General features: G+C 39.9%; 32 protein-coding genes and 10 tRNA genes. 31 read left to right on the top strand and 11 right to left on the bottom strand.

Features of this window, described 5'->3' with window-relative positions; all coding sequences use genetic code 11:
• From L1267_RS17355 to L1267_RS17380, 6 genes are all read left to right on the top strand, one after another.
• On the top strand, nucleotides 1-2,239 hold a 2,239-nt coding region (locus tag L1267_RS17355), incomplete at its 5' end, for a TonB-dependent receptor domain-containing protein (protein ID WP_235383601.1).
• Between the two features lie 58 nt (nucleotides 2,240-2,297).
• Complete coding sequence (locus L1267_RS17360) at nucleotides 2,298-3,179, top strand: class I SAM-dependent methyltransferase (RefSeq protein ID WP_235383602.1); 882 nt, start codon at nucleotides 2,298-2,300, stop codon at nucleotides 3,177-3,179.
• Nucleotides 3,180-3,575: 396 nt separating this feature from the next.
• The gene (locus L1267_RS17365) at nucleotides 3,576-6,218 is read left to right on the top strand and encodes a TonB-dependent receptor domain-containing protein (RefSeq protein ID WP_235383603.1); all 2,643 of its coding nucleotides are present in this window, start codon (nucleotides 3,576-3,578) and stop codon (nucleotides 6,216-6,218) included.
• A 424-nt stretch (nucleotides 6,219-6,642) separates the two neighbouring features.
• Nucleotides 6,643-10,839, top strand: coding sequence for an ATP-binding protein (locus L1267_RS17370; protein ID WP_235383604.1), 4,197 nt, complete (start codon nucleotides 6,643-6,645; stop codon nucleotides 10,837-10,839).
• Between the two features lie 113 nt (nucleotides 10,840-10,952).
• On the top strand, nucleotides 10,953-11,258 hold the full coding sequence (locus tag L1267_RS17375; protein WP_135925343.1) for an H-NS histone family protein: 306 nt from the start codon (nucleotides 10,953-10,955) through the stop codon (nucleotides 11,256-11,258).
• 67 nt (nucleotides 11,259-11,325) lie between these two features.
• Nucleotides 11,326-13,071 (top strand): DEAD/DEAH box helicase, encoded by a 1,746-nt coding sequence (locus tag L1267_RS17380; protein WP_235383605.1) that lies wholly within the window; start codon nucleotides 11,326-11,328, stop codon nucleotides 13,069-13,071.
• 26 nt (nucleotides 13,072-13,097) lie between these two features.
• Here L1267_RS17380 and L1267_RS17385 read toward each other — a convergent pair whose 3' ends face one another.
• On the bottom strand, nucleotides 13,098-13,430 hold the full coding sequence (locus L1267_RS17385; RefSeq protein WP_135925338.1) for a ribonuclease E inhibitor RraB: 333 nt from the start codon (nucleotides 13,428-13,430) through the stop codon (nucleotides 13,098-13,100).
• Between the two features lie 171 nt (nucleotides 13,431-13,601).
• On the opposite strand from L1267_RS17385, the gene L1267_RS17390 reads away from it, so the two are divergent.
• The 6 genes from L1267_RS17390 to L1267_RS17415 all read left to right on the top strand — a co-directional run bounded on the left by L1267_RS17390 (nucleotide 13,602) and on the right by L1267_RS17415 (nucleotide 24,734).
• Entirely contained in the window at nucleotides 13,602-15,329 is a 1,728-nt protein-coding gene (locus L1267_RS17390) for an autotransporter assembly complex protein TamA (protein WP_442960568.1), read from the top strand.
• Nucleotides 15,329-19,015 (top strand): autotransporter assembly complex protein TamB, encoded by a 3,687-nt coding sequence (tamB, locus tag L1267_RS17395; RefSeq protein ID WP_235383606.1) that lies wholly within the window; start codon nucleotides 15,329-15,331, stop codon nucleotides 19,013-19,015. The genes L1267_RS17390 and tamB overlap by 1 nt, the downstream gene beginning before the upstream one ends.
• 91 nt (nucleotides 19,016-19,106) lie before the next feature.
• Nucleotides 19,107-19,979, top strand: coding sequence for a peptidylprolyl isomerase (locus L1267_RS17400; protein WP_235383607.1), 873 nt, complete (start codon nucleotides 19,107-19,109; stop codon nucleotides 19,977-19,979).
• A gap of 69 nt (nucleotides 19,980-20,048) precedes the next feature.
• Nucleotides 20,049-23,939 carry an ATP-dependent RNA helicase HrpA gene (gene hrpA / locus L1267_RS17405; protein WP_235383608.1) on the top strand — a complete coding sequence of 1,297 codons (3,891 nt, stop codon included), beginning with the start codon at nucleotides 20,049-20,051 and terminating at the stop codon, nucleotides 23,937-23,939.
• A 121-nt stretch (nucleotides 23,940-24,060) separates the two neighbouring features.
• Entirely contained in the window at nucleotides 24,061-24,429 is a 369-nt protein-coding gene (locus L1267_RS17410; RefSeq protein WP_421967025.1) for a response regulator, read from the top strand.
• A gap of 8 nt (nucleotides 24,430-24,437) precedes the next feature.
• The gene (locus tag L1267_RS17415; protein WP_235383609.1) at nucleotides 24,438-24,734 is read left to right on the top strand and encodes a PilZ domain-containing protein; all 297 of its coding nucleotides are present in this window, start codon (nucleotides 24,438-24,440) and stop codon (nucleotides 24,732-24,734) included.
• Here L1267_RS17415 and L1267_RS17420 read toward each other — a convergent pair.
• Nucleotides 24,731-25,921 (bottom strand): class I SAM-dependent methyltransferase, encoded by a 1,191-nt coding sequence (locus tag L1267_RS17420; RefSeq protein WP_235383610.1) that lies wholly within the window; start codon nucleotides 25,919-25,921, stop codon nucleotides 24,731-24,733. The genes L1267_RS17415 and L1267_RS17420 overlap by 4 nt on opposite strands.
• A gap of 135 nt (nucleotides 25,922-26,056) precedes the next feature.
• On the opposite strand from L1267_RS17420, the gene L1267_RS17425 reads away from it, so the two are divergent.
• Both L1267_RS17425 and L1267_RS17430 read left to right on the top strand, forming a co-directional pair.
• On the top strand, nucleotides 26,057-26,704 hold the full coding sequence (locus tag L1267_RS17425; protein ID WP_235383611.1) for an HD domain-containing protein: 648 nt from the start codon (nucleotides 26,057-26,059) through the stop codon (nucleotides 26,702-26,704).
• 1 nt (nucleotide 26,705) lies between these two features.
• The gene (locus L1267_RS17430; RefSeq protein ID WP_135925323.1) at nucleotides 26,706-27,098 is read left to right on the top strand and encodes a VOC family protein; all 393 of its coding nucleotides are present in this window, start codon (nucleotides 26,706-26,708) and stop codon (nucleotides 27,096-27,098) included.
• A 16-nt stretch (nucleotides 27,099-27,114) separates the two neighbouring features.
• On the opposite strand, the gene L1267_RS17435 is transcribed toward L1267_RS17430, so the two are convergent.
• On the bottom strand, nucleotides 27,115-28,104 hold the full coding sequence (locus L1267_RS17435; protein WP_138558592.1) for a response regulator: 990 nt from the start codon (nucleotides 28,102-28,104) through the stop codon (nucleotides 27,115-27,117).
• On the bottom strand, nucleotides 28,101-31,430 hold the full coding sequence (locus tag L1267_RS17440) for a PAS domain S-box protein (protein WP_235383618.1): 3,330 nt from the start codon (nucleotides 31,428-31,430) through the stop codon (nucleotides 28,101-28,103). Before L1267_RS17440 ends, L1267_RS17435 begins: the two co-directional genes overlap by 4 nt.
• Before the next feature lie 136 nt (nucleotides 31,431-31,566).
• Here L1267_RS17440 and L1267_RS17445 point away from each other — a divergent pair, with 136 nt between their 5' ends.
• A complete protein-coding gene (locus tag L1267_RS17445) occupies nucleotides 31,567-32,637 on the top strand; it encodes a GGDEF domain-containing protein (protein ID WP_135925317.1) in 1,071 nt (356 codons plus the stop codon).
• On the opposite strand, the gene L1267_RS17450 is transcribed toward L1267_RS17445, so the two are convergent.
• Nucleotides 32,634-33,614, bottom strand: a complete 981-nt coding sequence (locus L1267_RS17450; RefSeq protein WP_235383612.1) for an ion channel — start codon at nucleotides 33,612-33,614, stop codon at nucleotides 32,634-32,636. The genes L1267_RS17445 and L1267_RS17450 overlap by 4 nt on opposite strands.
• A gap of 101 nt (nucleotides 33,615-33,715) precedes the next feature.
• Here L1267_RS17450 and L1267_RS17455 point away from each other — a divergent pair, with 101 nt between their 5' ends.
• Entirely contained in the window at nucleotides 33,716-34,396 is a 681-nt protein-coding gene (locus tag L1267_RS17455; RefSeq protein WP_138558589.1) for a M48 family metallopeptidase, read from the top strand.
• A 24-nt stretch (nucleotides 34,397-34,420) separates the two neighbouring features.
• Here L1267_RS17455 and L1267_RS17460 read toward each other — a convergent pair.
• Both L1267_RS17460 and L1267_RS17465 read right to left on the bottom strand, forming a co-directional pair.
• Nucleotides 34,421-34,505, bottom strand: a tRNA-Tyr gene (locus tag L1267_RS17460).
• 44 nt (nucleotides 34,506-34,549) lie between these two features.
• A tRNA-Tyr gene (locus L1267_RS17465) sits at nucleotides 34,550-34,634 on the bottom strand.
• 112 nt (nucleotides 34,635-34,746) lie between these two features.
• Here L1267_RS17465 and L1267_RS17470 point away from each other — a divergent pair.
• Nucleotides 34,747-35,262: a VC2046/SO_2500 family protein gene (locus L1267_RS17470; RefSeq protein ID WP_138557482.1), complete on the top strand. Its 516-nt coding sequence runs from the start codon at nucleotides 34,747-34,749 to the stop codon at nucleotides 35,260-35,262.
• A gap of 157 nt (nucleotides 35,263-35,419) precedes the next feature.
• Entirely contained in the window at nucleotides 35,420-35,719 is a 300-nt protein-coding gene (locus L1267_RS17475; protein ID WP_235383613.1) for a DUF6172 family protein, read from the top strand.
• Nucleotides 35,720-35,779: 60 nt separating this feature from the next.
• On the opposite strand, the gene L1267_RS17480 is transcribed toward L1267_RS17475, so the two are convergent.
• From L1267_RS17480 to L1267_RS17490, 3 genes are all read right to left on the bottom strand, one after another.
• Nucleotides 35,780-36,175 carry a hypothetical protein gene (locus L1267_RS17480; RefSeq protein WP_235383619.1) on the bottom strand — a complete coding sequence of 132 codons (396 nt, stop codon included), beginning with the start codon at nucleotides 36,173-36,175 and terminating at the stop codon, nucleotides 35,780-35,782.
• Between the two features lie 192 nt (nucleotides 36,176-36,367).
• Complete coding sequence (gene cysK / locus L1267_RS17485; RefSeq protein WP_135925303.1) at nucleotides 36,368-37,336, bottom strand: cysteine synthase A; 969 nt, start codon at nucleotides 37,334-37,336, stop codon at nucleotides 36,368-36,370.
• Between the two features lie 194 nt (nucleotides 37,337-37,530).
• Nucleotides 37,531-39,885 (bottom strand): carbohydrate binding family 9 domain-containing protein, encoded by a 2,355-nt coding sequence (locus tag L1267_RS17490; protein ID WP_235383614.1) that lies wholly within the window; start codon nucleotides 39,883-39,885, stop codon nucleotides 37,531-37,533.
• Between the two features lie 194 nt (nucleotides 39,886-40,079).
• On the opposite strand from L1267_RS17490, the gene L1267_RS17495 reads away from it, so the two are divergent.
• From L1267_RS17495 to L1267_RS17555, 13 genes are all read left to right on the top strand, one after another.
• Nucleotides 40,080-41,231: a dicarboxylate/amino acid:cation symporter gene (locus tag L1267_RS17495; RefSeq protein WP_135925298.1), complete on the top strand. Its 1,152-nt coding sequence runs from the start codon at nucleotides 40,080-40,082 to the stop codon at nucleotides 41,229-41,231.
• 106 nt (nucleotides 41,232-41,337) lie between these two features.
• On the top strand, nucleotides 41,338-41,988 hold the full coding sequence (uvrY, locus tag L1267_RS17500) for a UvrY/SirA/GacA family response regulator transcription factor (RefSeq protein ID WP_054553647.1): 651 nt from the start codon (nucleotides 41,338-41,340) through the stop codon (nucleotides 41,986-41,988).
• A gap of 8 nt (nucleotides 41,989-41,996) precedes the next feature.
• The gene (gene uvrC, locus L1267_RS17505; protein WP_235383615.1) at nucleotides 41,997-43,820 is read left to right on the top strand and encodes an excinuclease ABC subunit UvrC; all 1,824 of its coding nucleotides are present in this window, start codon (nucleotides 41,997-41,999) and stop codon (nucleotides 43,818-43,820) included.
• A 42-nt stretch (nucleotides 43,821-43,862) separates the two neighbouring features.
• A complete protein-coding gene (pgsA, locus tag L1267_RS17510) occupies nucleotides 43,863-44,408 on the top strand; it encodes a CDP-diacylglycerol--glycerol-3-phosphate 3-phosphatidyltransferase (protein ID WP_062566986.1) in 546 nt (181 codons plus the stop codon).
• Between the two features lie 139 nt (nucleotides 44,409-44,547).
• A tRNA-Gly gene (locus L1267_RS17515) sits at nucleotides 44,548-44,623 on the top strand.
• A 12-nt stretch (nucleotides 44,624-44,635) separates the two neighbouring features.
• A tRNA-Cys gene (locus L1267_RS17520) sits at nucleotides 44,636-44,709 on the top strand.
• A gap of 34 nt (nucleotides 44,710-44,743) precedes the next feature.
• Nucleotides 44,744-44,830, top strand: a tRNA-Leu gene (locus tag L1267_RS17525).
• Nucleotides 44,831-44,897: 67 nt separating this feature from the next.
• A tRNA-Gly gene (locus tag L1267_RS17530) sits at nucleotides 44,898-44,973 on the top strand.
• Between the two features lie 39 nt (nucleotides 44,974-45,012).
• Nucleotides 45,013-45,099, top strand: a tRNA-Leu gene (locus L1267_RS17535).
• A gap of 124 nt (nucleotides 45,100-45,223) precedes the next feature.
• Nucleotides 45,224-45,299 (top strand) — tRNA-Gly (locus L1267_RS17540).
• Nucleotides 45,300-45,317: 18 nt separating this feature from the next.
• Nucleotides 45,318-45,391: transfer RNA gene (locus tag L1267_RS17545), tRNA-Cys, on the top strand.
• Between the two features lie 35 nt (nucleotides 45,392-45,426).
• Nucleotides 45,427-45,513 (top strand) — tRNA-Leu (locus L1267_RS17550).
• Nucleotides 45,514-45,684: 171 nt separating this feature from the next.
• Nucleotides 45,685-46,131, top strand: a complete 447-nt coding sequence (locus tag L1267_RS17555) for a hypothetical protein (RefSeq protein WP_138558982.1) — start codon at nucleotides 45,685-45,687, stop codon at nucleotides 46,129-46,131.
• Between the two features lie 17 nt (nucleotides 46,132-46,148).
• Here the strand turns inward: L1267_RS17555 and L1267_RS17560 are convergent, their stop codons facing one another.
• The gene (locus L1267_RS17560) at nucleotides 46,149-47,567 is read right to left on the bottom strand and encodes an alanine/glycine:cation symporter family protein (RefSeq protein ID WP_235383616.1); all 1,419 of its coding nucleotides are present in this window, start codon (nucleotides 47,565-47,567) and stop codon (nucleotides 46,149-46,151) included.
• Between the last annotated feature and the right edge of the window lie 576 nt (nucleotides 47,568-48,143).

The raw sequence follows: 48,143 nt of genomic DNA on the forward strand, positions 1-48,143 counted from the left end.
AACATTAGGTGGTGCGTCAGCTAACTTAAATGCTATTCCTATGGCGGCAGTTGAGCGTATCGATATCATGACTGAAGGTGCATCATCTATTTATGGTTCTGATGCAATGGCTGGTGTTGTTAACGTTATCCTAAAAGACAACTATGAAGGCTTAAGCTTCAACGTTGGTGCTGGTCATCGTGATCAAGACGAAGGAACAACGTCTTCAGAGTTCTCAGTAGTAGGTGGTATCTCAAACGATAAAGGTAACATCACGTTTGCATACGATTACCAAAAACGTGAAGGTATCAGTGATGGTGCACGTGATTACACTAAAGCTAAAATCGGTGATTTAGATGGCGATGGTGATATCGAAGCGTACACTGCAGATACTGTTGGTTGGTCTTACTACGGTGCAACAGTTCTTTCTCCTGACTTCTCACAAGCAAAAGCATCACTATTATGTGATGACTTAATTGCAGAGTACGGTGAAAATACGTTCCGTCGTGTAGATGCAAATGAAGACTGGGGTCCAGGCTCTGAGTATTGTATGTATGCGTTTGCAAACGTATCTTACAACACAGCATCAATCGACCGTAACACATTATACATCAGCTCTAACTATGAAATCGCTGAAAATGTAGAGTGGTTTGGTCAAACAATGTTTGTTCAAAACTCATCATTTGGTCGTTATGCTCCTCCAGCTGCTCCTTGGACTGGTATGTCTGCAGACAATGAGCACAACCCATACGGTGAAGATGGTGCATACGGTTTATTCCGTTGGGTTGGTATCGGTACTCGTGACGGTAACGTAGACGACTACAACATCGATTTAACAACTGGTTTACGTGGTTTCCTTGATTGGAACAATGCTTCATGGGAAGTTTACTACCACCGTAACAAAGCAGATAACAAATCTGTTGGTCAATACTACCTTTCTTATTCTGGTTTAGCTTATAACCAAGCTAATGATATTGATTTAGGTTCAGATGAAGGTGTTGCAAACATGAAAGCAACAACACTTCAAGAATCTTCATCGACTTTTGACCAATACTTTGCTGGTATCGGCTTCGATTTATTCGAATTACCTGGTGGTCAAGTATCACACTACGTAGGTATGGAATATTTTGAGCAAACTTATGCAGATATCTACGATGGTCAATCAGCTGCTGGTTTAATCGGTGGTTCAGCAGGTAACTCATCACAGGGTAAACGTGATGTAACAGCATTCTTCTTCGAGTCAGTACTTCCAATTACTGAAACTGTAGAAGTTAACTTAAAAGCTCGTTACGATGACTACTCTGACTTCGGTGACAATATTGCTCCTGCGGTATCTGCTCGTTGGCAAGTAGCTGATAACATCGTTATCCGTGGTTCATATTCTGAGTCTTTCCGTGCACCAGGTCTTGACCTTCTAAATGCTGCACGTACATTCTCTGCTGAATCAGCTATCGACTATGCAAATGGTTCAACTACATCGCGTCAATATGACACTTATTACACGCAAAACTCAGAGTTAGATGCTGAAACTTCAGATTACACTAACCTTGGTATCGCGTGGGATGTAAACGAAAACCTTACTTTCAAAGTTGATTACTTCCAGTTAGCGATTGATAATGTAATTCAATCTAAGTCTCTTCAGTCTTTACTATCTGACGAAGCTGCAGGCCTAATCTCTGCTGTATCAGTAGATACAGATACTTCAAATGAGACTTTCTATCTGAAGCGTGCTGCATCAGGTACTCTAGTTGAAGCAGGTACATCTTACTTCAATGGTGCTGGTTTCGAAATTGAAGGTATCGACTTTACAATTGCTGCAAATCTTGAAACTGGTTTTGGTGATTTCCGTTTCCAAAACGTGAATAGCTTTGTGCTTTCGTATGACCAAGAAGTAGGTGGTGTTGTACAAGATACATCTGGTTGGTCAGGTCAACCTGAGCTTAAGTCTGTTGCAACGGTTGCATGGTCTTATGAAGATCACTCTTTAGCGTGGAATGCAACATACACAGACAGCACTACTGAAACTGAAAAAGATGAAGATGGTGATGGCTACTATGAGCAAACAGGTAAGCTTGATAGCTGGTTAATTCACAACTTAACTTACACTTATAATGCAGGTGCATACGGTGCACTTACTTTCACTGTTAATAACTTAACAGATGAAGATCCAGTGTTATCATCAAACGGTACTTGGGATAACCAAGACCTTTATAATAACTTTGGTCGTGATTATCGTGTAAGCTACTCAATCAGCTTCTAATAAAGTTTTTTGAAAGTAAAAAGGCTGAATTTATTCAGCCTTTTTTTATGGAGTATACATGAGCGACCATTGGACAAATTATTGGCAACAAGGACACCTAACCTCATTTGGAAACGGGTTTAAAAAAAATTACCAAGGATCATTACAAGAGTTCTGGTGTAGTTTCGCGACTAAGCTAGATCCAGACTCATTGGTTCTGGATGTTGGCACGGGCAATGGTGCCTTAATTCAGCTGATACAAAGAGACAAAAAGTTAAATTGTGTTGGAATCGATCAGGCAAAAATTCATCCCGAGGTTTCAAAGAGTGTAGGCGGAACCTTTCTTTCAAATACAGCCGTTGAGAATTTACCATTTAAAGATGATGAGTTTTCGTCTGTTATTGCACAGTTTTCTCTAGAGTACAGTCAACTAGATAAAAGTATCTCTGAGGTTTTTCGTGTATTAAGTGCTAAGGGAGTATTTGCATTTGTCTGTCATCACCCTGAATCAATAATTGTAAAGCCAAATGCAAAGATTTTAGCGGCAGCAAACTTTGTTAGACAAGAGTTAACATCATCTCTAGTGGCTTTGATTAACGATCTTGATAGAAAGCAGCTGGAAAGTGCAAAGCATTATTTCAATGAAATTGAAATAAAAATGAAACGTGAATTTATAAATAATTTTGATGCTTTAGTGGGGACTAATTTACCTGCGTTCATAAACTTCTTGCGTCAAAATCAGAATAACAAAATAGACTTCAAAAAAGCGTTGTCTCTTTTTATGAATGAATTAGAGCTTCTAATTCTTAGGTTAACTGAGTTAGTAAATGCTGCTAACCAGTCAGCACTTTTGATCGAACAAGTAGAAACAATGAAAGTCAATTGTGAAGTTGGGAAAATCTTTGATAACAATCAAGATGAATTACTAGCAATTTACATTATGGGTGAATCGATTCTTTAAAACCCTTATTTAGATTTAGAAAAAGAAGTAGCATTTAATAAATAGATGTTACTTTTTTGAAATCCTCCACCTTTTTCGCCTGCCATAGATAATTTATTTTATTTCAATTGTTAATTTTGATTGTTGCATTTATTAACTATCAAAAAGCTGTTGGTGTGAGTTTTCCACGCTTTTTCTGTACCTTTAAGCAATTATCTTGTACCTAATATTAACGTATTTGGTTTATTGTTGATTATTTGTTTATTGTTTAAATTTCCTTATAAAACAAAGGTTAAAAAAAAGTTGACCAAAAGTTGTACCTGATATTAGTATTTGATAGCTCTAAGGGGGGCTTTGACCCTTTAGTGTTAAATAAATTAATAAAGTCATAACATGGATATGACCAGGGAGAATCAAATGTTAAATAATCAAGTTTCAAAAGCAGTTCGCTTAGCGATTGCTTTTGGTGCAGTGTCAACTGCTGCATTTTCTGCATCGACTGTTGCAGCTGAAGACAACAGTGTAGAAAAAGTTGAACGCATTCAAGTAACAGGTTCACGCATCAAGCGTACTGACCTTGAAGGTGCATCACCTGTAATCAGCATTACATCTGCTGATATCAAAATGGAAGGTGATTTCACTGTAGCTGACGCTCTTCGTTCAAGTTCATTGAACTCATTCGGCTCATTCTCAGAGCGTTCAGGTAGCTCTGCTCAGTCTCAAGCAACTATTAACTTACGTGGTGCGGGTTCACGCCGTACACTTGTGCTATTAAACGGTCGTCGTTTCCCAGGCTCACCAACATTAGGTGGTGCGTCAGCTAACTTAAATGCTATTCCTATGGCGGCAGTTGAGCGTATCGATATCATGACTGAAGGTGCATCATCTATTTATGGTTCTGATGCAATGGCTGGTGTTGTTAACGTTGTATTAAAAGACAATTATGAAGGCCTAAGCTTTAACGTTGGTGCTGGTCATCGTGATCAGGACGAAGGGACAACGTCTTCAGAGTTCTCAGTAGTAGGTGGTATCTCAAACGATAAAGGTAACATCACGTTTGCATACGATTACCAAAAACGTGAAGGTATCAGTGATGGTGCACGTGATTACACTAAAGCTAAAATCGGTGATTTAGATGGTGATGGTGATATCGAAGCATACACTGCAGATACTGTTGGTTGGTCGTACTTCGGTGCAACTGTTTTATCTCCAGACTTCTCAGAAGCAAAAGCGTCTCTACTATGTGATGATTTAATTTCTCAGTATGGCGAAGATACATTTCGTCGTGTAGATGCAAATGAAGACTGGGGCCCAGGCTCTGAGTATTGTATGTATGCGTTTGGTAACGTATCTTACAACACAGCATCAATCGACCGTAACACATTATACATCAGCTCTAACTATGAAATTTCCGATAACGTAGAGTGGTTTGGTCAAACAATGTTTGTTCAAAACTCATCATTTGGTCGTTATGCTCCTCCTGCTGCAGAGTGGGAAAATATGTCTGCTGATAACCCACACAACCCTTATGGTGTAGACGGTGCGTATGGTTTATTCCGTTGGGTTGGTATCGGTACTCGTGACGGTAACGTAGACGACTACAATATCGACTTAACTACTGGTCTTCGCGGTGACTTCGACTGGAACAATGCTTCATGGGAAGTTTACTACCACCGTAACAAAGCAGATAACAAATCTGTTGGTCAATACTACCTTTCTTATTCTGGTTTAGCTTACAACCAAGCTAATGATATTGATTTAGGTTCAGATGAAGGTGTTGCAAACATGAAAGCAACAACACTTCAAGAATCTTCATCGACTTTTGACCAATACTTTGCTGGTATCGGCTTCGATTTATTCGAATTACCTGGTGGTCAAGTATCACACTACGTAGGTATGGAATATTTTGAGCAAACTTATGCAGATATCTACGATGGTCAATCAGCTGCTGGTTTAATCGGTGGTTCAGCAGGTAACTCATCACAGGGTAAACGTGATGTAACAGCACTCTTCTTCGAGTCAGTTCTTCCAATTACTGAAACTGTAGAAGTTAACTTAAAAGCTCGTTACGATGACTACTCTGACTTCGGTGACAATATTGCTCCTGCGGTATCTGCTCGTTGGCAAGTAGCTGATAACATCGTTATCCGTGGTTCATATTCTGAGTCTTTCCGTGCACCTGGTCTTGACCGTCTTAATGCTGCGCGTTCATTTTCAGCAGAAGACGCTATTGACTATAGAAATGGCTCTACAACAGAGCGTCAGTACAATACATACTATACACAAAACTCAGAGTTAGATGCTGAAGAATCAGATTACACTAACCTTGGTATCGCGTGGGACGTAAACGACAACCTTACTTTCAAACTTGATTACTTCCAGTTACAAATCGATAATGTAATCCAACAAAAGACATTACAAGCTCTTTTATCTGACGAAGCTGCAGGCCTAATCTCTGCTGTATCAGTAGATACAGATACTTCGAATGAGACTTTCTATCTGAAGCGTGCTGCATCTGGAACGCTTATTGAAGCAGGTACATCTTACTTTAATGGTGCTGGTTTCGAAATTGAAGGTATCGACTTTACAATTGCTGCAAATCTTGAAACTGGTTTTGGTGATTTCCGTTTCCAAAACGTGAATAGCTTTGTACTTTCATATGAAGAAGAAGTAGGTGGTCGAGTTCAAGATACATCTGGTTGGTCAGGTCAACCTGAGCTTAAGTCTGTTGCAACGGTTGCATGGTCTTATGAAGATCACTCTTTAGCATGGAACGCAACATTTACTGATAGCACAAGTGAGTTTGAAAAAGCTCCTTTAGATGCTGATGGTAATCCAATTGCTGGTGCTAAATATGATGTGTCTGGTCGACTTGATAGCTGGTTAGTACATAACTTAACTTATACTTATAATGCTGGTGCATATGGTGCTGTTACTTTCACTGTTAATAACTTAACAGATGAAGATCCAGTGCTATCATCAAATGGCACATGGGATGATCAAGACTTATATAACAACTTTGGTCGCGATTATCGAGTAAGCTACTCAATCAGCTTCTAATAAAGTTTTTTGAACGTAAAAAGGCTGAATTTTTTCAGCCTTTTTTTATGGAATATACATGGCGATCATTGGACAAAATATTGATACAAGGCTACCTGATGTCTTTAGCAATTATTTTAATAGTTTATTAAGAAGGAGAGTTAAACGATTCGTCAAAACCATGATAATGAGCATAAAGTTCTTAACCTTAATCAAAGGTTTGTTTGTCATCACTTTGAATCAATTATTATTCCGAACTAGAAAACTCTCAGTATTGTTAGTAAGTAAAATCAAAGAGTGGTTGATATTGAAATGGGTTTTATAAAATAAGAAAGCACAGATATTAATGAGTGCTAATTGCATTGAAACAAGTTAGTTATTTGTACCATTTGAAATAATCTCTTATACTGGAATTTCCTGATTAACAATTAGTTAAGGCTTTTGTTTGGGTAAGATAACTGTCTTTATCTATATATTACTTTCATTACTTGTATCATTTAGTGCGAATTCTGAACAGACTGGTGCAACTTTAAAAGCAGGTATCGTTAGCTATAACTTTTTCCCGTATCATACGCGTGATGCTGATGGTCAGTTTTCAGGCGTGATTGTTGGCTACAGTAATGAAATTGCCAGCTTGCTTGGGGCTGAATTAGATTATGAAGTATATGCAAGTTTAAATGAGCTTTTAGATGCTTTGGAGGCAGGAAAAGTCGACTTTGCTGTTGGCTTAAATGAGACAAAACAACGCAAGAAGCATTTCTTATTTTCTACTCCGTTTATGGAATCGCCGCGCGGAATAGTGACAAAGCAAAAGATAGCCAACGATGCTTTAAAAAATTTGGCTAGCCTGCGCTGGGTTTGTATAACTGGCAGCTCACATTGTGAATATTTAGCCGAAAATGGCGCTCTGTTTATTAATCGCTTTATTCAACCGGAAGATGCATATAAGAAAATTGCTGATGGCACATTTGATGCGTTTTTGGGAGATTATTCTGCTTTATCTCATCAATTTAAAAATCGTACTCATGATAACTTAAAAGTAGTTAGCCCTATTTGGTTATCAAGTGAGACTCTGCATGTAATGTTCAATAAAAACAATACATTGCTACGTAACCAAGTGAATTCTGTTTTGACCTCAATATCTCCAACAACTAAACAGTTGTGGGAAAGTGCTGCGAGCGAAGAGTACTTAGCTGCAAAGGCATATGGGCAGTTTAAGCGCGATTTTAACCGTATTAATGCCGAAGATATTAATAATTATTTACTGACATTTTCATTTATTGATGGCATTTATCCACTAAATTCAACAAACAAGAATGGTGAGGCCAGAGGGTATTTAAACGATACACTGCAACTTCTTTCACAGCGAAGTGACTTTCAATTTAAGTACATACCAGCCGCTAACTCTAGCGAGTTAGAAAAATTATTTTTAGCTAATAAAGTTGATATTATTCCTACACTTACACCATCTAAAATAGATGAAGGTGTACTAATTGCTTTACCTGCTCACTATAGTTTAGAAATGGTGTTAATTTCTAAGCGTTCAAGAGAAATTAAACGGATAGGGTATTTTGAAACGTTTGCAAATCCATTAGAGAGGCTTGTGGTTAGTGAACAGCTTGATACCGTCTCATTCGATTCAATTCAAACTCTTTTTTATGCGTTAAGAAATGATAACATCGACGGCGTAATCTTGCCTCAAAGCATTGCCGCTTATCAATTAAATCAGTTTTATATTGGTGAATTTTACATCAATCCAAAATATCGTTATTCGCAGCCTATTTACTTTTTAGTAAATAAACACTTTTCTGAATTTGCCACTTTACTCGATAGTTTATTTAAAACATTAACAAGTAATGATTTTACTCATGTAGTCAATCGCCATGGTATTTTTAATATTGAGCAAGGCTACGATAAAAAAACGGTAAACACGACAGCAATTCTTGTTTTAATTCTGTTGGCAGTATCTGTTATTTACTTTATTAGCTGGCGAATAACAATTAATAGAGAAATAGCAAAACGCGAACACGCTGAACAGGTTACACTTAGTAAACTTAACTTCACTCAAAAGCTGATAGATGACCTTCCTACTATGGTGGTGATACAGGATAAAGATCAACGTCGCATAATGTGGAATAAGGCTTATAAAGATAATTTTGCTCATTTATGGGATAAAGATAATCAATACCTACGTACTGATCTTGATGTGGTTAAGAAACTGCTTTCGCAAAACAGACAAAGTTTAAAGTCAGGAAAAGTGATAAATCAGCAAATAAACTACACCAATAATGAAGGACAAAACCTTGAACTTCTTTATACAAAAAAACCTTATTATGGTGTTGATGGTTTACTTGCAGGCATTATGACAGTAATTACGGATGTTACTGAGCATCACCAATTACAGCGTGAGAATAAATCAGTACAAAAACTACTACAAACAATTACCGATACTATCCCAGGCGGCGTTTTTCAGTACGAGTATTATGATAATGGTGAGGGTAGCTACACTTATATTAGCCGAGGCGCACAAGAGTTATTAGGTATTTCAAATACAACCGTTAATCGTCGGGGTATGACAGGTTGCATTTCGCCTCATATTGTTGATGAAGACAGGGTTAAAATTGCTAAAAGTTTTAAGCTTGCTAACAAACTTAATAGCATGATCGATATTGAGTTTAGAGTGAACCATTTAGGTCAGCAGATTTGGTGTCGATATATAGCAAATGCTGAGCCCAAAAAGCAGTCTTCGCAAGAGGGAGTTCGTTGGAATGGTATTTTATTTGACATTAATTTGCTAAAACGCCAGCAAGCAGACCTTACAAAGGCAAATCAATTAGCACAGCAAGCTGATTTAGCGAAAAGTCGTTTTATTGCAACCATGAGTCATGAACTGCGAACGCCTATTTCAGGCGTTAGTGGCTTTATTGAATTACTAAAAGCTTCAACGATGACTGATGAGCAATACCAATTGGTAGAGCACATTGATGGCTCTTTATTAAAGTTACGCACTTTAGTTGATGATATTCTTTATTTTGCAAATACTAATGCGGGTAATATCGATGTTGAAATACGAAATGTAGATTTAGAGTCGCATTTATGCCGAGTTATACGCGCTCATGAATATCTTGCTAAGCAAAAAGGCATAGAGTTTATTTTATCGTGGCGTACAGCGGCCTATAATTTAGCTTCTGTCGATATAAACCACGTGATGCAAGTTGTTTCTAACGTGCTAAATAATGCAGTTAAGTTTACCGAACAAGGCACGATTAGTTGTGATGTTTTGTTTGAAAAAAACACCCTTAAACTTGAAGTATCAGATACCGGCAAAGGTATGACTGCTCAGCAACTAAAGCAAACATTTACCCCTTTTGAGCAAGCAGATAATTCTATTCAACGTCGCTTTGGTGGTGCTGGTCTGGGTTTAAGTCTTGCCAAGCAATTACTAGATGCAATGGAAGGTGAGATTAATATTTCTAGTACTTATGGGAAAGGCACCAATGTTTATATCACTGTGCCATTAACCCAAGTTAGCAAATCTAAGCTAAGTCTATCTTCTGTTACTTGGTATGTCTGTAGTCAAAATCAGCCTCTGTTAAATTGTTTAGACAGCATTGGTGTTCAATATAAGCAGCTAGATTGGCCATTAGATAAACATGCTTTTGAGCAGGCAAAAAGTATATTTATTGATGAGTGCTATATGGTGGAACTTTGCGGTAACGACTGGCGAACAGAGATAAACCAAGCAAGCAACAAATACATTATTGTGTTAAGTCCGAATGGCACTCAAGCCCCGGCAAAATGTAGCTGTCACGTTTTAGCTGTAGACCCACTTTATCCAGATATACTAAGAGAGTTAATTGATAATATTCACACTAAAAGTAGTGAGCCAACCCGACTAGAAAATACTCCTGTTTATGGTCAAATACTGATAGCTGAGGATAATAAAACCAATCAACTATTACTTGAAAAGCAATGTCAAAAGCTTGGTATTAAGGCTGTAATAGTCGAGGATGGTTTCGCAGGGTTAAAAGCGCTTGAGAATAATCATTTTGACTTATTATTAACAGACTGCCACATGCCGGATTTAGATGGTTTTGGCTTAGCGAAAAGTATACGAGAAAAAGAGCAATTTAAGCATTTACCTATTATCGGTTTTACTGCTGACTCATCGAAAGAATGTCTAAAAAAAGCTTTAGATTCAGGTATGAATAGCGTTCTTTTTAAGCCGTACAAACTAAATGAATTATATAATAGATTGGCTGAGTTTATTGACCTCAACACGAGTGATGTTGAAACCATTGATAATACATTTATAAATATACAAGGTGTTAAAGATAAGCAGCATTGGTTAACTGTTTTTGGAAATGAAAATGATGCAAAAATGTTAGCTGAGGTGTTTATAAACAGCTTACAAGAAGATGTGGATAATTTATCTACGCACTTAAAAAATCATGATATTGAAAAGATTTCTCGTTCAATCCATAAGCTTAAAGGTGGGATTGTTATGCTTCAATACCCACCGTTGTCAGAACTTATCGTGCAGACAGAAAATAGATTTAATCAACAACATGACACTTTGGTTGTCGAAGGGTTGATTTCAGAGCTACTTGACGTAATAGATAAAGTTAAGTTATGGCTTTAATATAATGAAAAGTGCTATAAAAAATAAGCATGCCATAGATTAATTTATGATTTAATTATATACTCATGAACGTTTAACATCTAACTTAAATTTTATATCCAAGAGAGCTCTAAATGAAAGAAATCCGATCTTTTGTTAAATCTGCGTCGTTAACTGAGCTTGAAAAAGCCAAGCAGCTAATTGACACAGCAATCGAGAAATATACTCAACAGCAAGAAGCTAAAAAAGAAGTACTCGATTTGTTAAAAGAAAAAGGACTTACATTAGAAGATTTACAAGATGTAGCAAGTACAGATAAGCGTACTAAAGTTAAACCAAAATATCGCATCGAGTATAATGGTGAAATCGTTGAATGGACGGGTCGTGGTAAACGTCCTAAAGCGTTCCAAGGTGTCGATCTAACTAAGCACTTGGCTTAATTTTTTGCTTTAAAGAATATGAAGGGAAGCGTATGCTTCCCTTTTTTATGTCGAATATTCCGATAAAATGAAGTACGTACTCAGACCCTACCAACAAGAGGCCGTAGAACGCACGGTTGCTCACTTTCGACAAACAGATGATGCTGCACTGATCGTATTACCAACAGGGGCAGGAAAAAGCCTTGTTATTGCAGAGCTTGCGCGCATTGCCAAACAAAAAATTATGGTGCTTGCACATGTCAAAGAATTGGTGGAGCAAAACGCAGAGAAATATATGAGCTTTGGTTTTAAGGCGAGTATTTTTTCAGCAGGTTTAAAGCAAAAGTCTTTAACAGAGCAAGTCACCTTTGCAAGTGTGCAGTCCCTGGCGCGCAATACCGATAAGCTGAGTGATGCCTACTCTTTGTTGATCATTGATGAGTGTCACCGTGTCAGCGGTGATGAACAAAGCCAATACGGGCAGGTGATAGCGAGTCTAAAAAAGCAAAACCCAAATCTTAAAGTGCTAGGCTTAACTGCGACACCTTTTCGTATGGGGATGGGCTGGGTTTATCATCATCATTATCACGGTTTTGTTAGAGGTGATAAAGATGCGCCATTTAAAAAGTGTATTTTTGAGTTACCACTGCGCTATATGATTAAGAACGGCTATTTAACGCCGCCGCATGAAGTCGATGCTGCTATTAGTCATTATGACTTTTCATCACTACCGAGTGATTCATCTGGTCGATACAGTATCGAAAATATGAATGCATTATTGAAAGATAACACACGGGCAACAAAAGCTATTATCAAGCAAGTTATAGAATACAGTGAACAGCGTCATGGCGTGATGATCTTTGCCGCAACCGTGATGCATGCCAAAGAAATTACCGGTTACTTACCAGAGCAAAATACTGCACTTATAACCGGCGATACCGATAATAACGAACGTGACCGAATTATTAATCAATTTAAAGCAAAACAAATAAAGTATTTGGTTAATGTATCTGTGCTCACGACAGGCTTTGATGCTCCTCATGTTGATTTCATCGCAATTTTACGGCCAACCGAATCGGTCAGTTTATACCAGCAGATTGTAGGTCGGGGCCTGCGCTTAAGTGAAGGAAAAAAAGACTGCTTAGTGATTGATTATGCAGGTAATGGTTTTGATTTGTTTTATCCTGAAGTGGGCAGTAAAAAAGCGCAAAGTGATAATGAGCCTGTTCAAGTACTGTGTCCGGGTTGTGGATTTGCGAATATTTTTTGGGGTAAAACAGACAGCGAGGGCAAAGTGATTGAGCATTTTGGCAGACGTTGCCAAGGCTTGCTGGACGATGGTGAAGAACAAGTTCAGTGCGATTATCGTTTTCGGTTTAAAGAATGTGAGCAGTGTGGTGAACAAAATGACATTGCTGCAAGGCAGTGCCATTCTTGTGGTGCTATGATGGCAGACCCTGATGATAAACTACGAGAAGCACTAAATTTAAAAGATGCCTTGGTATTAAGGTGTAGTGGTTTGTCAGCTCAGGTGATCGCAAAAGGTTTACTTAAAATTAGTTATTATGATGAAGACGGTGCAAGTTGTGATGAGGTATTTAACTTAGCAAATGACACCGGACGATTTATTTTTAATAAGCAGTTTGGTAAGAGAGCAGCACCAGGTTTTACCCCAATTGAATGGCAAAGCGCTGAGCAGGTTGTCGATTTACAGCAGCAACTACTGGCCCCCGATTTTGTGATTGCGCGTAAAAATAAAAAATATGGTTGGAAAGTGGCAGAAAAGCTATTTGATTATCAGGGGAATTTTCGTAAAGCGAATCAACTAAATTGATTCGCTTACAAAATTGGCTGGCAGGCTTATTGTTCTTCAGCCATTAAACCCCAGCCATCACCATAACCATTATGGCCATTAGCGATGCTTTCTAAGTATTGCTCAGTTTGGCTAAGTAAAGTGTGATCTGGCACCATCTTCACGCGGGTAATTACTTCCCACACCCCTGTATCTGGGCATTTGGTTAACTCTGTTGAAGGAGCAAGCTCATCACTTGTAATCGCTTCAGCAAATTTTTCTGCTTCAGGTTTTTGTTCAAAAAGAATATAGAAATCGATGGTTTGCATACTGGTTAAATCGACACCAGCTTCAGCTATTTCAGCTAATAATTGACCGTTTTCGTCATCAGGGAAGTGCATTTAGTCGCTCATTCATTATAAATCTAGGTATTATCCGCTATTGTAGCGAAAATAATTGTTTAACGCGTACTAATTTTAGCATTTCAATTATGTCGGTGGCTATTGCACTGTGCTAGTATCTTTTTGTACTCATTTTAGATTATGACTCCTCCAAAAAAGTAAGGATATTTTTTGTATACTCGGCATTTCTTTTTTGTCTTTTTGTTTATCTGCTTTTCATACAGCCAGCATGCATCGAGTGCGGCTACGGTTATTAAAGATTATAAAATTCAGGGGATCAGTGATGAGCTCGAAAAGAACGTTGAGCTTTACATAAAACAACTTATCGATGAAAAAACTTCCAAGGCATTAAAGCGTCATGCTAAAAGCCAAGTAGAAATGAGTTTAAAAGCCCTTGGCTATTACAAACCGACCATCAAAATTAGTTTCGATAACGCGCAGCAGCTATTAATTGTCGATGTTGAACGAGGCCCTGTTACCCGAATTGCAGATATCAACGTAACTATCACTGGTGCCGGGAAAGATGACGCTGAATTTATGTCTGCTGTCAATAGTATCAAAATCAAGCAGGGTGACTTTTTAAATCACGGTAAATATGAGGCTGCTAGAAAAGGTCTTGAAAGCCAGCTATTAGAGTTAGGCTATTTTGATGCGAAGTGGCACGAGCATAAATTGGCCGTATCGCTAAAAAATAATAGCGCAAAAGTCATTTTTAATGTCGATACCGGTCCTCGCTATCAGTTTGGTGATATCACCATTGGGAGTGAGACTCCCGCTGAAAAATACATTCGTTCGCTGGCGGAGTTTAAACAAGGTCAGCCATATAAAGCGACCGAGGTTTCTGATTACAACTTAGCGCTATCGAGTACCCCTTATTTTGCGAGTGTCCGTGTGTATGCAGATATTGCAAAACGTAAAGATAATCAAGTGCCTGTTAATGTTGATGTATTACATAAGCCAGCCAATAGCTATGAAGTGGGTGGCGGTTATAGCACAGATCTTGGTCCGAAAGTTCGTTTTAAGTGGACCAAACCTTGGATCACCGAAGATGGCCACTACTTAGAAAGTAACCTAAATGTATCTGAGCGCCAGCAAGATATATCATTGGGCTATACGGTACCGGTCGACGATCCTAATGATGACCTTTGGCGCTTCTCTGTGGGTTACAAGCTCGAAGACGAATTAACTAATGATCTGTACAGCAAAATATTAACCGGACAGTTGCAAAGGCAATGGCTAACCGAAGACGACTGGGTGCGTACGGCCTTTTTAAGACGTGATTATGAAACTTATCGTATTGGCGATGAGGAGCAAAGTGCAAAAATGCTGATGCCCGGCATCAGTTATGCGAAAAAAGATACTGAAGGGGGTACAACACCTTATGAAGGTTACCAATGGATGGTTTCGGCCGAATTTGGTTTAAAAGATATGATGTCTTCAACCAACATTTTGCGCTTACAACTGCAAAATGCCTGGCTAACTACTTTTGCAGATCGCCATATGTTGTTTTTAAGAGCCAACCTAGGTGCCATGCTGGTCGATAATATAAATGATGTGCCGTTATCACTGCGTTTCTATGCCGGTGGTGATCAGAGTGTACGTGGTTTTGCTTATGAATCTATTTCCCCAGAAGATGAGGAAGGGCGCTTAATTGGTGGTAAATATTTGATGAGTGGCACTGTTGAATATAACTATCAATTTGCTGAGCATTGGCGCGCAGCCTTATTTGTCGATAGTGGTACTGCGACTAATGATTTTAGTGACCGCGTCGAAGTCGGTGCCGGTTTTGGTTTTCGGTATTTAACCCCTGTTGGCCCGGTGCGTATCGACCATGCTTGGGGTCTGACAAAAGAAAGCAAAAGTACCCGATTAAGTATTACCATAGGGCCTGAAATCTAATGAAGATGTTAAAAAAGATAACCAAGGTTCTATCAATCACGTTGGCAAGTCTGCTAGTTATTGTGTTTTGTTTGCTATTCACCGCGCCCGGTAATCACTTTATTGCATACACAGCTAATAAGTTAGTTGATGGCTTAACAATAAAGCTGCCATCTGGGCGTTTTTTATATAACGATGCGTTTGATGTTCATTTTGAAAATCAAGGCATCAAGCTTGATGCAAAGCAGCTAAAAATTGATTTGTTCTGGTGGCGTTGTGATGGCATTTGTCTTGATAATTTAAGCGCCCAGTCGATAGATTTAAATATTAAAAGCCAAGCTGCATCAACTGAGCAGGGCTCTGAAACAGAGCCTGAAGTTGCACAAGCCGCACAAATTAGCTTACCAATGAAAGTTGCTGTTAAGCGAGTTGCAATTAATCGCTTTAATCTTGCGCATCCGAGTGCCGATGTAACAGTCAACAAATTAAACTTAAGTGGTCGCGGTGAAGCATCGGATATTACAGTGGATACACTGACCATTGCTGATGTTGCTATGATGCTACACGAAGCAAAAAAGCAGCCTAAATCAACGCCATTAACAGAGCTGCCAGCATTACCATCCCTCGATATTACGCTACCGATTAATATTGAGTTAAAGCAATTTCAAATCAGTAAAGTTGCTGTTACCCCTTATGGCGCAGAAGAGGCTCAGCTTATTGAAAATATCGAGTTGATTGCGTCAGCCAAAGGAAGCGATATTAATCTTGAAAAGCTTGCTGCAGGTTATCAGCAATGGCAATTGCACTCTAACTTAGTGGCAGAGCTTTCGGGTGAAAATTCAATTGAGGGGGCTGTGTCTGTAAATAGCAATGAGCATCAAGCTAAGTTATTAGTTTCAGGGCCGCTTGAGGATTTAAAGTTAGACCTAGTTACACAGGGAGCATACCCAGCAGAGTTAAAAGGGGCTGTGAACCTAAAACAAACAAATTACCCATTTGATTTTACTGGTCAAATAGCAAAGTGGCAAATAGCAACAGATACACAACAGCTGCAATTATCGGACTTTGATTTAAAAGCGAAAGGCCATGCCGATGCTTATTCTGTTGATTTGAGCCTAGTAACGCAGTTAGATGCATTACCGGCAATGACTGTGAAATCGCAATTACAAGGTAGTTTAACAAACGCAAAACTTGAGCAGTTAAGCCTTAATACTAACGACAGTAAAGCAGAAATTACCGCATCAGTTGATTGGTCAAATGGCGTAAAAAGCCAATTTAAAGGGGGTTTAAGCCACTTAAAAGCCCAATATTTAACGGATGCACTAAGTAGTGATTTATCTGGTGAATTTAATGGTTCATTTAACTTACAAGCAAGTGAGTGGCAGCTTGCGCTGGATAACACACAATTAAATGGCTCTGTGAATGAAGTACCTGTGACCTTGCTGTCGGACTTTGAACTTGATAGCAGCTTGCATGCGAGTTTCAATAAACTAGAAGTGAAAAGCGGTAAAAATGAAATTGCTTTATCGGGTCAGGTAGATGATGTATGGCAAGTTGACGGCAAATTGCGTTTAGATGCAAGTGGTCAAGATATCTTGCCTATGCAAGGCAAGGGCTTTGCTGATTTGAGTTTGCGTGGTGAGCGTCTTGCGCCAACGGTTGATTTAAATTTAGTTCTTAATACATTGAGCTATCAAGATATTCAGGTTGATGGTTTAACATTAAAAGGGCAATTTGATTACGCTGCAGACTGGCAAACGGATGTGTCATTGGTGCTTGATTCTGCATCGATTAGCGAACACAAAATTAATCAAATTGAGTTAGACGCTAGCGGCGATAAAACAGATCACCATTTAACTTTTTTACTCGATGCAGACCAAGGCAAGGCGTCGTTTGATATTGACGGTAAATTTAATAAAGAAACCTGGCAAGGTGCGCTGAGCCAAATTCTTGTTACCGATAATCAGGTGCGCTTTGGCACTAATAAACCAATTAATATTCAAGTTAATACCAAGACATTTGACTTTAATGTCGCTGCACATTGCTGGCAAAGTGATAACTCAAAATTATGCTTTGAGACTTTGCAGCAAACTAAGCAGTTAGGCCAGTTAAATGCACAGCTTGCAGCGTTATCGATTGCTGAATTTAAACACTTCTTACCAGATAACTTGAAAGTAACAGGGGATGCAAGCGGGGAGTTTGTTGCCAACTGGAATAATGGCGCACTAAAAACTATTCGTGCCAATATCAAAACTCAGCAGCTTGAAGCATCCTTAATCGATGGTGCAAGTGTATATAAATTACCGGTTGAGGTTTTAGATATTTCGGCAATGAGCGACGCACAAGTTGGTAAACTTAATGCCACTATTGATTCATCCGTATTAGGTAAAGTAACGTCAGAGCTCAACATTGATGATATTCAAAATCAACAGACCTTAGCGGGCGACTTGGTTATTGAGAAAATTGAGTTAACAAACTTACGACCCTTTATTGCTTCACTTGAGCAATTAACAGGCGACATCAAAGGACGATTAGCAATCGCAGGTACTTTAAAAGAACCATTACTCAATGGTGATTTTGATGTCGAAAAAATCAACCTTGAAGGGGCAACCCTGCCTGTATCGCTGCAAAACTCTTATGTGAACATTGCCTTTAATAACCAAAGTGCGAAGCTCACGGGTGAGCTTAAAGATACTGAAGGGGGCGCGCTTAATTTATCTGGTGGTGTTGATTGGCAGCAAGATTTACCTGACGTTGACGTGAAATTAAACGGTAAAGAGTTTTTTGTGCGTGCCCAGCAAGATGTCACCTTTAAAGTATCGCCAGATTTAACAATGTCGTTGAAGAATAATGCGTTTAATCTTGATGGCCAAGTTGTGGTGCCATGGGGTCGTATTGCCATTGAAGAGCTACCAGAAGGCGCTGTACAAGTCAGCGATGATGAAGTCATTGTTGATATTGAGCAGCAACAGTCAGAAAAAGTGCCCTTTGATTATGCTATTAACTTAAAGGTGTTGGTTGAAAATGATGTGCGCGTTGACTCGTTTGGCTTACAGTCGAAAGTTGAAGGTGACATAAACATCAGCATGGACCAAGTTACGCCGATGATAGCAACGGGTGAGTTGAACCTAGTTCAAGGTACCTATCGTGCTTTTGGTCAAGACTTGCAAATTCGCACCGGTCAGGTGGGCTTTAGTGGCTCAATTGATAAACCGTACTTGAACATTAAGGCAATTCGTAATCCAGACAACACCTCGAATGGCGTGATTGCGGGTATTACCTTAACTGGTAATGTTGAACAGCCTTCATTAAAAGTATTCTCAGAGCCTGCGATGGACCAAGCCCAAGCATTGGCTTATTTATTAAATGGTCAACCTCTTGATGAAGGAGACAGTTCAACCGATGCGATGCTCACCCAATTACTGCTTGCCCAAGGTGTAAACCGTAGTGAAGGTGTGGTATCTAAAATTGGTGAAAGCTTTGGTTTGTCTGATGTAAGCTTAAGTTCAAGCGGTAGCGGGGATGACACCAAAGTTGAAATATCTGGCTATGTTACACCAGGTATTCAAGTGAAATACAGTGTCGGCATTTTTGATTCATTAAGTGAAGTGGCAGTTCGTTATCAATTGTTGTCGCAATTGTATATCGAGGTCACCAGCGGCCTTTATCAAAATGTTGATATTCTTTATAAATTTGATTGGGACTAATACATCTACTTGGCACCATAAATCGCTTTTATTTGCTTATTAAGGCATAAGTTAATAGGCTGAGTTGTCAATTACTTAAAAGATAATAACAATGAAATTAAGTCTATTAACTCTGTGCCTTGGCGTAGTATTAGCTGCACCAATTGCTGCAAAAGAAACAAGCCAAAAACGTTCTGCTGGCGAAATCATTAAAACCGCAAGTAGCAGTGAGTGGCGAAAAGTCAGTGCCGAAAACGTTATTAAATTAACCTTACCTACAGGCGCTGCTTATATCGAACTAAACGATAAACTAGCGCCTATTCACGCAAATAACATGCGACAGCTTGCCAAAGAAGGGTTTTATCAAGGCCTGAGTATGTATCGCTTTGTTGAAGGATTTGTTGCGCAGGGCGGAGATGCCAGCGAAAGTAAACCTGTTAAAAATGCAAAAAAAGGGTTACCTGCTGAGTTTTATCTACGCACCGAGGCTCCTTTAGCGATTACAGAGCTTAAAGGGCCTGATGGCTATGCCGCTAAAACGGGCTTTTTAAATGGCTTTGCTGTGGCACAAAACCAAAGCCAAACCGAAACATGGCAAGTACATTGCCCAGGAATTTTTGCTATGGCCCGCGGTAATGATATTAATTCCGGTGGTACCGAATTTTATGTCACCATCGGTAATAGCCAGCGCTATTTAGACCGTAATATCACCGTGTTTGGTCGTGTTTTAGAAGGCATGGAGCACTTTAATCTATTGCAGCGTAAAGCCACTGAAGGTCAGGCATTTAATCCCATTACAGATATGCAAGTATTAGCAGATATTAAAGACACAGATAAAAGTGAGTTTCGGGTGATGAAAACAGACTCAAATGCGTTTAAAGCCCTTATTGAAGCGCGTAAAAATCGCGTAGAAGCATGGTTTGTTGAAAGCCCTGATTACATCGACGTTTGTGCCATGCCAATTCCAACCGAACGGATTAAATAAAGCCATGACCACCTGATAGATTATTTGATACAATATCAGTCTATTGGTTAAGAAATATAAGGGTATCGGGTGGTTAACCTAGGTCCGCTGTTCGGCGAATTAAAAACGTGTTTACGCAAAGATCAATTCATCTTCAAAAAACGCCTACATGGCATCAAAAAAATCAACGATGAAACTAAGCAAGCGAGCATAGCGCAAAAAATAGCAGAAGATATTAGCCGTTCGCAGCAATTACGCGAGCATCGTTTGGCTGCCTTGCCTAAAGTGACCTACCCAGAGCAACTTCCTGTTAGTCAAAAGAAAGATGACATTAAACAGGCGATCGCCAATAACCAAGTGGTGATCATCGCCGGTGAAACAGGCTCAGGTAAAACGACGCAGATCCCAAAAATGTGTTTAGAGCTTGGCCGCGGTGTTGATGGATACATTGGCCACACTCAGCCTCGTCGACTCGCGGCTAGAAGTGTCGCAAATCGTATTGCAGAAGAAATGCAATGCGAGCTAGGTCAACAAGTGGGTTTTAAAATTCGTTTTAGTGACCAAGTCTCCGACAATAGCTACATTAAATTGATGACAGACGGTATCCTGCTGGCTGAAATTCAACAAGATAGGTACCTAAATCAGTACGATACCATCATCATCGATGAGGCCCACGAACGCAGCCTAAATATCGATTTCATCTTAGGCTATTTAAAAAATTTACTGCCAAAACGCCCTGACTTAAAAGTTATTATCACCTCAGCAACAATTGACCCTGAGCGTTTTTCTAAACATTTTGATAATGCGCCAATCATTGAAGTATCTGGTCGTACATTCCCCGTAGAGGTTCGGTACAGACCAACCACTGAAATCAATAAAGACGACATGGAAGCAGATGGTGACCAACTACAGGGAATTTTTGATGCAGTCGATGAGCTTTGCGATGAAGGCCCCGGCGATATTCTGATTTTCATGAATGGTGAACGAGAAATCCGTGATACCGCCGATGCGTTATCGAAGCGAAACCTAAAAGGCACGGATGTTTTACCGCTATATTCGCGTTTATCAAACGCTGAACAAAACCGAATTTTTGCGCCGCACAGTCGCCGTCATATTATTTTAGCCACCAACGTTGCTGAAACGTCATTAACGGTGCCGGGTATTCGCTATGTTATCGACCCAGGTACCGCGCGTATTAGCCGCTACAGCTATCGAACAAAGGTTCAACGATTACCGATTGAGCCAATTTCACAAGCCAGTGCCAATCAGCGTAAAGGTCGCTGTGGTCGTATTGAAGCGGGTATCTGTATTCGTTTATACAGTGAAGAAGACTTTAATTCGCGACCAGAGTTTACCGATCCTGAAATTTTACGCACCAACTTAGCTTCTGTTATTTTGCAAATGCTCGGCTTGGGACTTGGCGATATGCAGCAGTTCCCGTTTGTGCAAGCGCCAGATAGTCGCAATATCAACGATGGTTTAACGCTACTTGAAGAACTCGAAGCAATTAAGCCTGCTAAACGTCATAAAAAGACGGAACTCACTAAATCAGGCAGAAGTTTAAGTCGCTTACCTGTTGACCCGCGCCTAGCAAAAATGGTGCTCACGGCTGATGGCTTAGGCGCACTGCGTGAAGTGATTATTATTGTTGCAGCATTGTCGATTCAAGATCCAAGAGAGCGACCACAAGAAAAACGCGGCGCAGCGGATGAAAAGCATGGCCGCTTTGACGACCCTGATTCAGATTTTATCGCCTTTTTAAATCTCTGGAATTACCTTGAAGAGCAGCAATCTGAATTGAGCAATAGCCAGTTTAGAAAGTTATGCCAAAAGGACTTTTTAGCCTATATGCGTATCCGTGAATGGCAAGATATTGTTTATCAGCTATCAACGGTGTGCAATGAAATGGGCATGAAGGCCACCACCAATGTTGCTGATAGTGACCGAATCCATCAATCTTTATTAAGCGGTATGTTAAGCCATATTGGTTTTAAAGATGAAAAACAAATCTATAAAGGCGCCCGTAATAGCCAGTTTCATATTTTCCCAGGTTCTGGATTATTTAAAAAGAGCCCAAAATGGATTATGGCGGCGGAGCTTGTCGAAACCAGTAAGCTTTATGCTCGCATCAACGCGCGTATAGACTTGAAATGGGTGGAAGGCTTTGCACAGCATTTAGTGAAACGCAGCTACAGTGAACCGCACTGGGAGAAAAAGCCGGGTGCAGTTATCGCGTTTGAACAGCAAACCTTGTATGGCCTATTAATCGTTAATAAGCGCCGCTGTGTGTATAGCAATATTGATCCGAAAGTAAGTCGCGAGTTATTTATTCGCACCGCCTTGGTAGAGCAAGAACTGGGTCAAAATGAAGGTTTTTTACAATATAACCAAGAATTAATTGAAGATATTCAAGTTCTTGAAAATAAATCACGTCGCCGTGATATCTTGGTTGATGAACAAACCTTATTTGAATTTTACGACAAGAAAATTCCGCAAGATGTAAATAATCGTGCCGCGTTTAATAAGTGGTGGAAAGGGCAAAAGCAAAAAGATAAGCGCTTTTTGCATATGTCTCGAGAAGAGTTAATGCAGCATGGTGCCGATCATGTCACCGAGTTTGATTACCCTGATACTTGGCAGCAAGAAAACTTATTATTACCACTGGCTTATCATTTTGACCCGGGCCAAGCCGTTGATGGTGTGGCGGTACAAATTCCGGTGGCACTGTTAAACCAAGTACAAGAAACTGGCTTTGATTGGCATATTCCAGCATTTCGACATGAGTTAATTTGTGCGCTGATCAAATCACTACCAAAAACAATTCGTCGTAATTTCGTGCCTGCACCAAACTATGCCGATGCGGTACTCGCTGCAATCGAGCCAATGCAAGGTAACTTAATTGATGCAATTAGCACGCGTTTATTGCGTATGACTGGGGTGCGTGTTGAGCCTGATGCATGGGATTTATCAACCCTTGCTCCGCATTTACGGCTGCAGTTTGAAGTGCGCGATGAAAACGATAAGTTACTTGCTCGCGGTTTAAATCTGACTAAGCTTAAAGCTCAGTTGCAAGGTAAAGTGACGGATACTTTATCTAAAGTAGCTGACAAGGGTATAGAGAAAGCTGATTTGACCGAGTGGAGTTTTGGAGAGTTACCAAGCTCTTACGTGAAAAAGCAAGGTCAATACGAAATTAAAGCATTTCCGGCGCTGGTGGATAAAAAAGATTCAGCAGCAGTTGAGCTATTTGATAATGAACACAAAGCACAGCAGGCGCACCAACAAGGTTTACGCCGCTTGGTATTATTAAACGTGCCATCACCGATTAAATATTTACAGCAAAACTTACCGAACAAATCTAAATTAGGTTTGTACTTTAATCCGTTTGGTAAGGTGAATGACTTAATTGATGACTGTATCGCAGCAGCCGTCGATAGCCTATTAACTAAATATGGCAACATCCGCACTGCAGAGTCATTTGAAAAGGCCAAAGAGCAAATTCGCGGCGAGCTTGGTGACACAGTTGTTGAGATTGCCACCCAAGTAGAGCAAGTGCTGAGTATAGCTCATGGCTTAAATAAACGTATGAAAGGACGCGTTGATTTAACCATGATTACGGCGCACGGTGATATTAAATCACAGTTACAAAGCTTAGTGTTCAAAGGCTTTGTAAGCCAGCACGGCGCAGCAAAAATGACAGATTTAATTCGTTACTTAAAAGCTATTGAACGCCGCTTAGAAAAGTTACCGGTTGATCCTAATCGCGATCGTTTATGTGTATTAGAGCTTGAAAAAGTGGCCGAGCAATATCAAAAACTTACTAACAAAATTCCAAAGGGGATGCCTGTACCAGAAGAGATTTCAAATATCTTTTGGATGCAACAGGAGTTACGCGTTTCTTTATTTGCACAAACACTGGGGACACCCTATCCTGTATCTGCAAAGCGTGTACTAAACGCAATTAAAGAAAGTGAGTTATAATTAATGTAAAGGTATTATGGTGAGGGTGAATCCTCATCAAATTGAGTCAAATACGTGACTACTAAAAGGAGAGAGTGTGGGCATTGAAAAGGAAAGACCGATTTCTATTCCTGAGCGCAGCATAAATCGGCCTCAACAAACTATCTTAATTGTTGATGATGAATATTTTAATTATGAGATGCTCAAAGCAAGTTTAGGAAATGAGTTTTCGCTAAGTTACGCGAATTCAGGGGCCTCTTGTTTAACATCGGCTATTGCTGAGCCCCCTGATGCAATCCTTTTAGATGTATGTATGCCTGGCCTTGATGGTTATGACACGTGTCGATTATTAAAAAATACACCTGAAACAGCAAAAATTCCTGTGGTTATGGTGTCTGGACTTGAGACAGAGCTTGAGAAAAAAGCGGGTTTTGATGCCGGATGTGACGCCTATGTAGTGAAGCCATTTTCTGTTAAAACACTTATTGAGAAAATAAAAACACTGGTATAGGAGGCCATATGTTTCATGAGGAGAAACGTGACTTTCGCCGTATGCAAATTCACACCCCTGCAAAGTTAATTCCGCTAGAAGGCGGAGAGGGCAAAGAAGTTGCTGCAATTTGTACAGATTTAAGTGCCACAGGGTTAGCTGTGCAGCTTGATGATGTATTAGAAATAGGTAGCTTATATCGAGTGTTAATTGCTTCTACAAGTACAGCAATTACTTCGTTTGATGCCACAGCTAAAGTTGTGCGAGCAACCAAGGAGCAAGATGGCTCCTTGAGTGCCGGTTTAGAAATTGTAAATTTTAACTAGTAAACCTTACAGATCAGGCCTTTCAGATAAAAGCCTTCTGGGTAGCTGCCAGCAATTGGGTGGTCGGCAGCTTGGTTTAGTCGCTCCATGATCAATAAGTCTTTACCTGCATCAAGGGCAGCATCCGCAACCACTTTTTGAAATAAGTTTTGTTCCATTAATCCAGAGCACGAGAAGGTGAGTAAGGTTCCACCTGGTTTTAAGATTTGCATCGCAATCATATTGATATCTTTATAACCACGACACGCACCCGTTAATTGCGCTTTGTTGTCAGCAAATTTTGGTGGATCCATAACGATAGTATCAAATTGCACACCTTCATCACGGTATTGGCGTAATAACTTAAAGACATCTTGCTTCACAAAATCAACTTTAGATAAATCGAGGTTGTTGTGCTCAACGTTACGCTTAGCAGTATCAAGCGCTGGCTGTGACACATCCACGTTAGTAACGTGCTTACAGCCACCACGTAACGCATAAAGCGAGAAAGTACCTGTGTAGCTAAAGCAGTTTAATACTGTTTTGTCTTTAACAAAGCGCTCAAGAGCAGCACGACTATCACGTTGGTCTAAATAAAAGCCTGTTTTGTGGCCTTCAAGAATGTCTACTTCGAGTTTAAGGCCATTTTCTTCGATGATGACAGGTTCTGTTGGTTCCTTACCCCAAAGTAGGCCCTTGATTGGCTCAAGACCTTCTTTAGTGCGAACATCAACATCTGATCGTTCATAAATATCGCAACCTGGGAAAATAGCCATCAGTGCAGCAACAATTTCACCTTTATGGCGTTCTGCACCGGCACTTAGTAGTTGACAAACAAGTACATTATCAAATTTATCGATAGTAATACCGGGAAGGTAATCAGACTCAGCAGCACTTAAACGAAAACCGGTTAAACCGCCTTCGCTGATCACCTGCTCGCGGGCTGCATAGGCACGGCGCAAACGTTTTTCAAAGAATGCTTGGTCAATGATTTCGTTTTGATCAAAACTCCATACGCGAGCGCGAATTTGCGATTGCGGACTGTAAGCAGCAATGGCTAAAAACTTACCGCCATTGTCATAGATAGTGACAGTATCCCCTAGTCCTGGCTTACCTTTTACTTTCTTAATGGCTTTTGAGAACACCCATGGGTGTTTTCTTTTTAATGATTTTTCACGTCCAGCTTGCAGGTAAATAGCAGATGACATAGGGATTCTCGCGTCAAACAAAAGGGGGCATAGTTTAATGAAGCACTGGCAAACATACAATGAATGTTTTGAACAAATCCAGCAAGCACGCTAAAGTAAACATAATTTCAATTAGTTAATGGTAATAGCCTGTATATGCAGCCAGAAATAGACTTTGCAGCTTTAGAAACTCAGTGTCGAGATTTTATTATGTCTTTACTCCATGCCGATGTCGCACACGATATAAGTCATATCGAGCGTGTTGTGAGGGTTGCAAAACAGTTATGTATTGCCGAGCAGGCAGAAATAGCAGTAGTGTTACCAGCTGCTTGGTTACATGATTGTGTTGCGGTTGCAAAAAATCACCCAGACCGTGCAAAAGCATCGACTATGGCCGCAGACAAAGCGTTGAGTTTTTTAGCCTCAATTAATTATCCTGAGCAGTATTTTAGTGCTATTCATCATGCTATTGCGGCACATAGCTTTAGTGCCAATATCAAAGTCCAAAGTGTCGAAGCGCAAATTGTGCAAGACGCGGATCGAATGGATGCATTAGGTGCAATTGGTGTGAGTCGCTGCATGAAAGTAGGGGGCTCAATTGGTCGCTACCTGTATCATAAAGACGATCCATTTTGTTTAAACCGCGAACCAGACGATACAAAATATACCCTCGATCATTTTTTCATTAAGTTGTTACACATCAGCGAGAGTATGAACACGCCATCAGCAAAGGATGAGGCTAAACGACGTACAGAATACATGCTCGCATTTTTAGAACAGTTGAAAACTGAGATAGGGGAGTAACATGGCTATTCCGTCACTATCTGGAGTTGATCACTGCCACTTAAATGTTGATGATTTAGCGGCTGCAGTAAAGTGGTATCAACAAGTACTTGGTTTTAGTGTGGTACCTGAACTCGCTTTTTGGGATGAAGGAAAAGGCCCTTTAACTTTAGAAGATCAAGCAAAGACGATTCGTTTGGCGCTATTTGAAGCAGAAGGCACCAGTAAAGGAATTGCCTTTGGCGCAGATGCAGCACAGTTTTTAGCGTGGCTTGAGCATCTAGCTCAATTTGATATTAAAACCGTTGTTGCAGATCATGGTGTTACTTACTCAATGTATTTTAAAGACTGTGCCGGTAACAGCCATGAAATTACTTCTCACGATTATGAAGCAATTAAAAAAGGCCTCAAATGAGGCCTTAAATACACTATTAGTTGCTATAAGTGTTTTTGATTTCTATGATGCTGTCTATTTGACCGATAAATAAATCGATAAGTTGTGGGTCAAAATGCTTACCGGCTTCGTCTTTCAATAAGTCGATGGCTTCTTCAACTGACCAGGCTTTTTTGTAAGGGCGCTTCGACGTCAATGCATCAAATACATCTGCAATTGTGACAATACGTCCTTCAATACTGATCTCTTCGCCTTTAAGGCCATACGGGTAACCTGTACCATCCCATTTTTCATGGTGTTCAAGCGCAAGCTTATGAGCGAGCTGTAATAATGGCGAACTTGAGTTTTCTAGAATTTTAGCGCCAATGAGAGCATGTTGTTTCATATGCTCATACTCTTGCTCATTTAAACGTCCTGGTTTTAAAAGAACAGCATCAGGAATTCCTATCTTGCCGATATCATGCATAGGCGCTGCTTGCCTAAGCTGCTCTGCTTCATGCTCACTCATACCATAGGCAAGTGCTAATATTTTACTGTAACGGCTCATACGAGAAATGTGCTCGCCAGTGTCGGTGTCTTTGTATTCTGCGGCGCGGCCTAAGCGTTGGATCAAATCAATATGCGCCAGTTGTAACTGTTCAGCATGAACTAACGATAGATGGTTTTTTACACGAGCCTTTACGATCGCAGGGCTAATTGGTTTGGTAATATAATCGACTGCACCAAGGGCAAAGCCTTCAGATTCATCTTGCTCATGAGAGAGCGCGGTGACAAAAATGACAGGAATATGCGCTGTTTTTGGGTTTGCTTTTAATACTTTACAGACTTCAAAACCAGTCATATCTGGCATCATGATATCCAGTAAAATTAGCTTTGGTGGTTCATTTTCAACAAGCTGCAATGCAAGCTCGCCAGACTTAGCAAATGATAGCCGGTAATCTTTAGAGAGCACTTCTCTGAGGACTTTGAGGTTTGCAGGTTCGTCGTCGACTACAAGAATTCTTTCACGTTCTGAAACGGGAGTCATTTGTGTTCCTTAGCAGCTAAGAGGCATTGCTTTAACTCAGTTAAAGCCTGCATCGCTGCATCAAAATCAAAATTATCAAAATGCGCACAAATTTCAACAACCCTGTCTTTATACTCCGCTGGGGCCTCTGTTTGAACAAGGTTTAATAGTTCATCGTCTATTTCTGCGTGTTCAGCTTGCGTGAGCAGTTTATTAACTTTAGCTATTAATGCGCCTATGGGAATAGCGTGCTCCAGTGGTTGATCAACTTTTGACTGGTTAAGGTCCCCAAGCTGAGAGTAAAGAATACGCCATTCTTGTTCACACTCGTCAATCAGTGCAGCAAAGCTATCCTTTTCACGCTCTTTTTCAGCTAAAGTCAGTAGGTCTAATAACTTTGCAAGTGCTAAATTCCCTGCAACACCTTTTAAGGTATGTAAAATTGATTTTTGCTCTGCTTCGCTGAGTGTGGATCCCTTAAGTCGTAGAATACTATGTTGGTGGTTAGCTAGGAATAAGCCAATTTCAGTATTTAGCTTTTCTTTCGAACCCCACAATAACACCCCTTTATCGTAGTTTATGTGTTTTTTATCATTACTTTCGTAGTAATCATGGGTAGTACTAATGTCTAAACCAAGTACTTTGGCTATTTCATGATTTAGTTGACTAATGTCCACAGGTTTATTCGCAAAGCCATTCATGCCAGCTTGTTTAGTGGTCAACTTATCTTGTTGAAGAACGCTTGCGGTGAGGGCGATAATTGGCGTAACTTTTATTTGTTGTATTTGCTCTAATTCCCGTATCTTCTTACACGCGGTTAAACCATCACACTCAGGCATATGAATATCCATTAAAATGACATCGAAAGTTTGCTTTTCGAACGCTGCAATAGCCTCAAAACCATTGCTTGCGGTTGTGATAGTATGACCTGCCTGCGATAACAAGATTTTAAGTAGCTCGATATTTTGCTCAATATCGTCAACAACTAAAATTCGCAAAGGTGGTAAGGTGAGCTTACTGTGATTAAGAGTATCAACTTGTTTTGCATCTCCCTCTTGTAAGGGGAGCGTGAAATAAAAACAACTACCTTGTCCTTCATCGCTAATTACATTGATAGTCCCACCCATTAATTCAACTAATTGCTTGCTGATAGTCGTACCAAGACCTGTGCCTCCAAAACGTCGAGTCATTGTGCCATCTGCTTGCTCAAATGGTTGAAAAATAGCATTTAAACGGTGTTTAGCAATACCAATACCTGTGTCTTTAATTTCAAAGAAGAGTTGATTATTTTGCGTTTTACTGACGCTGACTGTCACAGAGCCTTGCTCTGTAAACTTGATAGCATTGCCTAGCAAGTTATTCATAACTTGGCGAATACGTATTTCATCACCGATATAAACAGGTGCAACATCGTCGTTGATCTTCAGATCAAGCAGTAAATTTTTTCGCTTTGCTTCAAGCCAAAAAGTAGAAACGATGTTATCGAGCAGTGTCTGTAAATTAAAATGCTCAAGTTGTATGTCGAGTTTGCCCTTTTCTAACTTAGCAGAATCTAATACTTCATTAAGCAAGTGCAGTAATGAGCGTGCTGACTTATTAACGGTAATAATATGCTTTTGCTGTTCTTTACTTAATGGGCTATCCATTAAAATATCACTAAAGCCAATAATAGCATTCATAGGTGTGCGAATTTCATGACTCATATTTGCCATAAATGATTGCTTCGCATGAGCCGCAGCCTCAGCTTCTTGCTTTGCTTGCTTTAGTGATTCTTCATATTCATGACGAGCCGTGATATCGATTAATACACCATCAATGCACTTTTTATCAGTATCGACAGTTTCGTTTACTAATCCTTGCTCTAGTAGCCAGATAATCTTACCGTTGCGATGGCGAATGCGATATTCAACGGCGTATTGAGTGTTGTTTACTGCAGCATTTGAGATAATTTCATTAATAGATTGTTTATCATCGCCATGAATGATTTGCTCAAAATTAATTCGACCTGAAACAAACTCATCAGGGCTGTATCCCGTTAAATCTAAAACGCTGGGGCTAATAAACAGCATACTCCAGTTTTCGTCTAATAGGCACCGAAATACAGCACCCGGCATATTATCCATCAAGGTGCGGTATTGTTTCTCTTTTTCTTCAAGACTTTGCTGCAAAGCACGCTGTTCTGTTAGGTCAGTAATAAAACCGACAAACAGTGGCTCTTTGTCTGGTTGTTTTACTTCGCCAAGCCCTAACCGGATAGGAAATAAGTGTCCATGCTTGTGTTTAGCATAAACATTTCGGTTTACCCCGATGATTTTTTTAACTTCATGATTACTGCTATTTGATAAGTAGTCATCATGTTGAGCTGCAATATCATCATTCATTAGTATTTTTACATTTTTGCCTAACACTTCGTGTTGCTGCCAGCCAAAAATGTTCTCTGCTGCTTTATTAAAGCTCAATATCACTCCTTTGATGTTGATAGTCACAATACCATCAACAGCAGTGCTTAAAATGGCTTCTAGACGAGATTCTTCTGCAGACTTTTCAGCGAGTAGCAAGCGAAAACGCACCATACCGTTAAATATTCCGACTAAAGTGGTAAGTAATACGGTGGCGAATGAGACGCTAATTGCAATAAAAACCAGCTGCGATGTTTGGACATTTTCAGATAGCAGAGGGGATGTGGCTACAAACCGAGTTGCAGCCATACCCATGTAATGCATTCCTGATACTGCAAAACCAAATATAATGGCGCAAATAAGGCGATTTTGGAGCGCTGATAGTGCCTTGAAGTGATCACTCAAATGAAAACGTGAATACAACCCGATAAAAGATAAAAGGACAGCAACAATTATGGAGGCTGAAAACCAGCTAGGATCATAGCGAAGCAGAGGGCTCATCTCCATCGCAGCCATGCCTGTATAATGCATTGTGCCAATACCTGCTCCAAGTAAAACTGATCCCAAGGCTAATTTAATTGCACGCGGGATACCCGACATATAATGGCGCCTGAAGATTGAAAAGCATATGTAACAAGCTAAAAATGCAGGTAGGAAGGATAAAAACGTGAGTGTGGGGTCGTAATTAACTGTCGTACACAGAGAAAAAGCGAGCATACCGATAAAATGCATACTCCATATCCCACCAGACATCACTAATGCGCCCGTTGCACTGCCTAACCTTTGGTACGAGATAAACTCAGTCTTGTTTGCTAAATCTATAATATAAAGTGAAAAATAGGCGGCAAAAATAGCTGTTGCGATTGAAAGCGTCACTAATGTGGGGTCGTAGATCCCATTAACAATTAAGCTGGGATTTTGATCGGTTATAAAAAACGTATTTATCATCATATTTATTCGTCACTGCCTTTATAACTAGTCTAATATAAATTGTTAGTTATTTTGAGAAAATACTCTAACTAAACTTCGTAGGTTTTAATTCCTTGGCTATATTTAGTTAAAAAGGAGTATTTTGAGGTGGTAAATGCGTAGAACTGAACAGACTTTAGTAGACCAAATGAAAATTAATGACGTTGAAATTCAGCACAGAATGAGTTTACTGGGGCTCACTTCGAAAAGTTTATCATCACTAATTAATTACAAACCAATTATTGAATCAGCGATTGAAGATGTGGTGAGTGATTTTTATAAAAAGCAAACAGAAGTCGATGAAATATCATTGTTAATTGGTGATGCCGATACATTAACCCGATTAAGAGATGCGCAGCGTCAATATATTATTGATTTATTTTGTGGTCGCTATGAGCATGAATATGTCAACAATAGACTAAGAATTGGTATGGTTCACAAACGTATTGGGGTAGAACCTAAACTCTATTTGTCGGCAGTTTGTACGCTTAAAGAACTGATCTTTGATGTGCTTAGAGATAAGATTAGTGACCACACTGAATTACAACAAACTCTAACGGTTATTGATAGATTAATTTATTTTGATACTACCTTAGTGTTTGATACTTACATAGACAGCTTAGTTGGAGAGATTGAGAACGCCAAACGTCGAACAGAAGTCTACGCAAAAGGACTTGAAGAAAAGGTCGCACAACGAACTCAAGAGCTTGAAAAGCTGGCTAAACTAGACCCTCTCACGAACCTTTATAATCGACGCGTAATGCAAGAGCTTTTACAGCGTGACTTAGCAAGAGCTCGGCGCCATAAATCACCGCTTACAATTGTCTATTTTGACTTAGATGACTTTAAATCAATCAACGATACGCAAGGCCATCAAAAAGGCGATGAAGTTCTTAAGTACATAGGCCAATATTTGTTGGAAAATATTCGTGAAATAGACGTTCCATGTCGTTACGGCGGTGATGAATTTTGCATCATTTTGCCAGATTGTGAAGTTGCTAGTGCAACCCATATCTGTGAAAAGCTAATAGGTATTTTTGAGGAGCAGTATCCGGAATTACATTTAAGTGTTGGCATAATCGCAGCCCCACTTGATAGCACTGTTGATGCAGAAGAACTAATTAACCGAGCAGATAAAAAAATGTATCAAGCTAAAAAGCACGTTGGTTCATACATTATGCTTTAGCGAGTCATACGTTTTACGAATACAACCACAAACAAAGCGAGAGAAAAACTACCACAAAATGCTTCTAATGCAGCAATAAATCGTGAAAAACCTATGGGAGTTATATCTCCGTATCCAAGCGTTGTGAATGTTACTACACTAAAGTAAAAACTATTCAATAAGGCAGATAAGTTGTCTTGCCAAGTGTTATCAAGGCTAAGTTGCAAAATTGTATCGCTATAGCTGACACCGAATAGAAAGTAACAAATTGCGCAGCAGATTATCAGCGAAAGGCTAAAGCGAATAACGTTTTCAGGCTTTTCACCATACCCACAAAGCATATCAATAAAACTCGACGTAATCTGTTTTGTTGATCCTTTTGGATATTGGGCATGGCGCATTCTAAGCTCTTTATAAGTAAAGTTGCCAGCCAGTTCAAAAAGTCCTTGGTTTTCAGATGCCTTCCTTAAGTTTCGATATATCTCTTCGGATTGTTCGAACAAGTCACGAGCTTCATCATACTGTCTATTTTTGCGAGCTTTAATGGCCTGTGCTTCTTGCAGTAAATGCTCGCCTAAATCGATATTGTCAATACGACTATCATTAAACTTAACCCCTAATAAGTTTGTATTCTTTAAATCGCAATAATGTAAGCTGGCATCGTGAAGATTTGCTTTCATTAATGATGCGTTAGCGATTTTGTTATTAAAAAGGTGTGCGCCTGATAGGTTTGCTCGATAAAAGTTACAGTAGGATAGGTCATATCCCTCCTCATCATCCTGCTTAATAAGATTAAGACCACTGAGGTTAGCGCGCTTTAGCTGTAACCCATGCAGTAAACCGCCTTTTTTCGCATAACGCTCTAATTTCTGGGTTAGATCTAGTCCTGACTTATCAAACTTACTATCGTGCCAAAAACAGAATCCAGACCCCATATCGGTTTCCAAGCATTTCTTTCCCGAAGGCGAGGTATAACTACAACAAGGTTTATCAGACATAAACATGAAAATTATTTGTTGGTCATCTTTATAGATTAGCAGTTATTTTACAGGGTAAAATGGAATCCATACTTTTTATTAATTGAATTGGCTTATATTTGTTGAACTACACCCTAAAGCGCAGTAAACGCAGAACCACAGTGGCAATTAAAGTTGCCCAGCAGAAACTCACTGTTTATGCGCCTTTTTATGTTCCACAAACTGAGATTGATGCCTGGTTAAAGACCAAGCAAGATTGGGTCGATGAACAAATTGCCAAACAATCCATTCATGCTGAACGCCGCCAACTTCCTCTTGTAAACGCGGCGATTAAGTTATTTGGACAAAATGTGCCGATAGTATTTGCTAAAGGCACTAAAAGCACTTGGCAACAAGATGCACAGTGTCGGCTTATTTTATCTATTTCATCACGGGTCAAACATCAAGAAGCAAACTATTTAGCACTGCTCGAGCAGTTTTTACACGAAAAGCTAGAGAGTTATATCGAAATGCGTGTTCATGATTATTGTTTGCAGATGTCTGAAGCTCTGCCCACAAAACTTAAAATTCAACATTATAAACGTCGTTGGGGAAGTTGTAATAAGCGTCGAGAGCTGACCTTTAATTTACATTTAGCGAGTGCACCGACATGGGTGATTGATTATGTGGTTGTACACGAACTTGCTCATCTTAAACATATGAATCACAGTGCTAAGTTTTGGCAACGTGTTAGACAGTTTTATCCAGACTATAAAAACGCTGAGCAATGGTTGAAACAAAATGGCAGTAGTTTGAGCTGGTAGCGATAAGCTAGAAAGAGTAAAGAGTGGTGGAGGGAGCTGGATTCGAACCAGCGAAGGCTGAGCCGTCAGATTTACAGTCTGATCCCTTTGGCCGCTCGGGAACCCCTCCACACAGATTTTACTATTGCATTTGGCCCCACTACCAGAAGGAAGTGGTGGAGGGAGCTGGATTCGAACCAGCGAAGGCTGAGCCGTCAGATTTACAGTCTGATCCCTTTGGCCGCTCGGGAACCCCTCCAATGCAACGGCGCTGATAATAGCAAACTGGTTATTTAAGTAAAGAAAAAAACTAAAGAAAATTGGATTAATGCCGATAACTGATTAATCTGGAATCTATTTGGCTAAAGTCTATGCAAGTTGATGGTTTGTTGCTCAATGAGAGTCAACTCGATAATCGTCTTAATAAAAGTGTTCATGAACATCGCTCTGGTGAGTTTGCATTATTATTAGCAATGCTCTCACATGACGCACTTGATTTTAGTCAATTTCATCTACCTAAAACAGAAATAAGTAATCCTCACGTTTCAGAAGAGGTGCTTAGAGCCCAGTTAGGGGCAGGTCCTAAGCAATCATTAGCACCAGAGCAATTTGATATGTTGATTGGTCAAGATAATGCTCTTCGATTACTTCAAGGTGGTCTTTCAGACATTCGCTTACGTCATTGTTTAGCACCTGAGCCATTGCATGTTCGAGATGATAAAAATCACATTCCACTAGAAGTGATAGACAATTGTGAGCCCGCAGTAAGAAAACGCTACCTTGATAAAAATCAACCAACTGAGCGTGCCCAAATTGACGCTGCAGCTTTTTACGATAGTTTAACAGAAGATGCTATTCATCAACCTTTGCATTTAATTTCAGCCTAATTGATTAACTACATTGTCACATAAATAAATTAATCTACACTTTAATAAGTAAATTCAAGCAACATAAGAAAAAATACAGCTAATTTTTTATGGCCTTGTTATACTGTGTGCCTATGGCTTAGCGCCATTGTCATTGAACCAAGCTATTAGGACTATAATGAAGAAGACATTCACGCTTAACCACGAGAAGATTAAGTACCCTCGCATGGTTGATGCAGCCAAACACGAAGTAAAAAAATATTTGAAACGTGAGCGTAATAAAACACTCCCAGCTGATGCTGATTATTGGGCATTTGACTGTAAGTTTGGTGAATCAGCGGATGAAGCCGAAGTTGTTCACGTAGCAGAGATTAATAAATGTATTAGTGATATTGAAGCCAAAGGCTTAACATCGTTTTATGTTGAGATCTTAGCGCGCCCTACACAGCGTCAACACCAAGAATTTGATGAAGAGTAATTTATACACGGAATCAAAAAATGGGCCTTTTTAGGCCCATTTTTACTTTAAGATAACTATCTATCGAGCAAATGGATCGGCGTTAATCTTTTCTATATACCAATTACCTTTTTTGCGGATCATTTTTACACTGCGCATATCATCCACTTTTTTACCGTTGAAGTAACCCGTAAAGATTAAATTAATATTAGCCTTATCACCGTACTGTTCACGTAAACTCATATTGGTCATATCAACTTCAATTACAACTTCGTCGTATTGCATGTTAATTAGGTTACGAGCGAATTGGTTTGCGGTGCCATAAGACTTCATAATGCGAGCCATTTTTGGAGTTGCGTATTCCATGGCTTGATTTAAATCGTTTTGGTTATACAGTGCATCAAAATAAAGCGTGGCTGTGTTGCCTGGGGTATTTTTTTCGCCCTGAGGTGACTCTTCAGAGCCACAACCCAACATTAAGCAACTACTCAATAGAGCAAAAATTAAGAGTACGTTTTTCATTATGCTTTGATTTGCTAGATTAAATAATTTTAAGTGTGTGACTAAATGACTGAGATGTAAAGTTAACTTAGTAAAATTGTGGGATTTATTTTTGCTTGGTAATAAAAAAGGATGCCTTGGCATCCTTTCTTAAATTAACTGCACTCGTTATTGAACTAACTCTTTTTCACTGAATTCTTCAGCAAATAATGGGCTAGATAAGTAACGCTCAGTAGCACTTGGTAAAATAACAACGATGTTTTTACCCGCATTTTCAGGTTTTTCAGCAAGGCGTTTTGCAGCAACCACTGCAGCACCAGACGAAATACCTACTAAAATACCTTCGTTTTTCATAAGCTCGTGAGCCATTGCAATTGCATCTTCATTTGATACTTGCTCAGCGGCATCAACAACTTCTAAATCAAGGTTGCCTGGGATGAAGCCAGCACCGATACCTTGGATTTTATGAGGACCCGGTTTAATTTCTTCACCAGCTAAGGTTTGGCTAATAACTGGAGAATTAGTTGGCTCAACAGCAACAGATTGCACGTTTAGGCCTTTCTCGAGTTTTAAATAACGGCTAACACCGGTAATAGTACCACCCGTACCAACACCTGCTACGAAGATGTCGATTTTACCGTCCATTGCTTCATAGATTTCAGGACCCGTTGTTTCAAAGTGAATTTTTGGGTTAGCTGGATTTTCGAATTGTTGTAAAAGAATGTATTTTCCAGGCTCGCTTGCTTGAATTTCTTTTGCTTTTTCAATCGCGCCATTCATACCTTTAGCGCCATCAGTTAAAACTAGGTTAGCACCTAACGCTTTTAATAGTTTACGACGCTCTAGGCTCATCGTATTAGGCATAGTCAGGGTTAATTTATAGCCACGAGAAGCTGCTACAAACGCAAGTGCAATACCTGTGTTGCCAGAAGTCGGCTCGATTAACTCTTTGTCTTTGGTTAATACGCCTGACTTTTCTGCTTCCCAGATCATTGAAGCGCCAATACGGCATTTAACACTAAAGCTTGGGTTACGTGATTCTACTTTAGCAAAAACATTACCTGAGGTTACGCGGTTAAGCTTTACAATCGGTGTATTACCAATTGTTAATGAATTATCTTCAAAAATGTTAGACATAGTGTTCCCTTGGAAGCAATTTATTCAATCGTGATCAACTAGCTTAGGCTATTGATCTGTAATAGTCACACTTTACTGTGACTATTAAAAAACGAAAGTAAAGTTTGGCTATAACATATAGCGAATAGGCTTATAGCATTTAGTAATAAGGTGGGAAAAGAAGGGCGCGCACCGAAAGGTGCGCTCATAGAGTCTTAAAGTAACCAAGCGTAGCTAAATTTAGCAAATAGGGTACGCTGCTCTTTAGTTATCGATGAAAGTTCATCATCTTGATAGCCATTATCAGAGTAACCTGCAAAGAATACTGTTTGCGGGTTCAGTTTGTAAGAATAAAATAACTGGGTGGCTAACTTTTTATATTGGCTATCTACATCATCAATGTAATTAGCTTGATTACGTTCTAAATCGGTATAAATGACTGCAAGGCGTAAAAAGCTATTCACGTTAAACTGGTAAGTTAACCGCACATCACTTAAATTTGCGGTAAATACTTCGCTACCATCAGCTTCCAGTTGCTCATAAGTATGACGTAAGCGTACTTCAAAATGTTTACCAAGGTTCATATTCAGTACCGGGCGTATGTGAAACTTATCACCAGTGCGGTTATTGGCTAAGTCAACGGCATTACCTGTATACATATATAAAGAAGCAAAGACCCCAGCGGTTGGTTTAAAATCACTGTAAAAGCCAACGCCATTTTCGCTAAATAAATCTGTGTTGCCGTCTATATCTAAACGTGATTTATCGTGGCGAAGACCTGTACGGTTTCGGTGTTCAACAGAGACTTCAAAAAAGCTTTGTAATGGGCCGCTGACAGAAAAGCTGGTTTGTGCTTCTTTTTCAAGAAGTTCATTATTTTCGTTGTGGGTAATATCCCAATCGGCATACAGGTTAGCGCGGTTCCACCAATTACCTTTATCACCATACCAGCGGTATTCGCCACCTGTAGTGAACTTTTTAAAATCAACTTGCGAGATAAAACCTAAGTCAGCTCTTAAATCAGCATCGCGATAATTATAGTCAGCAAATGCACGCCAGTACTTCTCATCATGTTGATACTTAACATAGTAGCCATTACCCGATTGTTGTTCTTTACTTAAAACACGAAGTACACCTTCGTTATAGTCGCAATCACTATTTAATTCACAAATTACTTGCTCAGGTTGTAAACAGTTATCACCATCACATAACTCGTCAATAAAATCCTGACTGTATTGCGTTTGTGACTTTAATACTTGTACTAGGAAAACATCGTTCACTGTTGGTTTGTATTTACTATCAATACTATAAACCGTGTTTTTATAATCATCACTTTGTCTGTGAGTTGCTGTTGAACCAAGTGATAACCCTGATTCAAAGTCGTATCGGTATCGCAGAGCACCGTTTTCACTTTTCTCGTCAAGGGCGACAAGAGATGAACCTAAATTGCCCGGGATCAACACATTGGTTTGCGTATCATTGGCAATAAAACCGGCAAATGTATGGCCATTTTTGCTACCTGAGATCTTGGTTCCATAATCTGGTTGGGCAATATTACGGGTATGAATAAGGTTAAGTGTTGATGCAAAGTAGTCAGCGTTATCTAAAAAGAAGGCACGCTTTTCTGGGAAGAACAAGCTGAAATTATTATTCACACTCAATTGAGCAACATCCGCTTCAACCTGTGAAAAGTCAGGGTTAATCGTCGCATTTAAGGTAATATCTGGGGTGATCCCCCATTTAACATCCAGGCTGGCTTCAGTATTGTTCTCTGACTCCCAATCAGCCACTTGTGCGCCATCGATATCACGAGTCTCATTTTTGCCAAGCACCACAGATGGAATAATCGCTACGTTATTGCCTTGCTTTGCTTGTTCAAAACCTTGGTAACTTGGCATTTGGCAAATCCAACAATTGTTACCATGGTCAATTTGCATATTTGAGATACGCAAACGCTCACTACGGGGTAAAAATCGTAAAAACTCCATCGCCATCGTTTTGGTTGCTACGCTGTCGTCAAAATTCAATACGCGTAAGGGAATAGCCACTTCTACTGTGTAGCCTTTATCGTGAATAACACCAACACTATCCCAAATACCGTCCCATGATGAGCTTTCATGTTTAGTCAGTTCGTTTTCTATCGAGTCTTGTTGTACGCCAAGTGGGTTAATAAAAAACTGATAAGCTAATTGAGCATTATTGTATGAATCAATTTTCAGTCCCACTAAGTCATCATCCCATGCTGCATCACGGTCACGATAGAAAGCGCGAATTAGTTCTGGATTTGGGTCGTTTGCTTCAAAGCCAATAAATAACGTCTCGCCATCTTCATAGACATAGGCGTGTGTGGTCACTGGGCTTTTGCTGTTTTCATAAGGCCACGTGACATTATCAATCGTGATTTTTTTTGCGTGTTGCCAACTTGCTTCATTTAGCTTTCCGTCAATTGTTGCTTGTTCCGCAACAAAAGGGAGGGTGATGGGTTGGCTGGTGGCCAAGGAAGTAAAAGGTGTGCTCAGTAGAGCGGCACTTAATATAGATTTATACATAAGAACTACACGGGTATTCATAATTGCGAGCATGTTATTAACTTGCAACTTTGTTAACAAATGCAACGCGATAGGACGCATATATTTACGTTCAAATTAGATTCTGCGAAGCTGTGGTGGTAATTTGCGCAGTTAAACGTTAATTTGGCTGTTTTATAACAAAAGTAAACTAAAACGTGGTAAAAGGTTACCACCTAAAAATTGAAGTGATCGTTATGAATTTAATTCTAAAATTAATTGCTGGTATTGTTGCCGGTATTTTAGTGGGCTTGTATGTGCCGCTAACAGGTGTTGAACTCCTCTATACAGTAAAAGAAATAATAGGTCAGTTGATCACCTTTACCATTCCACTGATTATTTTATTTTTTATCGCATCTGGTATTGCTGGCTTACCAAAAGGTTCTGGCCACTTACTTGGCAAAACTGTCGGTTTTGCTTATGGGTCAACGATTATTGCTGGCACCTTAGCGTTTTTATTAGTCAGCGCCATGATCCCATTGTTTGATGGGGGCTTAACGTTTGAAGCTGAAGTAGCTACAGAAGTGGGCAGCTTTATTGATTTAGAAATTCCACCACTTATGAGCGTAATGACGGCGTTAGCTGCGGCTTTCATTTTTGGTATTGGTATGAGCCAAATGCAACTTGATATGTTGAAGAAAGTTTCTGATCAGGGTCGTGATGTAATTGATGGCTTATTAGCAAAGGTTATTATTCCAGCATTACCGTTTTATATTGCCGGTGTATTTGCAGAGATGACAGTCGCTGGCACTGTGGTAGATACGCTGCAAACATTTGGTATTGTATTACTTGCAGCATTGATCATGCATTGGTTATGGCTAACCGTTTTATATGTCTCAACGGGACTTTTATTAAAAAGAAACCCATTAGAGCTTGTAAAAAATATGCTACCCGCTTACTTTACTGCTTTAGGTACAATGTCGAGTGCAGCAACAATTCCTGTATCGCTGCGCTCAAGTAAAGCTAATAATGTAAAAGAAGATGTTGCAAACTTTACAGTGCCGTTATGTGCAACCATCCATTTATCGGGTTCAACAATTACCATTGTGACATGTGCAATGGCAGTGATGTTCTTATCGCCTAATATGGATGTACCATCTTTATTTGGTATGTTGCCATTTATTATGATGTTAGGTGTTGTCATGATTGCAGCTCCTGGAGCGCCGGGTGGTGCGGTTATGTCGGCATTAGGACTATTAACAAGCATGCTTGGTTTCAATGAAGGCGCAGTGGCATTAATGATTGCACTTTATTTAGCACAGGATAGTTTTGGTACAGCTTGTAATGTTACAGGTGATGGTATTATTGCGCTGTGGGTTGATCGTTTTAGCGAGAAAAACGCCGCATAAAATGATGAGTGAAACAATAATTTGATTTATTGTTTCACTCATTCTGTGCTAATGTGGCACATTAAATTTACACAAGCATGTATTTGGGTTATTTGAGGGTGTTCCATTGATTAATGTACTTTTAGTTGATGACCATGAGCTTGTACGGACAGGTATCAGACGTATACTTGATGATGTTCGTGGTTTTAAAGTGGTTGGTGAAGCTAAAACCGGTGAAGAAGCGGTGCAATTTTGCCGTCAACATTCGCCTGATATCGTGTTGATGGACATGAACATGCCAGGTATCGGTGGTTTAGAGGCAACTAAGAAAATCTGTCGTTATTGCCCTGATGTAAAAATTATCGTGCTGACGGTGCATTGTGAAGATCCATTCCCAAGCAAAGTGATGCAAATCGGAGCTCATGGTTATCTAACTAAAGGTGCCGGCTCTGATGAAATGGTTAACGCTATTCGTGCTGTAAATGCTGGCCAACGTTATATCGCGCCTGAAATTGCTCAGCAAATTGCCCTTGCACAGGTAAGCGGACGCACAGACGAAAATCCGTTTCAGAGTCTTTCTGAGCGTGAACTGCAAATTATGCTGATGATCACCAAAGGTGAAAAGGCACAAGACATAGCAGAGCGTTTGAACCTAAGTTCTAAAACAGTGAATAGCTATCGCTATCGCATGTTTGAAAAGCTAAATGTGGGTGGTGATGTTGAACTTACGCATTTAGCAATACGTCACAAAATGATCGACATTGATAGTTCGCATTAATTTGCTCAATGTCTGATTTCGAACCAGCCCGTTTTCTTAAAACACTATCAAGTGAGCCCGGTGTCTACCGAATGCTTGATAGTGAAGGGCAAGTTATTTATGTCGGTAAGGCTAAAAATCTAAAAAAGCGCGTAACTAGTTACTTTCGCAGTAATGTAACTGATAGTAAAACACGTGTCTTAGTAAGCAATATTTGCGGTATCGAAGTCACCCTGACTAACACAGAGACCGAAGCCTTATTACTTGAAAACAACTTAATAAAAAAATATCAGCCTCGCTACAACATTTTACTGCGCGATGATAAATCATACCCTTATATTCTTTTAACTGATCACAAACACCCGCGACTCGCTTTTCATCGTGGTAGTCGTAAAATCAAAGGCGAGTATTTTGGTCCATTCCCAAGTGCAGGGGCGGTATCTGAAAGCCTGCGTTTAATGCAAAAAATCTTTCCGGTTCGCCAATGTGAAGATGCCTATTACCGAGCTCGGAGTCGTCCATGTTTACAATATCAGTTAAAACGTTGCTCAGCGCCGTGTGTTAATAAAATTACCGATGAAGAATATCAACAAGAAGTCGATTTTGTACGTAAGTTTTTACTAGGCAAATCTCATGAAGTTATTGCTGATTTAATTGCTAAAATGGAGCAAGCAAGCAAAGAGCTTAAATTTGAGCTCGCTGCAAAAGTACGCGACCAAATTATGTTACTTCGGAAAATGCAGGAACAGCAATCGATTTCCGGTAATCATGCCGAAATGGATGTGGTTGGCTTTGCGCATTTAAATGGTTTAAATGCGGTTCACTTATTAATGATCCGCGATCATAAGGTACTTGGTAGCAAAACCTATTTCCCCAAAGTGCCCAAAGACTCTGGTCAAGAAGAGATTTTAACTTCCTTTTTAGGCCAGTATTACTTAGCGCCTGGTGCAACAGGGCGCATTGCTAAAGAAATCATCTTACCGTTTACAATCGAAGAGAGTGAGCCTCTAAGCGATGCACTTACGGCAATCTCTGAGCGTAAAGTAAGTTTAAAAGTCGCTAATCGCGGTGAGCGAGCTCAGTATCTTAAGCTTGCTAATAAAAATGCCCTTAACAGCATTAGTGTTAAGCAAAGCACGCAGGACTCAATTAATAAACGCTATGCACAATTAAAAGAAACGTTACGTCTTGATGATATAAATCGTATGGAATGTTTTGATATCAGCCATACAATGGGTGAAAACACGGTTGCAAGTTGTGTGGTGTTTGATTCGCAAGGTCCAAATAATAAAGAGTATCGCCGTTTTAATGTTACCGGCATCACAGGTGGCGATGATTATGCCGCGATGGAATTTGCACTTAATAAACGCTACAACAAAGTAGTCGATGAAGAAAAAATACCCGATGTTATCTTTATCGATGGGGGTAAAGGGCAATTATCTCGTGCTGAACAATATTTTGAAAACTGGCCACATAATAAAATGCCGTTGCTGGTGGGTGTTGCAAAAGGCACAAGCCGAAAACCAGGTTTAGAAACGCTATTAATTGATGGCGGACGAAAAACAATACCACTTGATTCAGACGCGCCGGCACTGCATTTAATCCAACATATACGTGATGAGTCGCACCGTTTTGCTATTGCTGGGCATCGTAATAAACGTCAAAAACAACGCACGCAATCATTATTAGAAGAAATTACCGGTGTTGGACAAAAGCGCCGACAGGCATTATTAAAATATTTAGGGGGCATGCAAGGGGTAAAAGCTGCTAATATAGACCAATTAAAACAAGTTCCTGGGATCAGCCCTGAAATGGCTGAAAAGATATTTAATCATTTGCATGACAAGGCGTAGCCTTCGTGCGAATATAGTAAAAAAAGACATCTCCAAGTAGTTATGTGGAATATTCCAAACACACTCACAACCTTTAGACTTTTTCTTATCCCCATTTTTTTGGTGATATTTTATTTGCCTTTCTCATGGGCGTTTTTCGCAGCTGCGTTTGTTTTCTGGCTTGCGTCAATCACAGATATCCTTGATGGCTATCTTGCGCGTCGTTTAAATCAGTCAACGCCATTTGGTGCGTTTTTAGACCCTGTTGCTGACAAAGTAATGGTCTGTGCGGCACTTGTTGCTTTATCAAGCCATTATCAAAGTTTGTATATGACTATACCTGCATTAGTTATTATTAGCCGCGAAATCGTTATTTCTGCATTACGTGAATGGATGGCAGAGCAGGGTAAGCGTGACAATGTAGCTGTATCTAACATGGGTAAGTTTAAAACTGCGGCACAAATGCTAGCCATTATTGGTTTGATTTGGCAATTTGATACATGGATGATCTACTTAAGTTATGGTCTTTTATACGTTGCAACATTCTTAACGCTTAGTTCTATGCTGCAGTATTTAATGGCAGCATGGTCAGAATTGACCAAAAATTGATCCTAAGCGTATAATTACACACCGTTTTAGATAAAAAATAAGCAAACAGTTCAAAACTAGCATTTTTTATATTGACGCGTTTAATAATCTCTGTAGAATGCGTCCGTGTTGAGAGGGCATAGCCCCCAAGATAAAGAAAGCGGCACTAGCTCAGTTGGTAGAGCGCAACCTTGCCAAGGTTGAGGTCACGAGTTCGAGCCTCGTGTGCCGCTCCAATTATCTAATTTGGCGGAATGGCAGAGTGGCCATGCAGCGGATTGCAAATCCGTCCACCTCGGTTCGACTCCGGGTTCCGCCTCCATTCAACACTCCACGCGCTCTATGAGCAACCCGATGCCCGGGTGGTGGAATTGGTAGACACAAGGGATTTAAAATCCCTCGCTGGTAACAGCGTGCCGGTTCAAGTCCGGCCCCGGGCACCATTTTGTGGTTAACTACAATACCAAATGTAGTTTTAAAATTACGATTTAACTCTAGAGTTAATATGATGCGGCACTAGCTCAGTTGGTAGAGCGCAACCTTGCCAAGGTTGAGGTCACGAGTTCGAGCCTCGTGTGCCGCTCCATATTAGCTTTATCCACTTGCTTTAAATAGCAAACCCGATGCCCGGGTGGTGGAATTGGTAGACACAAGGGATTTAAAATCCCTCGCTGGTAACAGCGTGCCGGTTCAAGTCCGGCCCCGGGCACCATTTAAACTTAAATAGTTTATTGGATAAACAAACAAATTTGCGGCACAAGCTCAGTTGCCAGAACGTTATCATCGCAACCTAAAGGTTGTGCACCAACGGACAAAACACTGACAGAAACAAATTTGCGGCACTAGCTCAGTTGGTAGAGCGCAACCTTGCCAAGGTTGAGGTCACGAGTTCGAGCCTCGTGTGCCGCTCCAATTATTTGGAAGCGATAAGGCGGAATGGCAGAGTGGCCATGCAGCGGATTGCAAATCCGTCTACCTCGGTTCGACTCCGGGTTCCGCCTCCATATAATACTCCACATGCTCTTACGAGCGACCCGATGCCCGGGTGGTGGAATTGGTAGACACAAGGGATTTAAAATCCCTCGCTGGTAACAGCGTGCCGGTTCAAGTCCGGCCCCGGGCACCATTTATATTTAATACCACTTCTCTATTTCATTTATATTTCTTTTTATAATCTCAGCTAAATATTTTTTTATTGCCAAAATAGCTTTATAGTTTCCTTAGTCATTTTAAATCAGCTAACGCTTTTTCAGTTTTAAGTGCTACTGAACTCAATAAATAGGATCAAGGAAAGAGAATGGAGCAATTTAAACGTGGTTTAAATCAGTTTTGGGTGGGCGCCGTATTTGGGCTTTGTTTAGCAATCTCATTAGTACTAATACCTGTTGCGATTATTATGTCGAACATTAACGACGTACTTAAAATTCATGAAGTCAGTGTGCTTGTTGATAAAGTATCGACCGCATTTGAAAAATCAGAACAAGTCATCAGTAATGCTAAAGCGGCGCTAACCGATTTTGATAATGACGTGGTGATGGCTATGCTCACCGCCGTGCAATCTTATCAGCAACAATCGCAGCCATTATTAACTGCAGAGCAAAAACAAGCATTAAAAGCGCAAATAAAAGAGCAGCTTGTTACACAGCTTGAATCCAAACTTAACGAACAGCAAATCACATTCATATTGTCTGTTTTTGAAAAATTAGCAAATACAAAAAAGGGAGCACAATCGCTCCCCAATTAAGTAATCATTTGGCTTGATTATTTGCGCCACGCGCCTTTAGGAATAGTTTGATCGAGCCTTTTGTTTTGCGAAGGATCGAAAGTAGGTAATTTACCGGCTTTACGTTGTGAGTTGTAATCCTTCGCAAGCCAAATAACGACACCCGAAAGCATAAATAAAGCGATGACGTTAACAATTGCCATCAAGCCCATCGAAATATCGGCAAGCGTCCATACTAAAGGTAATTCACCGAGCGCACCAAACATCACCATACCAAGTACTAATAATCGGAAGATCAACATGCCCGATGCATGGTTATGTTCTAAAAATAATAAATTGGTTTCCGCATAAGAATAATTAGCAACAATCGAGGTAAATGCAAAAAACAAAATTGCAATCGCAACAAAGGTTGCTCCCCAGCTACCAACATGTTCTTCAAGGGCAGCTTGCGTCAATGCAATACCAGTCACACCTGAATCAGGTATAAGCTGTTGTGATAATAAAATAAGGGCTGCGGTTGCAGTACAAATAATAATTGTATCTACAAATACACCGAGCATTTGCACATAACCTTGTGAGGCTGGGTGCGGTGGGTTAGGTGTTGCCGTTGCAGCAGCATTTGCAGCGCTACCCATACCAGCTTCATTAGAGAATAACCCACGTTTAATACCCTGGATCATCGCCTGCATAACACCATAACCAATTGCACCAGCGCCTGCTTGCTCGATACCAAAGGCACTATTAATAACATGCATGAACACATTGGGTAGTAAATCGTAGTTCATGGCACATACATAGAGCGCAACTAGCAAATAAGCCAGCGCCATAAATGGCACAACCATTTCTGCAAAACGTGAAATAGTTTTTAAGCCACCAAAAATGATAATGCCAGACCCTAATACCAAGGCGATTCCGACAACATAGTTTGGAATCCCAAACGCAACATCAAATGCAGCAGCAATAGAGTTTGATTGAACTGCATTAAATACCAAACCAAAAGCAAGAATAAGGCAAAGAGAGAAAATGACTCCCATCCAACGTTTACCTAATCCATATTCCATATAATAAGCAGGGCCACCACGAAAGTTGCCATCTTCATCGACCGTTTTATATGCTTGGGCAAGGGTACTTTCTGCAAAACTTGTCGCCATACCTATTAAAGCAATAAGCCACATCCAAAAAATTGCACCGGCACCGCCTAAATAAAGTGCAACAGCAACGCCCGCCATATTACCAGTGCCAACTCGCGCAGCTAATGAAGTACAAAATGCTTGGAATGAAGAAATGCCCTCACCAGAACCTTGGCGGCTCTGAAACATCACTTTGATCATATGTGGAAATTGAGTGAATTGGATAAAACCGAGTCGAAGAGTGAAAAATAGCCCCGCAGCTATTAAAAGGTAAACCAGAATGTGACCCCAAAGGAGACTACTTATACTATTTATAATGTCTGTCATTTTTCTTGCCTTGTGAGCGAGTGGAAAATCTGCGGCGCAAGTTACCATAACAAGCGCGGAGAGTTTAGTTATTCTGCTAAAAATCATCAGTTATCCACAGTTGTTTGTGGGTAACATGTTTGCATTTGGTGGGTATCTGATTAATTTGAAAATAATCAAAAAAACCTTCAAAAAGTGCTTGCGTTAAAAATCCATCTCCCTATAATGCGCATCCACTGACACGGCGGGCAGCAATGAAAAGCGCTGAGCTGAACAAAGTGACAGAGAGTTAAGTAAAACTTCGGTTTAAAACGGTCTAAAAAGAAAGTTTAAAATTAAGTATTGACTCAAAAAATTAAGGATGTATTATACGCATCCCTCGAGACGCGAAAGCAACTCGAAACGTTCTTTAACAATATAAAGCAATCATCTGTGTGGGCACTCGTACAGATTGAGTTCTAACAGCGAAGCTTAGTTTACTAAGTGACGCAAACAAATTTAGAGTCTCAATTGAACTGAGTGACCAACGGAAACAAGTTTACTTGTTTCAGCACAGTCAATTCGATATCGAAAGATATCAAAATTCAGAATTCATTG

Source organism: Pseudoalteromonas sp. OFAV1, from assembly GCF_021532595.1.
Taxonomy (GTDB): Bacteria; Pseudomonadota; Gammaproteobacteria; order Enterobacterales; family Alteromonadaceae; genus Pseudoalteromonas; species Pseudoalteromonas lipolytica_C.

Coding starts and splice junctions, on each gene's coding strand:
- L1267_RS17480 (WP_235383619.1), bottom strand. CDS start 36,175: ATGTTGGGTTGTGGCTCTGAAGAGTCACCTCAGGGCGAAAAAAATACC.
- cysK (WP_135925303.1), bottom strand. CDS start 37,336: ATGTCTAACATTTTTGAAGATAATTCATTAACAATTGGTAATACACCG.
- L1267_RS17380 (WP_235383605.1), top strand. CDS start 11,326: ATGAAGTACGTACTCAGACCCTACCAACAAGAGGCCGTAGAACGCACG.
- L1267_RS17470 (WP_138557482.1), top strand. CDS start 34,747: ATGCAAGTTGATGGTTTGTTGCTCAATGAGAGTCAACTCGATAATCGT.
- L1267_RS17435 (WP_138558592.1), bottom strand. CDS start 28,104: ATGACTCCCGTTTCAGAACGTGAAAGAATTCTTGTAGTCGACGACGAA.
- L1267_RS17490 (WP_235383614.1), bottom strand. CDS start 39,885: ATGAATACCCGTGTAGTTCTTATGTATAAATCTATATTAAGTGCCGCT.
- L1267_RS17475 (WP_235383613.1), top strand. CDS start 35,420: ATGAAGAAGACATTCACGCTTAACCACGAGAAGATTAAGTACCCTCGC.
- L1267_RS17400 (WP_235383607.1), top strand. CDS start 19,107: ATGAAATTAAGTCTATTAACTCTGTGCCTTGGCGTAGTATTAGCTGCA.
- L1267_RS17365 (WP_235383603.1), top strand. CDS start 3,576: ATGTTAAATAATCAAGTTTCAAAAGCAGTTCGCTTAGCGATTGCTTTT.
- L1267_RS17555 (WP_138558982.1), top strand. CDS start 45,685: ATGGAGCAATTTAAACGTGGTTTAAATCAGTTTTGGGTGGGCGCCGTA.
- L1267_RS17425 (WP_235383611.1), top strand. CDS start 26,057: ATGCAGCCAGAAATAGACTTTGCAGCTTTAGAAACTCAGTGTCGAGAT.
- L1267_RS17385 (WP_135925338.1), bottom strand. CDS start 13,430: ATGCACTTCCCTGATGACGAAAACGGTCAATTATTAGCTGAAATAGCT.
- L1267_RS17420 (WP_235383610.1), bottom strand. CDS start 25,921: ATGTCATCTGCTATTTACCTGCAAGCTGGACGTGAAAAATCATTAAAA.
- tamB (WP_235383606.1), top strand. CDS start 15,329: ATGAAGATGTTAAAAAAGATAACCAAGGTTCTATCAATCACGTTGGCA.
- L1267_RS17495 (WP_135925298.1), top strand. CDS start 40,080: ATGAATTTAATTCTAAAATTAATTGCTGGTATTGTTGCCGGTATTTTA.
- uvrC (WP_235383615.1), top strand. CDS start 41,997: ATGTCTGATTTCGAACCAGCCCGTTTTCTTAAAACACTATCAAGTGAG.
- L1267_RS17440 (WP_235383618.1), bottom strand. CDS start 31,430: ATGATAAATACGTTTTTTATAACCGATCAAAATCCCAGCTTAATTGTT.
- pgsA (WP_062566986.1), top strand. CDS start 43,863: ATGTGGAATATTCCAAACACACTCACAACCTTTAGACTTTTTCTTATC.
- L1267_RS17450 (WP_235383612.1), bottom strand. CDS start 33,614: ATGTCTGATAAACCTTGTTGTAGTTATACCTCGCCTTCGGGAAAGAAA.
- L1267_RS17415 (WP_235383609.1), top strand. CDS start 24,438: ATGTTTCATGAGGAGAAACGTGACTTTCGCCGTATGCAAATTCACACC.
- L1267_RS17445 (WP_135925317.1), top strand. CDS start 31,567: ATGCGTAGAACTGAACAGACTTTAGTAGACCAAATGAAAATTAATGAC.
- L1267_RS17360 (WP_235383602.1), top strand. CDS start 2,298: ATGAGCGACCATTGGACAAATTATTGGCAACAAGGACACCTAACCTCA.
- L1267_RS17430 (WP_135925323.1), top strand. CDS start 26,706: ATGGCTATTCCGTCACTATCTGGAGTTGATCACTGCCACTTAAATGTT.
- L1267_RS17375 (WP_135925343.1), top strand. CDS start 10,953: ATGAAAGAAATCCGATCTTTTGTTAAATCTGCGTCGTTAACTGAGCTT.
- L1267_RS17560 (WP_235383616.1), bottom strand. CDS start 47,567: ATGACAGACATTATAAATAGTATAAGTAGTCTCCTTTGGGGTCACATT.